Source organism: Mesorhizobium sp. M1322, from assembly GCF_040318085.1.
Lineage (GTDB): Bacteria > Pseudomonadota > Alphaproteobacteria > Rhizobiales > Rhizobiaceae > Mesorhizobium.
Genome location: NZ_JAMYLP010000037.1, coordinates 1 through 53,242, shown reverse-complemented (window position 1 = coordinate 53,242; position 53,242 = coordinate 1). Strand labels below are relative to the sequence as shown.

Annotated in this window: 43 protein-coding genes, 2 pseudogenes and 1 riboswitch; of the genes and pseudogenes, 31 read left to right on the top strand and 14 right to left on the bottom strand. The window is 62.8% G+C overall.

What is annotated here, in order from left to right:
- The 11 genes from NKH12_RS15910 to NKH12_RS15860 form a co-directional block, all read left to right on the top strand.
- A partial coding sequence (locus tag NKH12_RS15910) for a hypothetical protein (RefSeq protein ID WP_352954004.1) occupies positions 1 to 184 on the top strand: 184 nt, incomplete at its 5' end.
- Positions 185 to 226: 42 nt separating this feature from the next.
- A complete protein-coding gene (locus NKH12_RS15905; RefSeq protein WP_352954003.1) occupies positions 227 to 1,123 on the top strand; it encodes a class II glutamine amidotransferase in 897 nt (298 codons plus the stop codon).
- Positions 1,124 to 1,127: 4 nt separating this feature from the next.
- The gene (locus tag NKH12_RS15900) at positions 1,128 to 1,859 is read left to right on the top strand and encodes a GltB/FmdC/FwdC-like GXGXG domain-containing protein (protein WP_352954002.1); all 732 of its coding nucleotides are present in this window, start codon (positions 1,128 to 1,130) and stop codon (positions 1,857 to 1,859) included.
- Positions 1,860 to 1,865: 6 nt separating this feature from the next.
- Complete coding sequence (locus NKH12_RS15895) at positions 1,866 to 3,194, top strand: FMN-binding glutamate synthase family protein (RefSeq protein WP_352954001.1); 1,329 nt, start codon at positions 1,866 to 1,868, stop codon at positions 3,192 to 3,194.
- Positions 3,195 to 3,231: 37 nt separating this feature from the next.
- Positions 3,232 to 4,539: a type III glutamate--ammonia ligase gene (gene glnT, locus NKH12_RS15890; protein ID WP_352954000.1), complete on the top strand. Its 1,308-nt coding sequence runs from the start codon at positions 3,232 to 3,234 to the stop codon at positions 4,537 to 4,539.
- A gap of 36 nt (positions 4,540 to 4,575) precedes the next feature.
- The gene (locus NKH12_RS15885) at positions 4,576 to 5,829 is read left to right on the top strand and encodes a sarcosine oxidase subunit beta family protein (RefSeq protein ID WP_352953999.1); all 1,254 of its coding nucleotides are present in this window, start codon (positions 4,576 to 4,578) and stop codon (positions 5,827 to 5,829) included.
- A 16-nt stretch (positions 5,830 to 5,845) separates the two neighbouring features.
- On the top strand, positions 5,846 to 6,121 hold the full coding sequence (locus tag NKH12_RS15880; protein WP_352953998.1) for a sarcosine oxidase subunit delta: 276 nt from the start codon (positions 5,846 to 5,848) through the stop codon (positions 6,119 to 6,121).
- Between the two features lie 64 nt (positions 6,122 to 6,185).
- On the top strand, positions 6,186 to 9,164 hold the full coding sequence (locus NKH12_RS15875; RefSeq protein WP_352954006.1) for a sarcosine oxidase subunit alpha: 2,979 nt from the start codon (positions 6,186 to 6,188) through the stop codon (positions 9,162 to 9,164).
- A complete protein-coding gene (locus NKH12_RS15870; RefSeq protein ID WP_352953997.1) occupies positions 9,157 to 9,786 on the top strand; it encodes a sarcosine oxidase subunit gamma in 630 nt (209 codons plus the stop codon). Before NKH12_RS15875 ends, NKH12_RS15870 begins: the two co-directional genes overlap by 8 nt.
- 368 nt (positions 9,787 to 10,154) lie before the next feature.
- The gene (locus NKH12_RS15865) at positions 10,155 to 12,524 is read left to right on the top strand and encodes a trimethylamine N-oxide demethylase (RefSeq protein ID WP_352953996.1); all 2,370 of its coding nucleotides are present in this window, start codon (positions 10,155 to 10,157) and stop codon (positions 12,522 to 12,524) included.
- Between the two features lie 443 nt (positions 12,525 to 12,967).
- On the top strand, positions 12,968 to 14,677 hold the full coding sequence (locus tag NKH12_RS15860) for a trimethylamine N-oxide permease (protein WP_352953995.1): 1,710 nt from the start codon (positions 12,968 to 12,970) through the stop codon (positions 14,675 to 14,677).
- Between the two features lie 165 nt (positions 14,678 to 14,842).
- Here NKH12_RS15860 and NKH12_RS15855 read toward each other — a convergent pair whose 3' ends face one another.
- From NKH12_RS15855 to NKH12_RS15840, 4 genes are all read right to left on the bottom strand, one after another.
- Positions 14,843 to 16,336 (bottom strand): aldehyde dehydrogenase family protein, encoded by a 1,494-nt coding sequence (locus NKH12_RS15855; protein WP_352953994.1) that lies wholly within the window; start codon positions 16,334 to 16,336, stop codon positions 14,843 to 14,845.
- A gap of 68 nt (positions 16,337 to 16,404) precedes the next feature.
- Positions 16,405 to 19,560: an efflux RND transporter permease subunit gene (locus NKH12_RS15850; protein WP_352953993.1), complete on the bottom strand. Its 3,156-nt coding sequence runs from the start codon at positions 19,558 to 19,560 to the stop codon at positions 16,405 to 16,407.
- A 248-nt stretch (positions 19,561 to 19,808) separates the two neighbouring features.
- Positions 19,809 to 20,948, bottom strand: a complete 1,140-nt coding sequence (locus NKH12_RS15845; RefSeq protein ID WP_502910801.1) for an efflux RND transporter periplasmic adaptor subunit — start codon at positions 20,946 to 20,948, stop codon at positions 19,809 to 19,811.
- Between the two features lie 79 nt (positions 20,949 to 21,027).
- Positions 21,028 to 21,636 carry a TetR/AcrR family transcriptional regulator gene (locus NKH12_RS15840; protein ID WP_352954005.1) on the bottom strand — a complete coding sequence of 203 codons (609 nt, stop codon included), beginning with the start codon at positions 21,634 to 21,636 and terminating at the stop codon, positions 21,028 to 21,030.
- A gap of 319 nt (positions 21,637 to 21,955) precedes the next feature.
- On the opposite strand from NKH12_RS15840, the gene NKH12_RS15835 reads away from it, so the two are divergent.
- Both NKH12_RS15835 and NKH12_RS15830 read left to right on the top strand, forming a co-directional pair.
- A complete protein-coding gene (locus NKH12_RS15835; protein ID WP_352953991.1) occupies positions 21,956 to 22,309 on the top strand; it encodes a VOC family protein in 354 nt (117 codons plus the stop codon).
- A gap of 59 nt (positions 22,310 to 22,368) precedes the next feature.
- Positions 22,369 to 23,292 carry a PhzF family phenazine biosynthesis protein gene (locus NKH12_RS15830; RefSeq protein ID WP_352953990.1) on the top strand — a complete coding sequence of 308 codons (924 nt, stop codon included), beginning with the start codon at positions 22,369 to 22,371 and terminating at the stop codon, positions 23,290 to 23,292.
- 104 nt (positions 23,293 to 23,396) lie between these two features.
- Here NKH12_RS15830 and NKH12_RS15825 read toward each other — a convergent pair whose 3' ends face one another.
- From NKH12_RS15825 to NKH12_RS15810, 4 genes are all read right to left on the bottom strand, one after another.
- Positions 23,397 to 23,852 carry a YkgB family protein gene (locus NKH12_RS15825; protein ID WP_352953989.1) on the bottom strand — a complete coding sequence of 152 codons (456 nt, stop codon included), beginning with the start codon at positions 23,850 to 23,852 and terminating at the stop codon, positions 23,397 to 23,399.
- A gap of 132 nt (positions 23,853 to 23,984) precedes the next feature.
- On the bottom strand, positions 23,985 to 25,640 hold the full coding sequence (locus NKH12_RS15820; protein ID WP_352953988.1) for an acyl-CoA synthetase: 1,656 nt from the start codon (positions 25,638 to 25,640) through the stop codon (positions 23,985 to 23,987).
- A gap of 58 nt (positions 25,641 to 25,698) precedes the next feature.
- Positions 25,699 to 26,028: a type II toxin-antitoxin system RelE/ParE family toxin gene (locus NKH12_RS15815; protein WP_352953987.1), complete on the bottom strand. Its 330-nt coding sequence runs from the start codon at positions 26,026 to 26,028 to the stop codon at positions 25,699 to 25,701.
- Between the two features lie 2 nt (positions 26,029 to 26,030).
- Complete coding sequence (locus tag NKH12_RS15810; RefSeq protein ID WP_352953986.1) at positions 26,031 to 26,276, bottom strand: type II toxin-antitoxin system ParD family antitoxin; 246 nt, start codon at positions 26,274 to 26,276, stop codon at positions 26,031 to 26,033.
- 178 nt (positions 26,277 to 26,454) lie between these two features.
- Here NKH12_RS15810 and NKH12_RS15805 point away from each other — a divergent pair, with 178 nt between their 5' ends.
- Together NKH12_RS15805 and NKH12_RS15800 are read left to right on the top strand one after the other, a co-directional pair.
- A complete protein-coding gene (locus NKH12_RS15805; protein ID WP_352953985.1) occupies positions 26,455 to 27,420 on the top strand; it encodes a sugar-binding transcriptional regulator in 966 nt (321 codons plus the stop codon).
- A gap of 84 nt (positions 27,421 to 27,504) precedes the next feature.
- Positions 27,505 to 29,559: a bifunctional aldolase/short-chain dehydrogenase gene (locus NKH12_RS15800; RefSeq protein ID WP_352953984.1), complete on the top strand. Its 2,055-nt coding sequence runs from the start codon at positions 27,505 to 27,507 to the stop codon at positions 29,557 to 29,559.
- Between the two features lie 64 nt (positions 29,560 to 29,623).
- Here NKH12_RS15800 and NKH12_RS15795 read toward each other — a convergent pair whose 3' ends face one another.
- The 3 genes and pseudogenes from NKH12_RS15795 to NKH12_RS15785 all read right to left on the bottom strand — a co-directional run bounded on the left by NKH12_RS15795 (position 29,624) and on the right by NKH12_RS15785 (position 33,324).
- Positions 29,624 to 30,679, bottom strand: a complete 1,056-nt coding sequence (locus NKH12_RS15795; RefSeq protein WP_352953983.1) for a substrate-binding domain-containing protein — start codon at positions 30,677 to 30,679, stop codon at positions 29,624 to 29,626.
- A gap of 61 nt (positions 30,680 to 30,740) precedes the next feature.
- Positions 30,741 to 31,740: pseudogene (locus NKH12_RS15790) on the bottom strand (ABC transporter permease).
- A 57-nt stretch (positions 31,741 to 31,797) separates the two neighbouring features.
- A complete protein-coding gene (locus NKH12_RS15785) occupies positions 31,798 to 33,324 on the bottom strand; it encodes a sugar ABC transporter ATP-binding protein (RefSeq protein WP_352953982.1) in 1,527 nt (508 codons plus the stop codon).
- A 136-nt stretch (positions 33,325 to 33,460) separates the two neighbouring features.
- Here NKH12_RS15785 and mtnK point away from each other — a divergent pair, with 136 nt between their 5' ends.
- The 11 genes and pseudogenes from mtnK (at position 33,461) to apnL (ending at position 45,829) form a co-directional block, all read left to right on the top strand.
- A complete protein-coding gene (mtnK, locus tag NKH12_RS15780) occupies positions 33,461 to 34,732 on the top strand; it encodes an S-methyl-5-thioribose kinase (RefSeq protein WP_352953981.1) in 1,272 nt (423 codons plus the stop codon).
- Entirely contained in the window at positions 34,729 to 35,823 is a 1,095-nt protein-coding gene (mtnA, locus tag NKH12_RS15775) for an S-methyl-5-thioribose-1-phosphate isomerase (protein ID WP_352953980.1), read from the top strand. Before mtnK ends, mtnA begins: the two co-directional genes overlap by 4 nt.
- Before the next feature lie 502 nt (positions 35,824 to 36,325).
- A complete protein-coding gene (locus NKH12_RS15770; RefSeq protein WP_352953979.1) occupies positions 36,326 to 36,886 on the top strand; it encodes a hypothetical protein in 561 nt (186 codons plus the stop codon).
- A 165-nt stretch (positions 36,887 to 37,051) separates the two neighbouring features.
- Positions 37,052 to 37,309: pseudogene (locus tag NKH12_RS15765) on the top strand (ABC transporter permease); the annotation flags it as partial.
- Positions 37,310 to 37,419: 110 nt separating this feature from the next.
- On the top strand, positions 37,420 to 38,247 hold the full coding sequence (locus tag NKH12_RS15760; RefSeq protein ID WP_352953978.1) for a phosphogluconate dehydrogenase C-terminal domain-containing protein: 828 nt from the start codon (positions 37,420 to 37,422) through the stop codon (positions 38,245 to 38,247).
- Positions 38,248 to 38,672: 425 nt separating this feature from the next.
- A complete protein-coding gene (locus NKH12_RS15755) occupies positions 38,673 to 39,614 on the top strand; it encodes a D-ribose ABC transporter substrate-binding protein (protein WP_352953977.1) in 942 nt (313 codons plus the stop codon).
- A 76-nt stretch (positions 39,615 to 39,690) separates the two neighbouring features.
- Positions 39,691 to 40,350 (top strand): DUF2291 family protein, encoded by a 660-nt coding sequence (locus tag NKH12_RS15750; protein WP_352953976.1) that lies wholly within the window; start codon positions 39,691 to 39,693, stop codon positions 40,348 to 40,350.
- The gene (locus NKH12_RS15745; protein WP_352953975.1) at positions 40,347 to 41,903 is read left to right on the top strand and encodes a sugar ABC transporter ATP-binding protein; all 1,557 of its coding nucleotides are present in this window, start codon (positions 40,347 to 40,349) and stop codon (positions 41,901 to 41,903) included. The genes NKH12_RS15750 and NKH12_RS15745 overlap by 4 nt, the downstream gene beginning before the upstream one ends.
- Positions 41,896 to 42,960, top strand: a complete 1,065-nt coding sequence (locus NKH12_RS15740) for an ABC transporter permease (protein WP_352953974.1) — start codon at positions 41,896 to 41,898, stop codon at positions 42,958 to 42,960. The genes NKH12_RS15745 and NKH12_RS15740 overlap by 8 nt, the downstream gene beginning before the upstream one ends.
- 2 nt (positions 42,961 to 42,962) lie before the next feature.
- Positions 42,963 to 43,997: a Gfo/Idh/MocA family protein gene (locus NKH12_RS15735; protein ID WP_352953973.1), complete on the top strand. Its 1,035-nt coding sequence runs from the start codon at positions 42,963 to 42,965 to the stop codon at positions 43,995 to 43,997.
- Entirely contained in the window at positions 43,994 to 45,829 is a 1,836-nt protein-coding gene (apnL, locus tag NKH12_RS15730) for a D-apionate lactonase (protein WP_352953972.1), read from the top strand. The genes NKH12_RS15735 and apnL overlap by 4 nt, the downstream gene beginning before the upstream one ends.
- Before the next feature lie 2 nt (positions 45,830 to 45,831).
- On the opposite strand, the gene NKH12_RS15725 is transcribed toward apnL, so the two are convergent.
- Positions 45,832 to 46,545 carry a transcriptional regulator NanR gene (locus NKH12_RS15725; protein ID WP_352953971.1) on the bottom strand — a complete coding sequence of 238 codons (714 nt, stop codon included), beginning with the start codon at positions 46,543 to 46,545 and terminating at the stop codon, positions 45,832 to 45,834.
- Positions 46,546 to 46,686: 141 nt separating this feature from the next.
- Between NKH12_RS15725 and oiaX the strand changes: the two genes are divergently transcribed.
- The 5 genes from oiaX to dhaL all read left to right on the top strand — a co-directional run bounded on the left by oiaX (position 46,687) and on the right by dhaL (position 51,793).
- Positions 46,687 to 47,937 carry a 3-oxo-isoapionate-4-phosphate decarboxylase OiaX gene (gene oiaX, locus NKH12_RS15720; protein ID WP_352953970.1) on the top strand — a complete coding sequence of 417 codons (1,251 nt, stop codon included), beginning with the start codon at positions 46,687 to 46,689 and terminating at the stop codon, positions 47,935 to 47,937.
- Positions 47,938 to 47,941: 4 nt separating this feature from the next.
- Positions 47,942 to 49,276 (top strand): four-carbon acid sugar kinase family protein, encoded by a 1,335-nt coding sequence (locus tag NKH12_RS15715; RefSeq protein WP_352953969.1) that lies wholly within the window; start codon positions 47,942 to 47,944, stop codon positions 49,274 to 49,276.
- A gap of 33 nt (positions 49,277 to 49,309) precedes the next feature.
- Positions 49,310 to 49,513, top strand: a riboswitch (FMN riboswitch).
- A gap of 76 nt (positions 49,514 to 49,589) precedes the next feature.
- On the top strand, positions 49,590 to 50,081 hold the full coding sequence (locus NKH12_RS15710) for a 6,7-dimethyl-8-ribityllumazine synthase (protein WP_352953968.1): 492 nt from the start codon (positions 49,590 to 49,592) through the stop codon (positions 50,079 to 50,081).
- Positions 50,082 to 50,137: 56 nt separating this feature from the next.
- Entirely contained in the window at positions 50,138 to 51,145 is a 1,008-nt protein-coding gene (locus NKH12_RS15705; protein ID WP_352953967.1) for a dihydroxyacetone kinase subunit DhaK, read from the top strand.
- Between the two features lie 9 nt (positions 51,146 to 51,154).
- Positions 51,155 to 51,793 carry a dihydroxyacetone kinase subunit DhaL gene (dhaL, locus tag NKH12_RS15700; RefSeq protein ID WP_352953966.1) on the top strand — a complete coding sequence of 213 codons (639 nt, stop codon included), beginning with the start codon at positions 51,155 to 51,157 and terminating at the stop codon, positions 51,791 to 51,793.
- A gap of 87 nt (positions 51,794 to 51,880) precedes the next feature.
- On the opposite strand, the gene derI is transcribed toward dhaL, so the two are convergent.
- Together derI and NKH12_RS15690 are read right to left on the bottom strand one after the other, a co-directional pair.
- Complete coding sequence (derI, locus tag NKH12_RS15695) at positions 51,881 to 52,324, bottom strand: D-erythrulose-4-phosphate isomerase (RefSeq protein WP_095483850.1); 444 nt, start codon at positions 52,322 to 52,324, stop codon at positions 51,881 to 51,883.
- Between the two features lie 28 nt (positions 52,325 to 52,352).
- On the bottom strand, positions 52,353 to 53,111 hold the full coding sequence (locus NKH12_RS15690; RefSeq protein WP_352953965.1) for a triose-phosphate isomerase: 759 nt from the start codon (positions 53,109 to 53,111) through the stop codon (positions 52,353 to 52,355).
- Between the last annotated feature and the right edge of the window lie 131 nt (positions 53,112 to 53,242).

The following is a 53,242-nucleotide window of genomic DNA, read 5'->3' as shown; positions in this document are numbered from 1 at the left end:
CCCCCCCCCCCCCCCCCGCCCCGCCCCCCCCCCCCGCCCCCCGCCCCCCCCCCCCGCCGCCCCCCCCCCCCCCCCCGCCCCCCCCCCCCCCCCCCCCCCCCCGGCCGCCCGCGCCCCCCCCCCCCCCCCCCCCCACTTGTCCAAGATGAAAAAAACTTTCATACGAGTTGAATTCGACTCATGAAGCTGGTAGCACCTAAATCATACCTCGTCTCGGGAGCCTGACATGTGCGGAATCGTCGGACTGTTTTTGAAGGACAAGACGCTCGAGCCCCAACTTGGCTCAATGCTTTCGGAGATGCTGATCTCGCTCAGCGATCGCGGTCCCGACAGCGCCGGCATCGCCATCTATGGAGCGCCATCCGGCAATGAGGCCAAGATCACCATCCAGTCGGCAAAGCCGGAGCACGATTTCCGCAATCTTGACGCCGATCTCGCCAAAGCGATCGGAGCGCCGGTAAGCATCGCGGTGAAATCGACGCATGCTGTGGTCAGGACCGCGCCTGCCAAGATCGATGAAGCGCGCGAAACCATCCAGGCGCTGCGCCCAGACGTCCGCATCATGGGCGCTGGCGACGTCGTCGAGATCTACAAGGAAGTCGGATTGCCGGAAGCGGTCGTCGATCGCTTCAACGTGCGCAGCATGACCGGCACGCACGGCATCGGGCATACCCGCATGGCGACGGAATCGGCTGTCACAACGATGGGTGCGCATCCGTTCTCGACCGGCGCCGACCAGTGCCTGGTGCATAATGGTTCGCTGTCCAATCACAACAATGTTCGCCGCGAGCTGATCCGCGAAGGCATGAAATTCGAGACCGAGAACGACACGGAAGTCGCGGCCGCCTATCTCTCCTCGCAGATGGCGCATGGCAAGAATCTCGGCGAGGCGCTGGAAGGCACGCTGAGCGACCTCGATGGCTTCTTCACCTTTGTCGTCGGAACCAAGAACGGCTTCGGCGTGGTGCGCGATCCGATCGCCTGCAAGCCCGCCGTCATGGCCGAGACCGATCAGTATGTCGCCTTCGGCTCGGAATATCGCGCGCTCACCAAACTGCCCGGCATAGACAATGCGAGGGTCTGGGAACCCGAGCCCGCAACCGTCTATTTCTGGGAGCATTGAGTTCATGCCGGCAATCAACGTCTCCAAGGCACTCGACCAGAGCCATGCGTCACGGGTCTTCGACTTGGCCGAGATGCCGCTGCGCGAGCTCAACCAGGCGCTTCATAATTTGACCCCCGGTTCGAACGAGACCGCCTGGGAAGTGCTCAACCCGAAAGGCAGCCATTCCGTCGCCGTCGGCGTCGACCAGCCCGTCACGATCGATGTCCGCGGCAGCGTCGGCTATTATTGCGGCGGCATGAACGACGGCAGCACCATTACCGTGCATGGCTCGGCCGGACCCGGGGTTGGCGAAAACATGATGTCGGGCTCGATAACGGTCAAAGGCGATGCCAGCCAGTATGCCGGCGCCACCGGCAGGGGCGGGCTGCTGGTTATCGAGGGCAATGCGTCGTCGCGCTGCGGCATCTCGATGAAGGGCATCGACATCGTCGTCCATGGCAATATCGGCCACATGTCGGCGTTCATGGCGCAGTCCGGCAATCTGGTGGTGCTGGGCGATGCCGGCGACGCGCTCGGCGATTCCATCTATGAGGCGCGGCTGTTCGTGCGCGGCAAGGTCGGCAGCCTCGGCGCCGACTGCATCGCCAAGGAGATGCGGCCCGAGCATCTGGAATTGCTGCAAGGCCTGCTCGACCGCGCCGGGGTGACCGACGTCAAAGCGGGGGAATTCACGCGTTACGGTTCGGCGCGCACACTCTACAATTTCAACATCGACAACGCCGACGCGTATTGAGGCAGCATGACCTATCGCAACCCGCCGACGACGCCGCGCAAATCCGCGACCTTCGACGACTACACACTCTCCGAGATCCGCCGCGCCGCGACGACCGGCATCTATGATATTCGCGGCGCCGGCGCCAAGCGCAAGCTGCCGCATTTCGACGACCTGCTGGTGCTCGGCGCCTCGATCTCGCGCTATCCGCTGGAAGGCTATCGCGAGCGCTGCGACACCAGTGTCGTGCTGGGTTCGCGCTATGCAAAAAAGCCGATCGAACTGAAAATCCCGATCACCATCGCCGGCATGAGTTTCGGGTCGCTGTCCGGCCCGGCCAAGGAAGCGCTCGGCCGCGGCGCGACGCTGTCGGGCACCTCGACGACCACCGGCGACGGCGGCATGACCGAGGAAGAGCGCGGCCATTCCAAGACGCTCGTCTACCAGTATCTGCCATCGCGCTACGGCATGAACCCGCGCGACTTGCGCCGGGCGGATGCGATCGAGATCGTCGTCGGCCAGGGCGCCAAGCCCGGCGGCGGCGGCATGCTGCTTGGCCAGAAGATCTCCGACCGCGTCGCCGAAATGCGCACGCTGCCGAAGGGCATCGACCAGCGCTCGGCCTCGCGCCATCCCGACTGGACCGGGCCCGACGATCTGGAAATCAAGATCCTGGAGCTGCGCGAAATCACCGACTGGGAAAAGCCGATCTACGTCAAGGTCGGCGGCGCGCGGCCCTATTACGACACAGCGCTTGCGGTGAAGGCAGGCGCAGATGTCGTCGTGGTCGACGGCATGCAGGGCGGCACCGCCGCAACCCAGGAAGTGTTCATCGAGAATGTCGGCCAGCCGACGCTTGCCTGCATCAGGCCGGCGGTGCAGGCGCTGCAGGATCTCGGCATGCATCGCAAAGTGCAGCTGATCATCTCCGGCGGCATCCGCAACGGTGCCGATGTCGCCAAGGCGCTGGCGCTCGGCGTCGACGCGGTGTCGATCGGCACGGCCGCACTTGTCGCGCTCGGCGACAACGATCCGCGCTGGGAGGCGGAATACAACGAGCTCGGCACCACCGCCGGCGCCTATGACGACTGGCATGAGGGCCGCGACCCGGCCGGCATCACCACGCAGGATCCCGAACTGATGATGCGGCTCGACCCGATCGCCGCCGGGCGACGGCTGGCCAACTACCTGAAGGTGATGACGCTGGAGGCTCAGACGATCGCGCGCGCCTGCGGCAAGAACAGCCTGCACAATCTCGAGCCCGAAGATCTCGTCGCGCTGACGATCGAAGCCGCCGCCATGGCCGGCGTGCCGCTGGCCGGCACCAACTGGATTCCGGGGAAGAACGGCTTCTGATACCAAACTATCAAATACCAATAAGCGAGGAACTATAATGGGGAACGATCTCGCCGCCTTTGCCAAAGAGAACGGCGTCAAATATTTCATGATTTCCTACACCGACCTGTTCGGTGGGCAGCGCGCCAAGCTGGTGCCGGCGCAAGCCATCGCCGACATGCAGAAGGACGGTGCCGGCTTTGCCGGCTTTGCCACCTGGCTCGACCTGACGCCGGCGCATCCAGACATGCTGGCGGTGCCGGATCCTGGTTCGGTCATCCAGCTGCCGTGGAAACCGGAAGTCGCCTGGATTGCCGCCAATTGCATCATGGACGAGAAATCGGTCGAGCAAGCGCCGCGCAACACGCTGAGGCGGCTGATTGACGAGGCGGCGGGCGACGGTATGCATGTCAAAACCGGCGTCGAGGCCGAGTTCTTCCTGATCTCGCCGGACGGCAAGACGATTTCCGACGAATACGACACGGCCTCAAAGCCCTGCTACGACCAACAGGCGGTGATGCGCCGCTACGATGTCATCGCTGAAATCTGCGACCACATGCTGGCACTCGGCTGGGGGCCCTACCAGAACGATCATGAGGACGCCAACGGCCAGTTCGAGATGAACTGGGCCTTCGACGATGCGCTGGCGACCGCCGACAAGCATTCCTTCTTCAAGTTCATGGTCAAGTCCGTTGCCGAAAAGCACGGCCTGCGCGCCACCTTCATGCCAAAACCGTTCCCCGGCCTGACCGGCAATGGCTGCCATGCCCACATCTCGGTGTGGGACAAGGACGGCAAGACCAATGTCTTTGCAGACAACGCCATGGAGCTCGGCCTGTCGGCGAAGGGCAAGAATTTTCTCGGCGGCATCATGAAACATGCCTCCGCACTTGCCGCGATCACCAACCCGACGGTCAATTCCTACAAGCGCATCAATGCGCCGCGCACCATTTCGGGCGCTACCTGGGCGCCGAACTCGGTGACCTGGACCGGCAACAACCGCACCCACATGGTGCGCGTGCCCGGCCCCGGCCGTTTCGAGCTGCGCCTGCCCGACGGCGCGGCAAACCCTTATCTGCTGCAGGCCGTCATCATCGCCGCCGGCCTCGACGGCATCCGCTCAAAGGCCGATCCGGGCAAGCGCTACGACATCGACATGTACCAGTTCGGCCATACGGTGGAGGGTGCGCCGAAGCTGCCGCTCAACCTGCTCGATGCGCTGCGCGAGTTCGACAACGACAAATCGCTCAAGGCGGCGCTGGGTGAGGAATTCTCGTCGGCTTATCTAAAGCTCAAGCACCAGGAATGGAATTCCTATGCTTCCCACTTCACCCAGTGGGAGCGTGACCACACGCTCGACATCTGATCCGGAATTGTTGCACGCCCGGCGCGAAACAGGTTCATGAAATACTCGATCTTCTCCCTCGCCCGGGCGGCATTTTCCGGCCACAAAAACTGGCAGCGCACTTGGCGCGACGCCAGCCCGAAGGATCACTACGACGTGGTGATCATCGGCGGCGGCGGCCACGGCCTGGCGACGGCATGGTTCCTGGCCAGCGAATACGGCATCAGGAATGTCGCCGTGCTCGAAAAAGGCTGGATCGGCTCCGGCAATGCCGGCCGCAACACCACCATCATCCGCTCCAATTACGGGCTGCCCGGCAATACCGGCTTCTACGAGCTGTCGATGAAGCTGTGGGAGCGCATGGAGCAGGACCTCAACTACAACACGATGGTCAGCCAGCGCGGCGTCATCAACCTCTATCATTCCGACGCGCAGCGCGACGCCTATGCGCGGCGCGGCAACACGATGCGCATCAACGGCATCGATGCCGAATTGCTCGACCTGGCGGCGGTCAAGAAGATGATGCCGTTCCTGAACTTCGACAATGCACGCTTTCCCGTGCAAGGCGGCCTGCTGCAGCGGCGCGGCGGCACGGCGCGCCATGACGCGGTGGTCTGGGGCTACGCCCATGCGGCGAGCGCGCTCGGCGTCGACATCATCCAGAATTGCGAGGTGACAGGCTTCGTGCGCGATGCCAACGGCAAGGTGACCGGGGTCGAGACATCGCGTGGCAAGATCGGCGCTGGCAAGGTCGGCATGGCTGTCGCCGGCAGTTCGTCGCGGGTCGCGGCGATGGCGGGACTGCGCCTGCCGATCGAAAGCCATGTGCTACAGGCCTTCGTCTCCGAGGCGATCAAACCGCTGATCCCCAACGTCATGACCTTCGGCGCCGGCCATTTCTACGTCAGCCAGTCCGACAAGGGCGGGCTGGTCTTCGGCGGCGACATAGACGGCTACAATTCCTATGCCCAGCGCGGCAACATGCCGGTCATGGAAGACGTCTGCGAGGGCGGCATAGCGCTGATGCCGATGATCGGCCGCGTGCGCCTCTTGCGCCAGTGGGGCGGCATCATGGACATGTCGATGGACGGTTCACCGATCATCGACAAGACGCCGGTGGACGGGCTCTATCTCAATGCCGGCTGGTGCTATGGCGGCTTCAAGGCAACGCCCGGCTCCGGCCTTGTCTTTGCCCATCTTCTGGCCCGCGACGAGCCGCACCAAGAGGCTGCTAGGTTCCGCCTCGACCGATTCCGGCGCGGCGCGATGATCGATGAAAAGGGCGTCGGCGCCCAACCGAACCTGCACTGAGGACGGCCCAGAAAACATGCGTATTGCCTGTCCCTTCTGCGGCGAACGTGAACTCGGCGAGTTCACCTGTCTTGGCGACGCCAAGCCGGTGCGTCCGGCGGCTGGCGCCTCGGAAGACGAGGTGTTCGACTACGTCTATCTGCGCGACAACATTGCCGGCGAAATGAGCGAACATTGGTACCATGGTGGCGGCTGCCGGGCCTGGCTGAAGATCACCCGCAACACGCTGACACATGAGATTTCCTCGGTCGAGCCGGCGGCGGGTGTTGGTGCAAGGCAGGCCGCAAGATGAATTCTGTCCAGGGCAGCGCGGCGCTCGTGCATGAGGTTGAAGCGATGGAAGGCCGGCAGCCGTGATCTCCAGCCAGCCCCATCGTCTCGCATCGGGCGGTCTCATCGACCGCTCGGCGCCGCTGAACTTTCGCTTCGACGGCAAAACCTTTGCCGGCTTCCAGGGCGACACGCTTGCCTCGGCACTGATCGCCAATGGCGTCAAGCTGGTCGGCCGCTCGTTCAAATACCATCGGCCGCGTGGCATCCTGACATCAGGCTCGGAAGAACCCAACGCGCTGGTCGAGCTGCGCACGGGCGCGCGCCGCGAGCCCAACACCAAGGCGACCACGGCAGAACTTTATGACGGTCTGGAAGCGGCCAGCCAGAACCGCTGGCCGTCGCTGCGTCACGATCTGATGGCGGTTAACCAACTGTTCGCGCCGATCTTCGTCGCCGGCTTCTACTACAAGACCTTCATGTGGCCGGCAAAATTCTGGGAAGCGGTCTACGAGCCGGCGATCCGCCGCGCCGCCGGTCTCGGCCGCGCAGCTGGCGTTGCCGATCCCGACCGTTACGACAAGGCGTGGGCGTATTGCGACGTGCTGATCGCCGGTTCCGGCCCAGCCGGGCTGGCGGCAGCACTTGCCGCCGGTCGCAGCGGCGCCCGCGTCATCCTGTGCGAGGAAGATTTTGCGCTCGGCGGCCGCCTGCTTGCCGATGGCGGCACGATCGACGGCATGCCGGCGGCCGAATGGATTTCCCGCACCCTGGCCGAACTCGCTACCCTGCCCGATGTCCGCATCATGACCCGCACGACGCTGTTCGGCGTCTATGACGGCGGCACCTATGGCGGGATCGAGCGGGTCAACGACCACCTGCCCTCCCCGCCCGAGCATCAGGCGCGCCAGCGACTCTGGCGGATCGTGGCAAAGCGGTCGATTGTTGCCGCCGGCGCCATCGAACGGCCGATCGTCTTTGTTGGAAACGACACGCCCGGCGTGATGATGGCTTCGGCGATGCGGGCCTATGTCGCGCGCTATGCGGCAACCCCTGCAAAGAGGATCGCGCTGTTCACCAACAATGAGGATGGCTGGCGCACGGTCGAGACGGCGCTTGGCGCCGGATTGCAGATCGCCGCGATCGTCGATGCGCGTCCGGACGTGTCGGCTGCGCATCGCGCGCTTGCTGCCAAGGCCGAGTTTCCGGTGTTGAACGGTTCGGTCGCCGGGGTCGAAGGCGGCAAGGACGGCGTCCGGAAAATCTCGGTATCGCTCACCGGCGGTGCACGCGCCGAGGTCGAAGCCGACGGGCTTGCCGTTTCCGGCGGCTGGAACCCGGCGGTCGGGCTGACGTCCTATCATCGCGGCCGGCCGAAATGGCAGGGCGATATATCGGCCTTCGTGCCGGACGGCGCGCCTGCGGGCATGGAGGCCGCCGGTGCCGCCAACGGCGCTTTTGGGCTCGGCGCCTGCCTGCGCCAAGGATTTACTGCCGGTGCGGCGGCAGCGCAGAGTGCTGGGCGCGGTGGCAATCCCGGCACGCCGCCACTCGCCGACGATGAAGCTTTTTCGCTGACCCCGCTCTGGCATGTCGCCGGCAAAGGCAAAGCCTTTGTCGACTACCAGCATGACGTCACCGCGTCGGACATCGAACTGGCGCAGCGCGAAGGCTTTGAATCGGTCGAGCATCTGAAGCGCTATACGACGCTCGGCATGGCCACCGACCAGGGCAAGACCTCGAACGTCGCCGGCCTCGCCATCATGGCGGCGGTATCTGGCAAATCCATTCCCGAAACCGGCACGACGATCTACCGTCCGCCCTACGTGCCGGTCGCCATCGGCGCCTTCGCCGGCCATCATCGCGATGAGAACTTCCATGGGACAAGACTGACGCCGTCGCATCACTGGGCAGCCGAACAGGGCGCGGTGTTCGTCGACACCGGCCTGTGGAAGCGCGCGCAATGGTATCCGCGCGCCGGCGAGAAGGACTGGCTGGAATCGGTCACCCGCGAGGTCAAGGCGGTGCGCTCTGGCGTCGGCTTCTGCGATGTCTCGACGCTCGGCAAGATCGACGTGCACGGACCGGATGCCGGCGCCTTCCTCGACCGCGTCTACATCAACACCTTCTCCAGTCTTGCTGTGGGGAAAGCTCGCTATGGGCTGATGCTGCGCGAGGACGGCATGGTCTATGACGACGGGACCACGTCGCGGCTGGCCGAGGACCACTATTTCTTGACCACCACCACCGCCAAAGCCGGACCGGTGATGCAGCATCTTGAATTCTGCCGGCAGGTGCTGTTTCCTGAACTCGACGTGCAGCTGACCTCCGTCTCCGACCAGTGGGCGCAATTCTCGGTCGCCGGGCCGAAGACGCGGGAGTTGCTGAAACAGATAGTTGATGAATCCGAAGACCTATCGAACGAAGGTTTTCCGTTCATGGGCGCAAGCGAAGTCACGCTGCGCGGCGGCCTCAAGGCGAGATTGTTCCGCATTTCGTTCTCCGGCGAGATGGCGTTCGAGATTTCCGTTCCGGCCCGCTACGGCGACGCGCTGGTGCGCAATCTGATGCTGGCCGGCAAACAATTCGGCGTAACGCCCTACGGCACTGAGGCGCTCGGCGTCATGCGCATCGAAAAGGGCCATGTCGCCGGGCCGGAACTGAACGGCACGACGACAGCGGCCGATCTCGGCTTGGGCAAGATGATGTCGACCAAGAAGGATTTTGTTGGCCGCGTGATGGCCGGGCGCGAGGCGCTGGCGGCAGCGGATCGGCGGGTCGTGGTCGGCATCAAGCCGACGGACAGAGCGCGCCGCCTGCGCTCCGGCGCGCATGTCATTCCGAAGGGCGAGATACCGGGTTCCGCCAACGACCAGGGCTATGTCACCTCGGTCTGTTTCTCGCCGACGCTTGACCAGTGGATCGGGCTGGCGCTTGTCGAGCGCGGCCGCGAGCGGATCGGCGAGATCGTCCATGCGCATGACCCGCTGCGCGGCGAGGATTACGATGTCGAGCTGTGCAATCCCGTCTTCTACGATCCGGATGGAGGGCGCCAGCGTGGCTGATTTTTCGTGGCTTCCTCGCAGTCCGCTGGAGAACGCGCTTGTTGCAGGCGCCTATGGCGCTCGCGACGTCGCGCCGGGCATTTCGCTTACAGAAGTTCGCAATTTCGACCTGGTCCAGGTCATGGCGCGGCGCGCCAAAGGGGCGGAACTGGCAAACGCCGCCAAGGCCCGTTTCGGCATGGCGGCTCCGGAAGTGCCGAAGGCGGTCAGCGCTTCGGATGTGACCCTCATCTGGTCGGGACCGGATCAGTTCCTCGTCCTCTCGAAGGACGGCAAACACGCGATGGACAGGCTGAGTCAGGCGTTTTCGCAATCCGCCTCGCTGTCCGATCAGTCGCATGCGCGCGCCTGGATCAGCGTCTCGGGAGCCAAGGCGCGCACCATGCTGGCGAAATTGTCGTCGATCGACCTGCACCCGCCGGCATTTCCGATCGGCGCCGCTGCCGCGACATCGATCGACCATACCAGCGTCAATCTCTGGCGTGGCGATGACCGGCTGGATGGGCAGGCTGTGTTCAACCTTTTGGTGTTTGCAACCTTCGCCGAAACGCTGTGGCATACGATGCTCGACGCGGCCGCCGAATACGGCGTCGACATCGGGTTTTTGGAGGAATTGGGGTAGTCTCGATTTTTGCCGGAAGAGGGCCAATTTGATATCTCGGCGCTGCCCCTCATTGCCCTGCCGGGCATTTCTCCCCGTTAACGGGGAGAAAGAAGCTGGCCGCAACGCCGGCGCCTTATTGTGCAACGCTGGTGATTGGCGAAATCGTCGAGGAGAGCGCCCCTCGCCCCGTTTACGGGGAGAGGATGCTGGCAGGCAGGTGAGGGGCGGCGCCGACGGTTGGAAGATAAGCTCGATCGGCCAACTCAAACCCAAGCGATTGCGCCCAGCCCATCCCCTTTGCCTTGCCAAAACTGCAAGCACTGCTATTCTTGCCGCTAAAATAATTTCACGTACAGGCAAACTTGTTTCTCGAAACTGGGGTTGAGATGAGCCAGTCGCCCTACCCCGCCGTCGCCGCCGGACCGCCCCGGCCGAGCCTCATCTTGCGGCCCGGCCAGATCGCGCTGCCGGCTGGCATGGAGCGCTATTTCGTTCACGGCAATGGCGCAGTGCTCATCGACATCGAGGCCGGCGACACGATCAGCGTGCGCAATGTCGAAGGCGGGCAAGCCTGCGAGTTGCTGGCATGGGACAAGACCGGCGCGACCGATGCCGGCATTTTCGGCGAGAAATCGAACAGCAATGCCGCCGGCATCAAGGCGCTGCTGGCCGATGGCGACGACAACCTGGCCGCGCTGCGCCTAGGGCTGGAGCGCCGCCAAGTGCAGCTCGACCAGCCAGCGGCGGTTCGCGTTTTCGGCGGCGCCACCCCTGCCGGCACCGAACAGGGTTTTGCTGTCGCCCGTGACGGCTCGATGCTCATTGCCGCCCCGGGCGGGCCGATGCTGGTCGACGGCCACGACACGGCGACGCCGCTCAGCGTCATCGTCCGCCGCGCCACGATCCGTCCGGCGGCGAAGTCGCAATTGGGCGATCCGCTGGCCGATCCGGTGCTTGATCTGCGCGTCCATTCGGCGACGGCGGAAGCCTATCTCGTTAGGGCAGGCGACTATCTGCAGATCATCGATGTCGACGGGCGCCAATGCACCGACTTCCAGTGTTTTTCGGCACGCAAGCTCGACAAGGGGCGCGACCTTCCGCTCGACGTGACGACGACCCGCACGCTGATGGGCTCGAGCTATCCGATGCCAGGCCTGCACTCGAAATATTACGACCAGGACATGGACCCGCTGGTCGAGGTGGTGCAGGACACTTGCGGCCGGCACGATGCGTTCGCGCTCGCTTGCGCCGCCAAATATTACGACGACATTGGCTATCCCGGTCACCCCAATTGCTCGGAGAATTTCAACCGCGCGCTGTCGGACAAGGGAGTGAACCCCCGCGCCGGCTGGATGGCGATCAATTTCTTCTTCAACACGGCGATCGACGCGCATGGCGTCATGGTTTCCGACGAGCCATGGTCGCGGCCGGGCGACTATGTGCTGCTGCGCGCCTTGACCGACATCGTCTGCGTCTCGTCCGCCTGTCCCGACGATACGACGCCGGCCAATGGCTGGAACCTGACCGACATCCATGTGCGGACCTATTCCGGCCAGCACAAATTCTCGCGAGCGATCGCCAGACGCATGACGCCTGATTCGGAACCGAAAATGACCCGCGAGACCGCTTTTCATTCGAGCTTTGCCAAGCACACCCGCAACTTCGTCGAGTACAGGGGCTATTGGCTGGCCAATTCCTTCGCCAGGCAAGGCCCGATCGACGAGTACTGGGCCTGTCGGCAGGATGCCGTGATCATGGACCTGTCGCCGCTGCGCAAGTTCGAGGTCACCGGTCCGGATTCCGAAGCGCTCCTGCAATACACGCTGACCCGCGACGTCAAGAAGCTCGGCGTCGGCCAGGTCGTCTATTCCGCCATGTGCTACGAGCATGGCGGCATGATCGACGACGGCACGCTGCTCAGGCTCGGCAAGGACAATTTCCGCTGGGTCGGCGGCGACGATCTTTCCGGCGAATGGCTGCGCGAGACGGCAATGAGCCTCGGCCTCAACGTGCTGGTGCGCTCGTCGACCGACCAGATGCACAATGTCGCCGTGCAAGGACCGAAGAGCCGCGACATCCTGAAGGAGGTCATCTGGACCTCGCCGCTGCAGCCGTCGATCGAGGAACTCGAATGGTTCCGTTTCGCCGTCGCCCGCATCGGCGGCGGCAACGGCATTCCCGTCGTCGTTTCGCGCACCGGCTACACCGGCGAACTCGGCTATGAGATCTGGTGCCATCCGCGCGACGCCGAAAAGGTGTTCGACGCCATCTGGGAGGCCGGCCAGCCGCATGGCTTGAAGCCGATGGGACTGCAGGCGCTCGACATGGTTCGCGTCGAGGCCGGGCTGATCTTTGCCGGCTACGAGTTTTCCGACCAGACCGATCCGTTCGAGGCCGGCATCGGCTTCACCGTGCCGCTGAAGACCAAGACCGACGATTTCATCGGGCGCGAGGCGCTGATCCGACGCAAGGAAAACCCGCAGAAGAAACTGGTCGGCCTCGACATCGACGCCAATGTCGCCGTCGGCCACGGCGATTGCGTCCATGTCGGCCGCGCCCAGATCGGCGAAATCACTTCGAGCATGCGCTCGCCGGTGCTGAACAAGACCATCGCGCTGGCCAGGCTCGACGTCAGCCACGCCGCCATCGGCACCGAGGTCGAGATCGGCAAGCTCGACGGCCACAGCAAGCGGCTGCCGGCGCGGGTCGTGGCCTTTGCCCACTACGATCCGCAAAAGACCAAGCCGCGCTCCTGACGATCGTTTCAGGCCCGTCACCGTTCCCGCACGTTTGCGCCGCCCCTCATCTGCCTGCCGGCATCTTCTCCCCGTATAGTGACGGGGAGAAGGACGTTGCCATCGACAGTTTCGCCAATCTTGAGCGTTGCAGAAAAGCACCAAGGCTCTGGCCAGCCCCTTTCTCCCCGTTTACGGGGAGAAATGCCCGGCAGGGCAATGAGGGGCGGCGCGGGCTTTGACAATTGGCGATCCGCGTTACGAAGGCCGACGTGTTTCGCAAGCGTGATGTGCACAGCTTCACAAAACGCTTGACGTGAAAGCGTGACCGATCAATCTTCACTGCCAAGAAAAAAATACTACTGACCGGAAAATGCCTGAGGTCGTTCAACGCGTGCGTCGGTGACGCATCGCGAGGTGTCGGCGTCGCCGATGGGGAACATCAAAATGGGGAATCCACGCATATGACCACGATAGTCTCTGCCCTGGTGCCGCCTGCCGAAGGGCAGCTGCACCGCAATATCGATTGGCGCGGCGCCTTCTGGGTGGCAAGCGGCGTTCCAGCCCTTGTCCTGTTTTCGATCGGCGGCATTGCCGGCACGACCGGCAAGCTGGCTTTCCTGATCTGGACCGTGTCCATGATCATGGGCTTCCTGCAATCCTTCACCTATGCCGAGATAGCCGGTCTGTTTCCGAACAAGTCCGGCGGCGCCTCGATCTATGGCGCCACCGCCTGGCTGCGTTATTCCAAGTTCATTGCGCCGTTGTCGGTGTGGTGCAACTGGTTCGCCTGGTCGCCGGTGCTGTCGCTCGGCTGCTCCATCGCCGCCGCCTACATCCTCAACGCGCTGGCGCCTGTGCCGCTGTTTACCGACACCTCGCCGGAAGTCGTCGCCTATATCGCGGCTAATACTGGGGCGAGTGCCGCCGACGCCATCGCGGCGGTGAGCGCCGCCGCCACACCAGCGATCCGCAACTGGACGCTCTACGGTCACACGCTGGGCCCGGTCTCCTTCACCTTCAACGCCACCTTCTTCATCGGCGCAGTGCTGATGCTGATCATCTTCTCCATCCAGCATCGCGGCATCCTTGGCACCGCCAATGTGCAGAAATATATCGGCCTGTTCGTGATCATTCCGATGCTGATTGTCGGCGTCGTGCCGATCGTCACCGGCCAGATCGACTGGGCGAATTTTTCGCCGCTGGTGCCGCTGGCCGCCGCCTACGCGCCGGAGCCCGGGGCGTGGAACATCGCCGGCTGGACGCTCGTTCTCGGCGGCATGTTCATCGCCGCCTGGTCGACCTACGGTTTCGAGACCGCCGTCTGCTACACGTCGGAGTTCAAGAACCCCGGCACCGACACCTTCAAGGCGATCTTCTATTCCGGCCTGCTGTGCATGCTGCTGTTCATCCTGGTGCCGTTCACTTTCCAGGGCGTGCTCGGCTTGAACGGCATGCTGGCGACCCCGATCGTCGACGGCTCCGGCGTTGCCGATGCCCTGGCCGGCATGGTCGGCGGCGGCCAGCTGATCCATAGCCTGCTGGTGATGCTGATGATCCTGGCACTGGTGCTGTGCATCATGACGGCGATGGCGGGGTCCTCGCGCACGCTCTATCAGGGCTCCGTCGACGGCTGGCTGCCGCGCTATCTCAGCCACGTCAACGAGCATGGCGCCCCGACCCGCGCCATGTGGACCGACCTGATCTTCAATCTGGCCGTGCTGGCCATCGCTTCGGCCGACGCGACCAGCTTCTTCTTCATCCTCGCCGTGTCGAACTGCGGCTACATCATCTTCAACTTCCTCAACCTCAATGCCGGCTGGATCCATCGCATCGACAACGGCCATATCGCGCGGCCGTGGAAGGCACCGAGCTGGCTGCTCGGCCTCGGCGCCATCCTTGCCTATGTCAACATGATCTTCATGGGCGCCGGTGCAAAGGTCTGGAACCCGATGGCACTGTGGGCAGGGCTTATCACGGCTGCCCTCATCATCCCGGTGTTCTGCTTCCGGCATTACATCCAGGACAAGGGCAAATTCCCCGACCACATGCTGGCGGATCTCGGCATGACCTCATCCGATCTCGCCGTCAGAAAGGCGGGCATCCTGCCCTACCTGACGCTGATCGCCGGCGTCGTGGTGATGCTGCTCGCCAACTGGCTGTTCGTCATCTGACCTCCGCCTCAAAGATCGAGCGCGCGATGCGCGCTCGATCCCTTGCACGGTTGTTCTTGCTTTGTGCCGGCAGTTATGCTAGTGACTTAGCTGTAGTGCCGATTGGCACCGATGACCCGCCGCCGAGGCGGGTTTTTTCGTTTCATGCCATATCCCGCGTGAGACTCAGTCGATCTTGATGAACACGCCCTTGGTGTTGAGATACTCGTCGAGGTGCTCGGCGCCGCCCTCGCGGCCGTACCCGCTCATCTTGTAGCCGCCGAAAGGCATGGCCGGATCGATGGCGTGGTAGGTGTTCACCCAGACCGAGCCGGCGCGGATTTTCCTGGAAAGCTGGTGCGCGGTGGCGAGATTTTGGGTGAAGACCCCCGCGGCAAGACCGTAGGGCGTGTTGTTGGCTCGCTCGACCGCCTCGTCGAGCGTATCGAACGGCAATGCCGAGATGACTGGCCCGAAGATTTCCTCGCGCGCGATCCTCATGTCGTCCGAGACGCCGGCAAAAACCGTCGGCGCGACGAAATTGCCGGCGGCCAGCGCACCCCCCATAAGGCGTTCACCGCCAGTGACGAGGGTCGCGCCCTCCGCCATGCCAGCCTCGAGATACGAGGCGACCCGTTGCAGCTGCTTTTCGGAGACGAGCGGGCCGATTTCGGTGGCCGGGTCAATTCCGTCGCCGATCCTGAGACCCTCGGCATAGGCGGCCAGCCGCGCGACGAACTCATCATGGATGGAGCGTTCGACGAACAGGCGCGAGCCGGCGATGCAGATCTGGCCGGAATTGGCGAACACCGACATCGCCGCCACCGGCACCGCTCTGTCGAGATCGGCGTCGGCGCAGACGATGACCGGCGACTTGCCGCCGAGCTCCAGCGAGACGCGCTTGAGGTTGCCGGCCGACGCCCGGACGATCGACTGACCCGTTGCCGTCGAGCCGGTGAAGACGACCTTGTCGACGCCCATATGCTCGGCAAGTGCTGCGCCTGCCTCGGCACCGATGCCGGTCACGATGTTGACGACGCCTGGCGGAACGCCAGCCTCGTTCATGATGTCGGCGATCAGAAGCGGCGTCAGCGGCGCCTCTTCGGAAGGTTTCAGCACCACCGTGCAGCCGGTGGCAAGCGCCGGCCCGATCTTCCAGATCGAAGCGGCCGTCGGTGCGTTCCAGGGGATAATGGCGCCTACGACGCCGACCGGCTCCTTGCGCGTGAAGGAGACGATTTCGCCCGGCAGCGAGTTCTCGACCGTCTCGCCATGCAGGGACGTCGCCATACCGGCGTAATAGCGCAGCATACCGATGACGCGGTTGCGGTTGGCCAGGGTGCGCACGATCGGCATGCCCATGTCGGTCGTGTCCGAGCGACTGATCTCCTCCCAGTGTTTTTCGAAGAGGTCGGCGATCCTGAGGAGCAGCACCTGTCGCTCATAGGGCTTATATCGGCTCCACGGCCCGTCGAAGGTCCTGCGCGCCGCGGCCACCGCCAGCTCGATATCCTGGCGGTCGCCGCGCGGCACGGTGGCAATGACCGCGCCGGTGGCCGGATTGCGGGTCTCCATGGTGCGGCCCGAACGGGCGCCGACCCAGGCGCCATCGACGAACATCTGGCGGTGACGTCCGTCGATCGGCTGGCGCAGCGCCGCCGGTGTCTGAGCTATAGTCATGACGTCCTTCTCCAGCGCTCCTGCCGGTGGGCGGATTTAATCCCTGGACGTCACGTCTACCAACAGCTCTATTCGGCCGCCAGAGCCAGCCGCGGCCTGGCGTCGTTTTCTGCCAGCTCCGGCTCGGCCGCCTGCTCCGCATCCTCGGCCTTCTTGCGCTCCCTGCCGAAGAACAAGGCATAGCCTGCCGGAAGGACGAGGATGGTGAGCACGGTGGCGACGAGGATGCCGCCCATCATGGCATAGGCGAGCGGACCCCAGAAGACGCCGCGCGAAATCGGGATCAGCGCCAGGACCGCCGTCAGCGCCGTCAGCATGATTGGCCGGAACCGGCGGACCGCCGAGCCAATGATGGCCTCCGAGCGCTCCATACCGGCCGCTATATCCTGGTCGATTTGGTCAACTAGAATGATCGAGTTGCGCATGATGATGCCGAGCAGCGCGATCACGCCGAGGATGGCGACGAAGCCGAACGGCGCGCCACTGATCAAAAGCGCCGCAGCAGCGCCGATGATGCCGAGCGGACCGGTCGCCAGCACCAGCATCGCCTTGCCGAAATGCTGCAATTGGATCATCAGCAGCACGACGATGACGGCCAGCATGATTGGAGCTTTCGCAGCAATGGAGGCCTGACTTTCGGCCGAATCCTCGGCGCCGCCCTGGATCTCGATATTGTAGCCGGGCGCCAGACCGTCGCGCAGGCCTTGCATCTCGCTGTACATCTTCATGACGACATCGTTCGACTGCACGCCATCCGGCAGCGTGGCACGCACGCTGATGGTCGGCAGACGGTCGCGCCGCCATTCGACGCCTTGCTCCAGCACCGGAAGGACCTTGGCGACCTGCGACAGCGGCACGAAGCCACCGAAATCCGTCGGGACAGAGACGGAGTCGACCGCCGACAGCAGGTGTCGGCTTGCTTCCGGTTCGCGGGCGACGATCGAAACGGTTTCCTCGCCGTCGCGGAAATCATCGAGCGGCGCCCCCGACATGGTCGCCTGCAGCATCTGGCGGATGCGTTGCGAGGTGACGCCGAGCGCACGGGCGCGATCCTGGTCGATCACCAGCTTCATCTCCGGCACCGGCTCCAGCCAGTCGTCGTGAACGGCGCCGAGCAGCGGATTTTCCTGGAACTTCGCCTTCACCTCATCAGCGATGCGGCGCACCTCCTGGCGGTCCGGGCCCATGACGCGCATCTGCACCGGCCAACCCGTGGGCGGCCCGAGGAACAGGCGATCGACCTTGGCGCGGACCGACGGGAAATCCTCGGCCAAAATGGTGCGCAGCTTGACGATCAGCCGCTCGCGGGCCGGTTCGTCATTGGCCATCACCAGAAGCTGAGCGAAGTTCGGATTGCGAAGCTGCTGGTCGAGCGGCAGAAAGAAGCGCGGCGCGCCCTCGCCGATATAGGTGGCGATGAAGCGCTTGTCCTTGTCGTCCATCATCCTGGTTTCGAGCGCCTTGGCCTGCGTCTCGACTTCCTTGATGCTGGTGCCCTCCGGCAGCCAGAGGTCGACAAGGATTTCCGGACGCGACGACTGCGGGAAGAAGTTCTGCGGGATGAACTGGAACGCCCACAGGCTGGTGGCGAAGGTCACCAGCGTCATGACCAGCACGATGATGCGGTGACGCACGGACCAGCCGACGGTGGCGCGAAGCCGGCGGTAGAAGCGCGTGTCGAAGACATCGTGATGCTTGCCGGCGTGTTCCCGCTGCTTGAGGATCATGTGACCGAGCCACGGCGTGAAGTAGACCGCCACGAACCAGGACACGACCAGCGCGATGCCGACGACGTAGAACAGCGTGCGCACATATTCACCGGCCGTCGAAGCGGCGAAGCCGACCGGAATGAAGCCGGCGGTGGTGATCAGCGTGCCGGACAACATCGGGAAGGCCGTCGAGGTATAGGCGAAGCTCGCCGCCTCGATCTTGACCAGTCCTTCCTCGAGCTTGCGCTCCATCATTTCGACGACGATCATCGCGTCATCGACGAGCAGGCCGAGCGCGATGATCAGCGCGCCGAGCGAAATTCGCTGCAGATCGATGCCGATCTCGTACATGATGGCGAAGGTGGCGGCCAGAACGAGCGGAATGGTGATCGCGATCACCAGGCCCGAACGCCAGCCGATCGTCAGGAACGAGACGACAAGCACGATCAGCAGCGCCTCGCCAAGCGCCTTCATGAACTCGCTCACCGCTTCCCGCACGACTTCCGGCTGGTCGGCGATCTGATCGACCGAAACGCCGTAAGGCAAGGCCTCTTCGAAGCGGTGATAGGTCGCCTCGACCTCCTTGCCGACATCGGTGACGTTGAAGCCCTTGGCCATGACGACACCGACCTGGACACTGTCGTGGCCGTTGAAGCGGTATTTGCGCTGATAGGGATCCTCGAGGCCTGTGGTCACGGTGGCGATGTCACCGAGGCGCGTCACCTGATTGCCGGCGCGCAGGCGAAGTTCACGGATGTCGGCCGCCTCCGTCACGTTGCCTTCGACCGAGATGCGCACCGAACGCTGGCCGGTATCGACCGAGCCTGCCGGATCGACATTGTTCTGGCCCTTGATCGCGTTCTGCAGATCGGTGAGCGTCAGGCCGCGCTCGGCAAGCACCTTGGACGAAACGTCGATGTAGAGTTTTTCCGGCTGGTCGCCGATGATCACGGCCTTTTCGACGCCGGACGTCGTCAGCAGCATGTCACGCGCCTGGATGGCCAGTTTCTTCAGCTCGGGATAGCTGTAGCCGTCGCCGCTGATCGAATGCAGGGTGATGAAAGTGTCGCCGAACTCATCGTTGAAATAGGGCCCGAGCAGCCCCTGAGGCAGCTCGTTGGCGATATCACCGACCTTCTTGCGCACCTGATAGAAGGCGTCCGCGACCTGCTCGGGATTGGTGTCGCCTTCCACCTGCAAGGTGATGATGGCGCTGCCGGCGCGCGTGTAGGAACGGACGAAATCGAGATGCGGCGTTTCCTGCAGCTTGCGCTCGATCTTGTTGACGACCTGGTCCTCCATCTCCTGGATCGAGGCACCCGGCCACACCGCCTGGACGACCATGACGCGGAAGGTGAAATCCGGATCTTCCTTCTGGCCCATGCGCATCAGGCCGAGCGCCCCGGCAACGATGATCAGGCCGAACAGGAACCGCGCGATGCTCGGGTGCCCGATGGCCCAGCGCGAAAGATTGAAGGGCCGCTTTTCATTGGTGTCGGTGGTATCGGTGGTCATAGCGCCAGTCCATTTGTCTGATCGTCAGCGCACGCACATGGCATGCCACAGAACTTCTAATGCTGGCTTCCGGGCGGCGAGGCTTTCCGAGCGGAGAGACACTCATCGCTGTGGGGACGCGAGGATCGATGTGGGGGGTTACATCGACCTGAAGTCTCGACAATCGGGCACCTGCCGCCCGGAAACCGTGAACCGCTTGACCTCGCGGCTTGCGCCGCTGCGAGGAAAAGCCGTTTTATTCTTGGCCGTCAGCGCACGCGTTTGGCGGCGTCGCCATCGTTGTCCGCCGATGCGGACTGTTGCACCGCATCGCCGGTCAGCTTGACCTTCAGATTTTCGGTCATGAATTGCGTGCCCGCCGCAACGACGACGTCGCCGGGGTTCAATCCTTCGGCAACATGCACGCCGTCGGCGGTGAATTCGGCGACCTTGATCGGACGCGCATGGACGGTCTCGCCGTTGCGGTCCACGGTCCAGACGATCTGCTGGCCTTCCTTTTGCGCCAGCGCGCTCAACGGGATCGATACGCTCTGCGGGCTGTTGTTGGCCGCCGAAGCCTCGATGTTCGCGGTCATGCCGAGAAGCACGCGCGGATCGTTGGGCAGGCTGACGCGGACGGCAAAAGTACGCGACTGCTGATCGGCGCTGCCGGCGACTTCACGGACCTTGCCGTCGAGCGTCAGCGCATCGTCGGACCAGAAGCTTGCCTTGACGTTCTTGCCCGGCTTGAACTGGGCGATATCCATTTCCGGAATGGCGATCAACACTTCCTTTTCGCCATCGACGGCAACGGTCACAACCGGCGTGCCGGAGCCGACCACCTGACCGACATCGGCGGCGACTCCCGTGACGATGCCGTTCCTGTCCGCCTTGAGTTCGGTGTAGAGCACCTGGTTTTTCGCCTGGTCAAGCGATGAGCGGGCGGAATTTCGGGTGGCGACCGCCTGATCATAGCTGAGCGTCGCCTGTTCGAGCTGCGATTTCGATGCAAAGTTCTTGGCAAACAACTGTTCGGCACGACGGCGGGCAAGGCCTGTCGTCTCGACCTGCCGCTCGGCCGCCTCGAGGCTGGCCTCCGCGCTGTTGACCGAAAGGTCGTAGTCGGCGGGATCGACGCGGGCCAGAACGTCGCCCGGCTTCACGCGCTGGCCGATGTCGACCAAGCGCTCGGTGATCTTGCCGTTGATGCGGAAGCCAAGGTTCATCTCGGTGCGGGCGCGCACCGATCCGGAGTAGGAAAGCTCTCGAATATCGTCCGCCTTGGCGATCTCGACGACCTTGACCGGCCGGACGATGTCCTTGACTTCCACTTTTTCTTGCGAGCAGCCGGCGAGCCCAAGCGCCGCGACGACGACCAGAGCTGGACCAATGGCCGGCAGCCTGTTCATGATGGATTTGGACAAAGGCACTTGCGTACTCCCGAAATGGATATGGATTGCGACATCGCCGCCCGACAGGCGGAAACGGTCATTTCTTCAAAGCCCTGATGGCAAACTCGATAAGCTCGTCCGGCATCGCCCGGTTCTTCTTGGCAAGGCACTGGGCGACCATCTGCGGATGACAGAGGGTGATGATAGCGGCGCCGAAACATCGTGAAGCGACTTCCGGGTCCTGGTCGACAAACTCGCCTGCTGCGATTCCCTCGCGGATCACCTCCTCCACCAGGCCGCGGATCCTGTCGATATGCTTCTCGATGACATGCCAATCGCGTTCGATGGCAACGACGACCATTTCGTGCACCTTCTCCTGGTCGAGCATGGTGTCGCGGGTCCACTGATAATGCGTTTGCACATAGCGGCGAAGCCTTTCGCTGGCCGTTCCGGGGCTATGGCAGGCGTCGTAGGTCAGTTGATAGCAGGTAGCGAGCATACGGCCGCAAACGGCCTGGTGGATCTCAACCTTGGAGGCGAAGAAACGGTAGATGTTGGCCGTCGACATGCCGAGTTCACGCGCTATGTCGGCGACATTGGTTTTGCCGTAGCCGTAGTGGCGGAACAGTCGCTCTGCGCAATCGAGGATGCGCGCGACATTCTCCTGCCGGATCAGGTCAGCCGTCGTGTCGAGGGTCTCATGCATCATTTATCATTAGCTCATTACGAGTGACGAATTTTGAATTTCGTCACTCGTAATTCGAAATCACCTGCCTGTCAACATGTGATGTTACCTTTCTGGACGACAGGTGACATCTGTTGACACAACCTGGGCGTGAACAGCGTTAACGAAGCCTGCTGCGGGCCGTGCACAGGCACCCCCGCCGGTCCTTCAAGATCCATCTTCGGCACTCTGCGGCTCAGGTGATCGGCGTCTTATTTTGTTCGAGACGTGCTCCGCAGCGCGCAGCTATGCGCTACCATTCAAGCTGTGGAGATATGGCAAGCTGTGTAGGAGATACGGAATGACCGTACTGCGCATCGTCACGAATATCGCAACAGACAGCATTCCGGATGTTCGGAAGTTCTATACCGACCTGTTCGGGCTCGATGCCGTCATGGACCACGGGTGGCTCGTCACGCTGGCATCCAGGGAGACAACCATCCCGCAAATCAGCATCGCCAGCGAGGGCGGCTCAGGCACCCCCGTACCCGATCTGTCGATCGAGGTCGACAATGTCGACGAAGTGTATCTTCGCGCAAGCGAGATCGGTTGCAGAGTGGTCTATGATTTGACCGATGAACCGTGGGGTGTAAGACGTTTCTTCATTGCCGACCCGACCGGCAAACTGCTCAACGTGCTTTCGCATCTTCGCTAGAGATTGTTCTGCAATGCGCGACATTGGCGGCCTTCCAAACATTCAGCCGAACGACTGAAATGGGCCCGCGGCCAGCGGAGGAAAACATGAGCAGAACAATTCCATTTCATTTCGTCGATGTCTTCGCGGTAGAGCCGCTGACGGGCAATTCACTTGCGGTGGTCGACGGCGGTGGCGAGTTGGCGCTCGAGCTCATGCAAAACATTGCCCGTGAGTTCAATCAGTCCGAGACCACCTTTGTCCTGCCGGCGACCCGGGCGGACGCCGATTGGAGGTTGCGCTCTTTCACGCCGAAAGGCGTAGAGGTTTTCGGTGCAGGCGGCCACAATACGTTAGGGGCTTGGTGGTGGCTCGCTGCAGCGGGGCGGCTCGATCTGGGCGATGGCCCAACATGGTTTCACCAACAGATCGGCGACTTGGTATATCCATTGGCTATCTGGCAAAGCCAAGGGAAACTCGAAAAGATCATTATGCAGCAAGAAGCCCCGGTGGCCGGCCGGCAGCTCTCAAACCTTGGCGCTCTTGCCACGGCACTCGGCCTTAATACTGAAGAAATAGCCGCGGACGTCGTGCCTTGCCAGGTGGTCTCGACCGGTGCTGCCCATCTCCTGGTGCCGATCCGCGATCGCGAAGCCGTCGACCGGATTTCGCCGGATGCCAAACAGCTTTTCGACCTGCTCAACGAGGTCGGTGGGGAAGGCTGCTACGTCTTCTCACTCGACCCGCGACAGCCCGAAACCACGGCGTATGCACGCTTTTTCAACCCGACTGTCGGCATTTCCGAGGATCCGGCAACCGGTACGGCGGCTGGTCCGCTCGCCGCACATCTCGTTGCACACGGTCTTACGCAGCCCGGCGTAATCAAGATCGAGCAAGGCACGGCGCTCGGACGTACCAGCATCATCGAGGTAGATGTAGACGCCGGCTCAGTGAGCGTTTCTGGACGCGGCATCGTGGTGGCGAGCGGGGCTTTTTCGATCTAGTCTAGTCGAAGGTGTAGTCCGGTGGCCGCGGCGAACCTGTGCCCGTCCCATTTGGCGCGGCTATGCGGATGACGTGGTCGGCCACGCCTTCGACTTGGATCCGCTTAGGTAGCCGATCTGTTTAGTCTGTTCAGGCTTTCGCCCAGTATGACAAGCGCGATGCCGAGCAGCGCAATGTCCTTGATCAGGAACTGACCGGCAGGACCGAGCGCGGGAAAGCCGAGCGCAGGCTCCCAGATCGGCAGAGCAACCATGATGGAACAGGTGACCAGGAAAATCAGCGCGGCCAATGCCCCGCCGACCACACCGGCGCGCGTCGACCAGGGAGAGGCAATCAGCAGAAGAGCGGTCGCGATCTCGACGACGCCAAGCACATAAGAGGCACCAGCTTCACCGAATACCGGATACATCCAGGCGAGCCAAGGCGTGCCGCCGATCAGCGGCCTCAACGCCTCGATCTCAACAGCCGTGAACTTCATCCCGCCGATCATGAGAAGCGGCAGTATGACCCCGATCAGGGCGAGGATCCGCCCGGCTTTGCTGACCGCGGTGTTCTCCATCGGAATGCTCCTCCTGCTAGATCTTCTTCCGTCAGCTTGGTTCTGTATCGAGGACGATCGGGAGGCACTCGATCCGACACTGAGGGATCTTTTTTGCTCCATTCATGTTGGGCTTAGCTGGGCTGACACGGATTATGGGTCCTGACCTGCCTGCCCATTCGCCATCTCCCTCAGCCTGAACTTCTGGATCTTGCCGGTCGAGGTCTTCGGGATTTCGGCGAAGATCACCGCTTTCGGCACCTTGAATCGGGCGAGCAGCGCGCGGCAGTGATCGATGATCTCGGCTTCGGTCGCCGTCCTGCCCGGCTTCAGCTCGACATAGGCGACCGGCACCTCGCCCCATTTGTCGTCGGGCCTAGCGACGACGCCGCAGGAGGCGACGGCAGGATGCTTGTGGAGCGCCTCCTCGACCTCGATCGATGAGATGTTCTCGCCACCGGAAATGATGATGTCCTTGGAGCGGTCCTTGAGCTGGATGTAGCCGTCGGGATGCATGACACCGAGGTCGCCCGAATGGAACCAGCCGCCGGCAAAGGCCTCGTCGCTCGCCTTGCGGTTCTTTAGATAGCCCTTCATGACGATGTTGCCGCGGAACATGACCTCGCCGATCGTCTCGCCGTCAGCCGGCGTCTCCGCCATCGTCTCGGGGTCCATCACCGTCAAATCCTCGAGCGCGGCATAGCGCACGCCTTGCCTGGCCTTCCTCGCCGCCCTGAGACCCTTGTCGAGCCCGTCCCATTCGCCATGCCATTCGTTGACGACGGCCGGGCCATAGGTCTCGGTCAGGCCATAGAGGTGGATGACCGCAAAGCCCGCATCGGCCATGCCCGACAGCACCGCTTCCGGCGGCGGTGCTGCGGCCGTGCTGAAGGTGACCGTCTGCGGAAATTGCCGCTTGTCCTCGTCCCTGGCATTGATCAGCACCGACATGACGACCGGCGCGCCGCACAGATGAGTGACGCCGTGATCGGCGATGGCGTCATAGATCGGCTTCGGCCGCACCCAGCGCAGGCAGACATGGGTGCCGGCCTGCACGGCCAGCGTCCACGGAAAGCACCAGCCATTGCAGTGGAACATCGGCAGCGTCCACAGATACACCGCATGCTTGCCCATGCCGGCATGGATGGTGTTGGCGTAGGCCATCAGTGCCGCACCGCGATGGTGATAGACGACGCCCTTCGGATTGCCTGTGGTGCCGGACGTGTAGTTGAGCGAGATCGCGTCCCATTCGTCGTCGGGCATCGACCAGGCGAAATCCTCGTCGCCGCCTGCGACGAAGTTCTCGTAGTCGAGCGTGCCGATCCGCTGGCCCTTGTGATATGGGGCGTCGGCAGCGTATTCGGGATCGTCGTAGTCGATGACCAGCGGTTTTACCTTAGCCAGCGCCAGCGCCTCGCTGACGACATTTGCGAATTCGCGATCGACGACAAGCACCTTGGTTTCGGCATGGTCGAGTTGGAAGGCGATGACCGCGGCATCGAGGCGGGTGTTGAGCGAATGCAGCACCGCCTTGGTCATCGGCACGCCGAAATGCGCTTCCAGCATCGGCGGCGTGTTGGACAGCATGACGGTGACGGTGTCACCCTTGCCGATGCCGCGCCTGTGCAGCGCCATGGCAAGCTTCAGCGACCGCCGCCAGAAATCACGATAGGTCGTGCGCTGGCGACCATGGATGATGGCGACATGGTCGGGAAAGGTCTTTGCCGCCCGCTCCAGATAGCTGAGCGGCGTCAGCGGCTGGTAATTGGCTGGATTCCTGCCGAGATCCTGTTCGTAGGGATTGCCCATCCCGTCCTCCCCATGTTTATCGAACGCTTCGGGACGCTGGCGAGCGAGGCCGCCTCAGCTACTCCTGGCGCCCCTGCCCGCCTTCGCCTTCTGACCATAAAGCATTGATGTCGCGATGCCCTTCGATGATGTTCGCCACCTCGAAGCAATCTCCATTATAGCGGAAGAAAATGACGTATCCCCGGAAAGCGAAACTCCGGATGTCCGGCCGGAGATCAGGGCGAGCACGACCGATCGTCGCCTGCAGGCTCGCCAGATCACGGCATTTCTGGCGCAGAGCATCCACAAAACGCCGGCCAAGCACCAGGCTGCCGCTTTCGCGAGTGACGTATTCAAAGATATTGACCAAATCTGTCTGTACCGACGGCAACATACGCAGCCGTGGCACTCCTAGAAGCCTTCCTTTGCGAGTTGCTCAGCCTTGGCTTCCACAGCCGCGTCGATATCCTGCTCGGTCGCTTCGCCGTCGTCAGCAAACGACTTGTCCAGCATGGCGCGCAACGCCTTCAGCTTTTCCTCGCGTTCTTCGACCAGGCGCAGGCCCTCGCGCACGACTTCGCTGGCAGAGCCGTAGCGGCCACGCTTCACAATGTTGGATACAAAGGTCTCCCAGCGGTCTCCCAATGATACGTTCATTCTCGAACCTCCTGTTTGGTAAAAATGGTACTGTAATAACAATGAATGCGCAATTACTGACATCGCTACATGAACGGAATTCCCGAACCTGCTTCGTCAACACGTGAAAAAGCGATCAACGTCCTTACTCAATTTGACTTTTGTCGAGAGCCATGAATAATGTCAGCAAGGAGATGGCATGGCGATCCGACCGGCAGAACAGCTTATTCACAAGGCCGCCTGGCTCTACTATGCCCACGGCCTGCGCCAGGACCAGGTGGCCAGCCAGCTCAAGATTTCCCGAGCCTCGGTCGCCATGTATCTGCGCAAGGCGCGCGAGACCGGCATCGTCAACATCTCGACCTCGACCCAGCTTTTCACCGACGATGTCATGGCGCGCAAGCTCGAAGACGCGTTGAAGCTCGACGGGGTCTGGATCGCGCCGGAAAACGGCCATGTCGCCGATCCGGCAACCGACATCGCGGTGCTGGCGGCCAGCGTCTTTCTCGAGCTGATCAAGAAGGGCGATCGCATCGGCGTCGCCTGGGGACGGACCATCTATACGATCGCCGACATCATGTCCTATGCCGATCTGCAGGATGTCACGGTGGTGCAGCTCTGCGGCAATCTGGGAGCCCCCTATTCGTACCGGCCCGACCAATGCACCATGGAAATCGCGCGCCGGCTCAACGCCAAGGGGCTCAACTTCTATGCGCCGCTGGTGCTGACGACGGAAGAACTGGCGCGCGGCCTGCGCGCCGAGCCGGTGATCCGTGAGCAGTTGTCGGGCATCAGTGCGTGCAATCTGGCGCTTTACTCGGTCGGCACCGTCGACGCCGACAGCCATGTCGTCAAATGCGGCGCGCTGACTGCGAGCGAAATGGATGTGCTGCGCCGCGCCGGCGCTGCCGGCGTCATCGCCGGGCAGATCATCGACGCGCAAGGCAAGGCGCTCGACTGCAGCTACAACCGGCGGATCATTTCGGCGGAGCTGTCATCGCTGCGCAAGATTGAAAAGCGCCTGGTGGTGGTGCAGGAGGACAGCAAGTTTGGACCGCTGGTGGCGGCGATCGCGGGTGGGCTGTGCACGCATCTGGTGGTTGGCGCTCGGATGGCGCGACGGCTGCTCGATCATGCCGGACCGGCAGCGGAAAAGGTCGCCTAGAGAACACAAGCCGCCGCGGGCGCATTGTCATCAAGGCGTCGCGGCATTCCTGTTCACAAACAAGAGAAACCGGACGAAGCGAACATGAAGAACCTGTGGAACGATGGCGACGCGGAGAAAATCGTTGCCGACTATGCAAACAAGGGTGTTGCCCGCGACCTGGCGCTGCGCGTCTATACGACCAGGCTTCTGGGCGGCGAACCGCGGCTTGTCCTGCATGGCGGCGGCAACACATCGTGCAAGACGAAGGCCACCGATCTTGTCGGCGACGAATGGGACGTGCTCTGCGTCAAGGGCAGCGGCTGGGACATGGGCGTCATCGAGCCGCAGGGCCTGCCGGCGGTCAAGCTCGGCGCGCTGCTGAAGGCGCGATCGCTCAAAAAACTCTCCGACGAGGATATGGTCGCCCTGCAACGGGTGAACCTCATCGATCCGTCTTCGCCGAACCCTTCGGTCGAGACGCTGCTGCACGCTTTCCTGCCGCATAAATTCGTCGACCATACGCACTCGACCGCCGTCCTGGCCATTGTCGACCAGGACGACAGCGAGGCGCTGAGCAAGAAGGTCTTCGGCAATAAGATGGGGTTCGTGCCTTATATCATGCCGGGCTTTGACCTGGCGAAGGCGGCGGCCGATGTCTTCGATGCCGACCCGACGGTCGAAGGCCTGATCCTCGACAAGCATGGCATTTTCACTTTCGGGGACGATGCCAAGCAGGCCTACGACCGAATGATCCATTATGTGAACGTCGCCGAGGATTTCATCGCCAGCCACGGCAAGCCGCGCGCCGAAAAAGCGGCCTTGCCGGCCAGGCTGGCGAAGCCTGCGGATATCGCGCCGATGCTGCGCGGCGCCGTGGCGGTGGCGCGCGGCGAAGGCCGCTTCGATCGCATGATCAGCGATTTCCGCACGTCAGAGGCGATCGTCGATTTCATCAATTCGGCCAGGATTGCCGACTATGCCGGGCGCGGCGTGTCGACGCCCGACCTGTCGATCCGCATCAAGACCGGACCGATGGCGCTGCCGGCGCCCGACGCAGACAAGATCGGCGACTACAAATCCGTCATCCGCCAACATGTCGAGAAATTCGCGAGGGACTATCGCGCCTACTTCGAAACCAATGACGCGCTCGACGATGTGAAGCGCACGATGCTCGACCAGATGCCGCGCCTGACGCTAGTGCCGGGCCTCGGCATGTTCGGCCATGGCCGCACGCTCAAGGATGCGAAGATCGCCTCCGACGTCGGTGAAATGTGGATCGAGGCGGTGCGCGGAGCCGAGGCGGTCGGCGATTTCCGTCCGCTGTCCAAAGCCGATCTGTTTCCGCTCGAATACTGGTCGCTGGAACAGGCCAAGCTCGCCTCGAATAAGCCGAAGCCACTGACCGGCCAGATTGTGCTGGTCACCGGCGGCGCCGGCGCAATCGGTGCCGCCACGGCCAAGCTGTTCGCAGACAACGGCGCTCATGCCGTCGTCGTCGATCTCGACGCGGCAAGGGCCGCCGAGGCAGCAAAAAAGGCCGGCAACAGTTCGATCGGCATCGGCGCCGACATCACTGATCTGGCGCAGATGCGCGCGGCATTCGACAAGGCGGTCACGGTCTACGGCGGCCTCGACATCCTCGTCTCGAATGCCGGAGCGGCCTGGGAAGGCAGGATCGGTGAGCTCGACGACGCCACTTTGCGCAAGAGCTTCGAGCTCAATTTCTTCGCCCACCAGTCGGCGGCGCAGAACGCGGTGCGGATCATGCTCGAACAGGGCACCGGCGGCGTCCTCCTGTTCAACACCTCCAAGCAGGCGATCAATCCGGGTCCGAAGTTCGGCGCCTATGGCATCCCGAAGGCGGCGACGCTGTTCCTGTCCAGGCAGTATGCCCTCGACTACGGCGCCCATGGCATACGCTCGAATGCCGTCAACGCCGACCGCATCCGTTCGGGGTTGTTGACCGACGCCATGATCGCCAGCCGCTCGGGCGCGCGCGGCGCGTCGGAAAAGGAATACATGGCGGGCAATCTGCTCGGCCAGGAGGTGACGGCCGAAGACGTGGCCCAGGCCTTCCTGCATCAGGCGTTGGCCGAGCGGACCACCGCCGATGTGACGACGGTGGATGGCGGCAACATCGCCGCGGCGCTGAGGTAAAAACAGCCCAGACGCGAAAAGAGCGGCCCGAAAGCCGCGCTTTTCTTTTGCCAGCGGTAAAAAGCTATTTGGCGTTCGGGTTCGGCATCCAGGCCGGCATCGCGACATCGGCATGGGCGAACTGCGGCAGCTTGGCCGAGAGGTCTTCCATGTTCTTGATGTCCTTGTCGAGGAGGTCCTTCTGGGTGATCAGCGTCGGCGGCACGATGACATTGTGGCCGGGATCTTCGCCGGCCAAAAGCTGCGCCAGCGCGCGCACCGAAACCTGACCGACGACGGCCGGATTGGTGGCGGCGGTTGCCGCCCAAGCGCTGTCGGGCTCGCGCATTGCAGCGATGTCGGAGGTCGAGATGTCGGCCGAATAGATCTTGATGTCCTGAGACAGACCGGCCTCGTCGACGGCGATCTTCACACCCTTGGCGAATTCATCATAGGGCGCGAACATCACCTTGATGTCGGGGTTGGCCGACAGCACCGAACGGGCTTGGTTGGCGACGGAATTGGCGATCGGATTGTCGAGCGTGCCGAACATCGCAGCCTCGTTGATGCCCGCATATTTCTTCTTGAACTCGACCCAGGTCTCGTTGCGGCGGTCGAGCGGCGCGATGCCGGCTACGTAGACATAGCCGGCCTTCCAGCTCTCGCCATTGTCCTTGATCGCCTGTTCGAGCGCGAGGCGTGCAAGGTCGCGGTCGGACTGTTCGATCTGCGGGATTTTGGGGTTTTCGACATTGACGTCGAAGGCTACGACCTTGATGCCGGCGTCGACCGCGCGCTGGGCGGCTTCCTTCATCGATTCCGTCAAGCCGTGCTGGATGATGATGCCCTGGACGCCGAGCGCAATGGCCTGGTCGACCATATCCGCCTGAAGGGCGGCATCCTGACGGCTGTCGAGGACGCGCAGATCGACGCCAAGCGCCTTGGCCTGCGCTTCGACACCGGACAGATAGGCCTGGAAGAAGTCACCGGTCGAGAGATAGCGGACCAGCGCGATCTTGACGGCACCGGGTTTGTCGAACGGCGCCGGCTTGTCCTGCGCCATCGCCGGGACCTGCATCAGCAGGGTGGCGCCGGCAAGCCCGAGTGCTGCCTTCCCCAAAAGTCTTCTCGTGATCTTCATGTTGTCTCCTCCACTTGTTGAACTCAAATTTCAGCCGGTCGAAATCCTATCTGTCGAAACCCTACCTCTTGCCCCTGCCGGAAAGGGCGAAGGTGAAGACAAGGGCAACTACAAGAACCACGCCCTTGATGAAATCCTGGGTGTAGTAGGGCGCGTTCATCATCGTCAGGCCCTGCAGCAGCACGCCGACAAACACCGCACCGACGGCCGTGCCGAAGGCGTTCGGCTTGGCGGCGCCGAGGACCGCGTAGCCGATGAGCGCCGCGGCGACAGCGTCGAGCAGGAGATTATTGCCCGAGGCGATGTCGCCGCGTCCAAGCCGGGCAGCGAGCAAAATGCCGCCGATCGAGGCAAAAACTCCTGATATAACGTAGGCCCAGATTTTGTATGCCTTGACAGGCGCGCCGGCGAGTTCGGCAGCCCGTTCGTTGCTGCCGACCGCATACATCATGCGGCCAAAACGGGTGTATTCGAGAAAAAACCAGATCAGCACCGCAAGCACGAGCAGGACGACTACCGAAACCGGGATGAGGTTGGGGATGAAGAAATCGAAGCGGTGGCGGCCAAGCGCCAGGAAGCCAGCGCCGAACGTGCCGTTGGCGACTGAGCCGTCGGGCATCGTCATACCGGTGGCGATCGAGCGGCCCTCGGTCGGAATGCGCTGCAAGCCGACGAGCAGGAACATCATGCCGAGCGTCGCCAGGAGATCCGGGACGCGCATATAGACGATCAGCCAGCCATTGATGAGGCCGACAATGGCGCCGATCAAGAGGCAGGCGACAACCGCGACGACAGCGTTCTGCTCCAGCACCACCATGACATAGGCGGCTGCCATCATGGCACTGGTGGCGACCGAGCCGATCGACAGGTCGAAGCCGCCGACGACCAGGGTCGCAGTGACGCCAAGCGCCAGCACGCCGGTGATTGCGACCGACTGAAAGATGAAGACGGCGCTTTTGCGGCGAGACGAAGCCATCGGCGGCGATGGCGAAATAGGCGATCAACCCGAACAGCAGAACGATGAAGCCATAGCGGATGGCATGGTCGCGCGCGGCTGCCATCCTTACCCAACCCGAACTCATGCCCTCTCCATCCCACGTCCCATTATCTGCCCGCCCTCACGCTGCGCTGTGCAACGGCCCGCCCGCCACTTCGGCCAGCAGCCGCTCGAGGTCGATGTCGGCGTTGCGATGTTCGCCGACGATCGTCTGCTCCGACATCACCAGGATGCGATCGGCGGTCTCCAGCGCCTCGTCGAGTTCGGTGACGAACAGCAGCGTCGCACGGCCGTTCGCGCTCGCCCGCAGCTTGGCCGCGATATCGCGCCTGGCCGAAATGTCGACGCCCTGAAAAGGCTCGTCCAGGACGAACAGTTTTGCGGCCTGCGACATCCAGCGGGCGACCATCACCTTCTGCTGATTGCCGCCGGAAAGCGCGGACATTTCGTCCTTCTCCGAGCGGCAGACGATGCCCAGTTCCCGAATCTGCTGGCGGGCGGTGGTGCGCTCGATGCCGCGCTTGAGGACGCCGAGACGCGACATCCGCCTGTAGAACGGCAGGCTGATATTTTCCTGAATGTTGAAGTCGCCGACGATCCCGTTTTCGCTCCGATCCTTGGCGACGAGAAACACGCCGGCGGCGATCGCCTCGCCCGTCGATCCCGGTGCATAGGGTTTCCCGTTCAGCACCATGGTGCCGGAGAGCGGCTTGCGTACGCCAAACAGCGTCTCGGCGAGCGCGGTCTTGCCGACGCCGACGAGGCCGGTGATGGCGACGACCTCGCCGTCGCCGAGCGTCAGCGAGATCGGCCTGGAACCTTCTGCAATCCGTAACCCGTCGATTATCAGGACAGGCTTGGCCGAATTCCTGGCGACGATCCGGTCGAGGTGGATCTTGCGGCCGAGCATGGCGTTGACCGCACCTTCATAATCGAGTGGCTTACGGTCGAAGACACCTGAGATGACCCCATCGCGCATCGAGACGATACGGTCGGCAAGCCGCCTGATGTCGGACATGCGGTGCGAGATGTAGAGGATTGCGACGCCGTGCTCGCGAAGCCTGTCGAGCAGTGCGAACAGCCGGTCGGCCTCGGCGCTCGACAGAGAGGAGGTCGGCTCATCGAGAATCAGCACTTTCGGCTGGTGCGCCATGGCGCGGGCAATCGCCACCATCTGGCGGTCGGCCAGCGACAGATCGCTGATCCGGGCCTTCAGGTCGATGGCCAGCCCCATGCGGTCGGCGACGGCCTTTGCCTCACGACGCACCCGGCCTGGATTGAACAGGGTCGGTGCGCCGCTGCCGCTCAGCCTGTCGAGCGTCAAATTGGTGGCGACGTCGAGATCGGCGACGACACCGTCATTGATGTTCTGGTGAACGGTGACGACGCCGGCGCGGATCGCTTCCGCCGGCGTGTTTGGCGCGAAGTCTTTGTGCGCAAAATCTGGGCCGGCGAGGCTCATCGTGCCGCCGCCACGCTCGTAGACGCCGCTGATGATCTTGACCAGGGTGGATTTGCCAGCGCCGTTGGCGCCCATCAGCACGGTTACTTCGCCGGCATGCAAATCGAGCGAGACGCCGCCAAGCACCTCGATATGGCCGAAGGACTTCCTCAGCCCGTCCACGCGGAACACGGCATCATTGCCCATTCGTTCCTCCCTAACTATGACGCTAGGGGCTGTTCCGGCAATTGTCAACACGATTGACAATTGCCAGAGAGCTTCCTAGCTTGGCCCGACCGCCATGGCTCCATTATGATGGGAGCACATCAGCGGGAGGGTGAGGATGACTGGGAAATTGCCGTTCGAAGCACTGTCGGTCGAAACATTGGCGGCACGCCTCGGCGCCAACGAGGCCCTGTGTTCGCATATCGGCAAGGATACAAGCCGCTGGAAGGTCCGCGAGGTCGGCGACGGCAATCTGAACCTGGTGTTCATCGTCGAGGGAGCCACGGGTGCTGCCGTCGTCAAGCAGGCCCTGCCCTATGTCCGCTTGGTCGGTGACAGCTGGCCGCTGCCGTTGAAGCGCTCCTTCTTCGAATATCACGCGCTGACGCGGCAAGAGGCGAGAGCGCCCGGCTCGGTGCCGGCGATCCATCACTTTGACGAAGGCCAGGCGCTGATCATCATGGAATATCTGTCACCCCACATCATCCTGCGGCGCGCGCTGATCGAGGGTCGGCAACTGCCGAACATCGCGAGGGACATCGGCCTGTTCATGGCCCGCACACTGTTTCGCGGCTCCGATCTCAGCATGGCGACCAAAGATCGCAAGGCGGATCTGGCGCTGTTCGCCGACAATGTCGAGCTTTGCGACATCACCGAGAACCTGGTTTTCTCAGACCCCTATTTTGACGCCAAGATGAACCGGCATACGAGCCCACAACTCGACCGCATCGTCGCCGAGTTGCGCGCCGACCGCGATCTCAAGGTCGAGGCGCAGCGGCTGAAACATATCTTCGCGGCCAATGCGGAGACACTGCTGCACGGCGACCTGCATTCCGGCTCGATCATGGTCACCGACACCGAAACGCGAATGATCGATCCCGAATTCGCCTTCTATGGGCCGATCGCTTTCGACGTCGGCATGCTGCTTGCCAATTTCTGGATGGCGTTCTTCTCGCAGCGCGGCCATGAGCAGAGCGGAATGCGCGACGCCATGCGCGCCTATCTGCTCGACGTCACGGTCGAGGCATGGTCGGTGTTCCGCACCGAGTTCTCGCATCTGTGGCGAACCGAGCGCACCGGCATGCTCTACCAGAAGAGCCTGTTCGAGGATCAGGGCGACAGGCTCGGCGCCGAACAGGCGCTCGATCACATGCTGCATCAGGTCTGGACCGACATGCTGGGCTTTGCCGGCGTCGAGGTGCACCGGCGCATCCTGGGCCTCGCGCACAACGCCGATTTCGAGACCATTGCCGACGAGGATCTGCGCGCCACATGTGAGGCGAAGGCGCTGAAGTTCGGCCGTCACATCGCCGTCAACCGGCGCCAGATTCACAGCATCGACGAGGTCAACAAATTGGCCGCGCTGATCGAACAGGAGAACGGAATTTGAACGTCGGCGACCGCCACTACCGGACCATCTGGCTGAGCGACGACGGGCGTTCGGTGGAGATCATCGACCAGCGCTGGCTGCCGCATGATTTCCGCGTGGAGAAAGTCAGCACTGTCGCCGGCATCGCCACTGCGATCCGCGACATGTGGGTGCGCGGCGCACCGCTGATCGGCGTCACCGCTGCCTATGGCGTTGCCATTCAGATGGCCGACGACCCTTCCGATGCAGCACTCGACGGCGTCTGGGAGGTCTTGCACGAAACACGCCCAACCGCGATCAATCTGCGCTGGGCGCTCGACGAGATGCGTAATTTCCTGCGGCCGCTTCCATCTGGACAACGCGCCGAGGCTGCTTACCGGCGCGCCGGCGAAATCGCCGACGAGGATGTCGGCCTCAACCGCGCCATCGGCGTCAATGGGCTTGAAATCATCAAAGAAATAGCGGCGCGCAAGCAGCCTGGCGAGCCGGTCAACATCCTGACCCATTGCAATGCCGGCTGGCTGGCCACCGTCGACTACGGCACCGCCACGGCGCCGATCTATTTGGCAACGGAAGCGGGCATTCCCGTTCACGTCTATGTCGACGAAACGCGCCCGCGCAACCAGGGCGCCCAGCTGACCGCATGGGAGATGGCTGGCCACGGCGTGCCGCATACGCTGATCGTCGACAATGCCGGCGGCCATCTGATGCAGCGCGGCCAGATCGACATGGTCATCGTCGGCACCGACCGCACCACCGCCGACGGCGATGTCTGCAACAAGATCGGCACCTATCTGAAGGCGCTGGCCGCCGCCGACAATGACGTGCCGTTCTATGTTGCGCTCCCCTCGCCGACGATCGACTGGACGGTGCATGACGGGCTTGCAGAAATTCCGATCGAACAGCGCTCGGCCGACGAGGTTTCGCTGGTCTGGGGCAAGACCGCGAGTGGCGAGATTGCGCAGGTCCGCATCTCGCCGGAGACGACGCCCGCGGCAAACCCGGCCTTCGACGTGACGCCGGCGCGACTGGTCACCGGATTGATCACGGAACGCGGTATCGCCAAGGCCTCGCGCCAAGGCTTGAAGGCAATGTTTCCCAGACGGGGATAGGCCGTTTTCCCACGAAGTATTCCTGAGGGGATTTCGTTGCGGTGACTCATGCTGCACCAGCGGCGTTGAAAAAAGTTTTCCCGTTGATGATCAGGGAGCAGACTCATGATAGTGATTGCATTCGCTCGCGCGCCCCATTTGCGAACGGGCACTTACAATTTCAACACGCAGCGGAGGGTTTATTTTTTATGAGCAAGAATACCGAGATCAGAACTTCGGGACCACGACAACCTTCGAGTGGCGTAAATACTTCAGTCGGGCCGAGACAGCCGACCCCGCCGCCGCCCCCACCGCCGACCAAGAAATAGGATACGGCTTTGGCAAAGAAGGCGGGTAGCGGACAAGGCAAGAACGCCAAGCGGGAGAGCCGTTCTGGCCAGTTCGTTCCGAAGAAAGCGGCTTCGAACACTGGCCAGCGCCTGCATGCTGGCCCGCGACAGCCGAAGCCCGAACGAGTCGACAAACCCGAACGGGACGAAAAGCCGGGAAAGAGGGAAAGGTAGTGGCTAGCAACGTAGAAAGTCTGCGTTTTAACGCCCTTCGAAACGCCCTCTACCACACAGGGCGCCGACGGGCGTTTGAACGCTGGAACCGCTTCTTCAACTTCCTTGTGATCTTGCTGGGTGCCGCTGCCATGAGTGATGTCATGCACCGGTTTGGCATTGATCAGCTGTGGGTTGGCGCTGCCATTTCTGTGGTGGCGGCAGCGCAGCTGGCCTTTGATTTCGGTCGTTCTGCGCGCGACCATCAAGCACTTCAGCGGGACTACTATTATTTGCTGGCTGAGATCGATGACTGCATTGATTGCGATGAGGCGAAATGCGCAGCGTGGGCGGGTAAAATGACACGGATCGCCGGGGATGAACCACCGGTTCTCCGAGCGATAGACGCCAAGGCCTACAACGATGCTCTTGATGCAATCGACAGCTATGGTGCCGGAGAACACCTCTACATACCTTTTTACCAAAAAATCTTCGGAAGCGTATTTGCCTTCGATGGATATAACTATCGAAAGCTCTCGGAGCGCCCTAATTGCAGGCCTGCCCAAATCGCTGCGAAATAAGCACTGATACCCATCAGTATCGCTCCCACTCGACACGCAATCGCGGTGGATGTCAGCGCCGGCTGACGCACCGCCCCATTCGTGGATCGAGGCAGACGGTGCTTGCCGCGCTGATAGCCTTCAGCATCTGGGCGCAGCGGAACCGCTGGGTCTGGTCGGCGATCGGTGCTGGGCGGAACGCTCATCTTCGGCGGTTCGGCGACGGCGGTCGGCACCTTGTTTGCCAGCATTCTTCTCGTCCTGATCGTCACGACCATGCAGATCATCGGCCTGCCTCCCGGCGCCCAGGACATCGTCCAGGGCATCGTCGTCATCTTCGTGCTCGCCCTTGCCGGCAGACAAGCGATGGCGAGGCAAACGTCTGTCGACCCAGCGAGCGATGACGACGGCCCCGCGGCGCTGGCGAAGGGTGGGCCGCCGTAAATAGCCGGCGTCCATCCCTATTCGGATTGCAAAGCTATGGTCGTGTGATTATACCAGTTAACAAGATGACGATAGGCAGGGCCATCGTTGGAGATCAGGAGTATGGCAAGATGACAACGATAGCGCTGTTTGGTGCCGGCGGCAAAATGGGTTACCGCCTGTCGACTAATTTTCGCGGCTCTCCCTACACGATACGTCATGTCGAGGTCAGCGATGCCGGCTGCGAGCGGCTGAAGACGGGGTTGGGTATCGACGCGGTCAGCGCCGACGAGGCCCTGAATGGCGCCGAAGTGGTGATCCTGGCGGTTCCCGACACCCATATCGGCAAGGTTGCGGCCAGCATCGAGGGAAAGCTTGCTGCCGGCACCATGGTCGTCGTGCTGGACGCCGCAGCACCTTTCGCCGGCCATTTGCCGAAGCGGCCGGACCTGACCTATTTCGTCACCCATCCCTGCCATCCGCCGATCTTCAACGACGAGACCGACATGGCGGCCAAGAAGGACTATTTCGGCGGCGTCAAAGCCAAGCAGCATATGGTCAGCGCGCTGATGCAGGGGCCTGAGGAAGACTTCGCCAAGGGCGAAGCGATCGCCAAGATCATCTGGGCTCCGGTCATGCGGTCGCATCGCGTCACGGTCGACCAGATGGCGCTGCTCGAACCGGGCCTTTCGGAAACCGTCTGCGCCTCGCTGCTCGTCGTCATGAAGGAAGCGGTCGACGAAGTCGTCGCGCGCGGCGTCGACCAGCAGGCCGCGCTCGACTTCCTGCTTGGCCACATGAACGTGCTCGGCGCCGTCATCTTTGGCGAGACCAAGGGTGTGTTCTCCGACGCCTGCAACAAGGCCATCGAGTTCGGCAAGCCGGTCTTGATGCGCGACGACTGGAAGCGGGTGTTCGAGCCGGAAGAGATTGCAGCGAGCATTCAGCGCATCACCTGAGATGACCTTTTCCTTCTCCCCCTGTGGGAGAAGGTGGATTGGCGCGCAGCGCCAAGACGGTTGAGGGGTGTTGGACGGATCGCCGTCATTGCCAAGCTGGAACACCCCTCATCCGGCCGAGCTTCGCTCGGCCACCTTCTCCCACAGGGGGAGAAGGAAAGTCGCGGGCGTGCCGATACATGTCATCTGAATTAGTGATTGACTCATTATACCAGTTGGCTTAGCTGTATGGTGGCTCGGACCATCAGGCTTCGAAGCAAATTCGGGCCTCGGGTGGAGGATGGCTGGGGAGCGACGTTCCGTTGAGATGAACCGGCAAACGGCTTTGAACCCAGTCTATCCGCGCCCGCGCCATCTAAATGAATTGCATGCAGACAGCAGCCTTGGGTTGGTCAAGGCATAGTTTTTCAAAACGGGAGGAAATCATGAAACTCACTCGCAGAATGACGCTTGCGGCTTTTGCCGGCATGCTGGCGCTTGGTACCGCCGCACCCGCCTATGCGGCGGATCTCATTGCCATCATCACGCCCTCGCACGACAATCCGTTCTTCAAGGCTGAAGCCGTCGGCGCGGAAGCCAAGGCCAAGGAACTCGGCTATGAAGCGCTGGTGCTCGTCCATGACGACGACGCCAACAAGCAGTCCGAGCTGATCGACACGGCGATCGGCCGCGGCGCCAAAGCGATCATCCTCGACAATGCCGGCGCCGACGCCACCGTCGCCGCCGTGCAGAAGGCCAAGGACGCGGGCGTTCCATCCTTCCTGATCGATCGCGAGATCAACGCCACCGGCGTCGCCGTCGCGCAGATCGTCTCCAACAACTACCAGGGCGCCCAGCTTGGCGCGCAGGAGTTCGTCAAGCTGATGGGCGAGAAGGGCAATTTCGTCGAGCTGGTCGGCAAGGAATCCGACACCAATGCCGGCATCCGTTCCGAGGGTTACCACGATGTCATCGACGACTATCCAGATCTGAAGATGGTGGCGCAGCAGTCGGCCAACTGGAGCCAGACCGAGGCCTATTCCAAGATGGAATCGATCCTTCAGGCCAATCCCGACATCAAGGGCGTGATCTCCGGCAACGACACGATGGCGATGGGCGCCTATGCCGCCCTTGCTGCCGCCGGACGCAAGGACGTCATCGTCGTCGGCTTCGACGGGTCGAACGACGTGCGCGACTCGATCGCCGCAGGCGGCATCAAGGCCACAGTCCTGCAGCCGGCCTATGCGCAGGCGCAGATGGCAGTCGAGCAGGCCAACGACTTCATCAAGAACAAGAAGTCTCCGGCCGAGGAAAAGCAGCTGATGGACTGCGTCCTGATCAATGGCGACAATGCCGCCAAGCTGGAAACCTTCGCGCTGACCAACTGAGCCGGCGTAACATCAATCGCAAGGGACGAGCTTCCGGCTCGTCCCTTGCTTCCATTTCCTGGGTGCCCTGAACGCCATGCCGAACAAGCCGACATGTTCGATCCTCGCCGCGCCGATCATTGCCGCGACACTCGGCATCAGCCTGACCGCCTGCAAGATCCTGCCGACACCGTCCGGGGAAAACGGCGGCAATGCCCCGGCCTTCAATGCGGACAAAATGGTCGGGGATATCTGGGCTGCCAAGGTGGTACCCTATCTCCAGCAGAAAGCCGGACCATTTCCCGAGGTTCACGCCCTGGCGAAAACCGATCCAGCGGCTGCCGGTGCCAAGTACGGCAATCCGAAGAAGCAGGCGAATTCGCCATGGACCTTCGCGGTTCGCCTCGAAGGTAAGGTGGTCACGGCGAATACGCAGTCTCGCGCGGCGACGATGGATGTCGATGCCGACGGTGACGGCAAGGCGGATGCGCGGGTGCAGATCGGACCCGCGGTGCGTGGCACCGCGCTGCGCGACAGCCTCGACTTCATCCAGTTCAACGACTTCACCAACCAGATCGACTTCGCCCAGTTCGGCAAGGCGTTCAACATCTATGCCGACAGGACAGTGCTTTCCAAGCTGCCGCGCGAAGCGCTGGAGGGCCGGAGCGTTAGGATTGTCGGCGCCTATGTCATGGGCAGCGGCCAGGACCTGCCGCTGGTGACGCCGGCGGAGGCAGAGATCGGGCCAAAGCCATGACTGCCGCCATCGATCATGATGTCATCCTGAAGCTGGAAGACGTCTCGAAGGTCTATTCGGGCACCGTCGCGGTCAAGCGCGCAAATTTCGAGGTGCGCAAGGGCGCGGTCAACGTGCTGGTCGGCGAAAACGGCGCCGGCAAATCGACGCTGATGAAGATCATCGCCGGCGTCGAACAGCCGACGCTCGGCCGCATTCTCCTGGAGGGCGAAGAGGTTTCCTTCTCGTCATCCGGCGACGCAGTGAACCGCGGCATCGGCATGGTGTTTCAGGAGCTGAACCTGTTCGGCAACCTGACGGTCGCCGAAAACATTTTCGCCACCCGCGAGATCACCAACCGGTTCCGCAAGATCGACAGCCGAGAACAGGAGCGCCGTGCGGCGGAATTCCTCGAGCGCCTGGAAGCCGGCATCCGGCCCGACATGCTGGTCGAGGACCTGCGCATCGGCCAGCAGCAGCTGGTCGAGATCGCCAAGGCGGTTTCGCTCGATGCGCGCATCCTGATCATGGACGAACCGACCTCGGCGCTGAGTGCAGCGGAAGTCGAGATCCTGTTCAAGGTCATCGCCGACCTCAAGGCGCGCGGCGTTGCAATCGTCTACATCTCGCATCGGCTCGAGGAACTGATCCGCATCGGCGACTACATCACCGTGCTGCGTGACGGGCGCATCACCGGCCAAGAGAAGATGAAAAACGTCGACACGCAATGGATCGTGCGACAGATGATCGGCTCGGACGCCAAGGACTTCGCCAAGGCCGATGGCCATGTTCCAGGCGAAGAGATCTTCCGCGCCGAGGACATATGCCTGCCGCGCGTGACCGGCGGGCTTGCCGTCGATCACGTCTCGCTGTCGCTGCGTGCCGGCGAGATCCTCGGCATCTATGGGCTGATGGGTGCCGGACGCAGCGAGCTGTTCGACTGCATCATGGGACGCCACGGCCATGCTACTGGAGCGATCTTCATCGCCGGCAAAAAAGTGAAAGAACGAGATACGACGCGGCGCATCCGGCGCGGACTGGCGCTGATCCCCGAGGACCGCCAGCGCGAAGGGCTGGTGTCGATCCTCTCCGTCGCCAGCAATCTGACGCTGGCCAGCCTGTCGCGGTTTGTGCGCCTGTTCCATATCAGCGGCGCCAAGGAAAACCAGGCGGTGACGCAGATGGTGCGGGAACTGGCGATCAAAGTCGCCAATCCGGCACAGGAAGTCTCGTCGCTGTCGGGCGGCAACCAGCAGAAGGTGGTGATCGGCAAGGCGCTGCTCACCGGGCCCAAGGTACTGCTAATGGACGAACCGAGCCGCGGCATCGACGTCGGCGCCAAGGCCGACGTCTTCCGCACCATGCGCAAACTGTCCCGCGACGGACTGGGCATACTGTTCGCCACCTCCGATCTCGACGAGGTGATGGCGCTATCCGACCGGATCGCGGTGATGAGCAATGGAAAACTGACCGGCATGTTCGATCGCGCCGAGGCGACGGAGGCGGCACTCGTCGCCGCATCGGCGCTTGGCCACGGACCGGTCCCGCACACGGAGAACACCGCCCATGACTGACATCCCGGCCAAGGCTTCTGTTGCCTCCGCCTCGAACGGCTCCGTCCTGCTGACGCTGATGAAGGCGAGGACGTTCATCGCGCTGATCGCCGTCCTGATCTTCTTCTCGATCGCGGCACCCAATTTCCTGTCGGCGGCCAATCTGATCCTGATGTCGAAGCACGTGGCGCTGAATGCGTTCCTGGCCATGGGCATGACCTTCGTCATCATCACCGGAGGCATCGACCTGTCTGTCGGCTCGATCGTCGGCCTGTGCGGCATGGTCGCCGGCTATCTCGTGCTCAACGGCATCGACCTGCAGGTCGGCTACACGATCTATTTCAACGTCTTCGAGATCGCCCTGATCACGCTGGCGGTCGGCATATTGATCGGCGCCGTCAACGGATTGCTGATCACCAGGCTGAATGTCGCGCCCTTCATCGCCACGCTCGGCGTGCTCTATGTCGCGCGCGGCCTGGCGCTGCTGTCGTCCGATGGCCGCACTTTCCCGAACCTCGTCGGCAAACCCGATCTGGGCACCACCGGATTCGGCTTCCTCGGCGCCGGCCGGCTGCTCGGCCTGCCGGTCTCGATATGGATCTTGGTCGTCGTTGCACTGGGAGCGGCCTATCTCGCCAAATACACCCCGCTCGGCCGTCACATCTTCGCCGTCGGCGGCAACGAGCGGGCGGCGCGGATTTCGGGCGTCCGGGTCAACATGGTGAAGATGTTCGTCTACATGTTCTCCGGCCTCTGCGCGGCGATCGTCGGCCTGATCATCTCGTCCGAACTGATGGCCTCGCATCCGGCGACCGGCGAAAGCTTCGAGCTCAACGCCATCGCCGCGGCGGTGCTCGGCGGCACCTCGATGTCGGGTGGCCGCGGCACGATCGGCGGCACCATTGTCGGTGCCTTCGTCATCGGCATTCTCTCCGATGGGCTGGTCATGATGGGCGTAAGTTCGTTCTGGCAGATGGTGATCAAGGGCCTCGTCATCATCGTCGCCGTCGTCGTCGACCAAGCGCAGCGCCGGCTACAGAGCCGCGTGACGCTGATGCAGATGGCAAAGGCGGGCTGAGCGTGGCGGAACTGCGTGGAGCGCTGATCGGCTGCGGCTTCTTTGCCGTCAACCAGATGCACGCCTGGCGCGACATCGCCGATGTCTCGATCGTCGCCATCTGCGACCGCGATCCGGAACGGCTCAAAGTGGTCGGCGACCAGTTTGGCATTGCGCGGCGCTATACCGACGCGGCAGCACTTTTTGCTGGCGAAAGCCTGGATTTCGTCGATATCGCCACCACGGCGCCGAGCCACTGTCCGCTGGTCGAGATGGCAGCACAAAATCGCGTTCCGGCAATCTGCCAGAAGCCGTTCGCGCCGTCGCTTGCCGACGCCAAGGCCATGGTTAAGGCATGCACCGACGCCGGCGTGCCGCTGATGGTGCATGAGAATTTTCGCTGGCAGTCGCCAATCCAGGCGGTGCGCGCCGTGCTCGACAGCGGTGACATCGGCACCCCGTTCTTCGGGCGGATCTCGTTCCGCTCGGCCTATGACGTGTTTTCCGGCCAGCCCTATCTGGCGACGGGAAAGCGCTTCATCATCGAGGACCTCGGCATCCATAGTCTCGACATTGCCCGCTTTCTGCTGGGCGACGTTTCGACGATCACGACACGAACCGCTCGCATTAATCCTGAGATTGCCGGCGAGGACGTCGCAACCATGCTGATGGACCACAAGAGCGGCGCAACGTCTGTGGTCGATTGCAGCTATGCGACGAAGCTCGCGACTGAGCCGTTTCCGCAGACGCTGGTCGAGATCGACGGCAGCGACGGCACGATCCGGCTCGAGCAGGATTACCGCCTCACCGTCACCGGCAGGAACGGAACGGTGGTTAGCGACGTCTCGCCGCCGCTGCTGCCCTGGGCATCGCGGCCGTGGCACAACATCCAGGAAAGCGTCGTCGCCATCCAAAAGCACTGGGTCGGCTGCCTGGCGAGCAAAACCGAGCCGGCAACCTCGGGCGCCGACAATCTCAAGACTTTGGCGCTGGTCGAGGCCGCCTATGCGGGGGCTGCGAGCCGTGAGCCGGTGCAGCTCGACGCTTTGCTGAGATGACCGCCGACGCCTTCCTCCTCTATGGCACGCGAGCGGTCGAGGCCGAGCCGGTCAGGCTGCGCGCCGGCGCGCTCACCGCCAACTTCGTCAACGGCAATCTGCGCACCATCCGCCATGGCGGCATCGAAGTGCTGCGCGCCATCGCCTATATCGTCAGGGATCGCGACTGGGGCACCTACGAGCCGGCTCTCACGAATTTGACTATCGGCCAGGGCGCCGACACTTTCTCGGTCAGCTATTCGGCAAGTTGTGTCGGACCGCGGGGAAGCCGACTCGACTTTCGCGCGACGATCGAGGCTTCCGCCGACGGCCAGCTGGTTTTCGACGTGAGCACGCGTCCCGAAGACGATTTCGAGACCAATCGCTGCGGTTTCTGCATCCTGCATCCGATCGCCGGCCTGGCCGGCAGCCCGGTCACGGTCGAGCACACCGACGGCAGCGTGGTGGAAACAAAGCTTCCCGACCTGATCGACCCGTGGCAGCCTTTCAAGGACCTGCGGGCGATCACCCATGGGGTTCGGCCCGGCGTCGCCGCCGAATGCCGGATGGAAGGCGACGTGTTCGAGATGGAGGACCAGCGCAACTGGTCGGACGCGTCCTACAAGACCTATGTCCGGCCGCTCGCGCTGCCATGGCCCTATGTGCTGCCTGCCGGCGAGACGCTGCGCCAGACGATCAGTCTGCGTGTGACCGGCGCCGGAAAGGCGCCGGCTGCCGCAACCGCCGAACCAATCCGCGTCGAGCTCGGCGAAGTCGGACCGCTGCTGCCGGATATCGGCGTCATCATCTACCCGGATGAGGTCGGGACGGCGCTTGCGAACCTGCCAGCACTGTCCGCGCTTGGCCCGCAACAGCTGATGTTCCACTACGATCCGACGCGCGGCCACAGCCTCGACGCCTTGCAGTCCTACGCCAGGCTCGCCGCAGCCTGCCCGGCCAAGACGACGCTTGAATGCGTCGTTTCCTGCGTTGGCGATCTCGACGCGGAGCTTTCAGGCGTCGCCGATATGGTGCGACAGGCCGGGCTGAAACTCTCGGCCATCGCCGTTTCGCCTTCGGTCGACCGGCAATCGACGCCGCCGGGCAGCGCATGGCCTGAATGTCCGCCGCTCGAAGACGTCTATTCTGCCGCTCGCCGCGCCTTTCCCGACATCCGCCTCGGCGGCGGCATGTTCAGCTATTTCACCGAACTCAACCGCAAGCGCGTTCCCGCCGACCTGCTCGATTTCGTCACCCACTGTACGTGTCCGATCGTGCACGCCGCCGACGATCTCAGCGTCATGCAATCGTTGGAGGCGTTGCCTTTCATCACCCAATCGGTACGGGCGATCTTCGGGCCAAAGCCCTACCGGATCGGCCCGTCGACCATCGCCATGCGGCAGAACCCCTATGGCGGTACGACCAAGGCCAATCCGCACGGTCAGCGCATCGCCATGGCCGACCGGGATCCTCGCCATGCCGGCATGTTCGCGGCAGCATGGACGATCGGCTATGCCGCGCGCGTCGCGCCGGCCGGGCTGGAGATGCTCACGCTGTCCAGCTTCACCGGACCGTTCGGCGTGCTGGCGGCATGCGGGGAACCCGTCGGCGAAGGTGAACCCCGGCCGATTTTCGAGGCTATCAAGGGGCTTTGCGAACTGGCCGGCTTCAGGCACATAGCGGCGAGGACTAGCGATGAGACGCGGGTGCTCACGCTGGCCGGCCGTTCTCCCGCGGGCCAGACCGTCATGTGGCTGGCGAATCTGACGGCGAGCGAAGTGACGGTTGATGTTTCCGGGTTCGACCGACGCCACCTTGTGATGCCGCCCTACGCGATCACCCGGATCGGGTGAAATCAGTTGCCGGAATTCATCACGTAGAGCGCGCGCGAGCGCTCGAGGTGCTTGATCATCGCCTTCTCAGCGCCGTCCGCATCCTTCTGCTCGATGCGCCCGATGATCTCTTCGTGCTCGGTCAGCGTGAAGTTTTCCTTGCCTGTCCAGATCAGCATCTCGGTGTGATATTCCTTCAGCCAGCCAAGCATCGCTTCGCTGACCGCGACATAGATCGGGTTGCCGGATATTGCCGCGATCTGGGTATGAAACTTCATGTCCGCGGATATGAAGGCTTCGGAATCGCCGCGAAAGCTCCGCTGTTCGGCAACGGTTGCCCGCAGCCGCTGCACGTCCTCGGCGGTGGCTTTTTCTGCGGCTTCCCTGACCATGCCGCGCTCGAAGAAGATGCGCGCGTTCTTGAGGTGCTCCAGCGTGTCCTTCGACAACGACAGGATGATCTTGGCCGCGCCGTCGACCTGCTTGATGATCGACTTGGCGGTCAGCTGCAGCACTTTCGCCCGCTCGCCATGCGAGATGGCGACGAGGCCCATATTGCTCAGCGCCTGCATCGCCTCGCGGATCGCCGGCCTGCCGACCTCGAAGCGCTCCATCAGCTCACGTTCCGACGGCATGTCGTCGCCCGGCTGCAATTCGCCGCTGGTGATCAGGCGCTTCAGTCTCAAAAATACTTCGTCGGAAAGTTTGCGCCGGACGATCGGCTCCGAACGGTTCATCGTCGCGAATCACTCCTTTGATCGCTGTCTATTTAGCATTGTCGCCACGATTCCCAGAATGCCTGCGCGAGCAGGATATCGCTTGCAATACTCATGTACTCATTATACCAGATTTCAAAGATCGGGAACTTTTTTCGCGCTATGATTACCGTCACCTATCGCATCGAGACCTCGGCGAGCATCGAGGCGCTGGCGACCAAGATCGCCAGCGACCAGTCGACAGGAACCTTCGTCGCGCTGGCCGGCGAGACCGAAGAGCTCAAGGCCCGGGTCGCTGCACGCGTCCTGGCGATACGGCATCTGCCGGACGCCGATCGCCCGTCCCTTCCCGAAGCCGGTGACGGGCCCTTCAAGCGCGCGGATGTCGACATCGCGTTTCCGCTCGATGCCGTTGGCACCGACCTTTCGGCGTTGATGACCATCGCCGTCGGCGGCGCCTATTCGATCAAGGGCCTGTCCGGCATTCGCGTCGTCGACATGAAGCTGCCGGACGAATACCGAGGCGCGCACCCTGGCCCGCAATTCGGCGTTGCCGGCAGTCGCCGGCTGACCGGCGTGGAGGACCGCCCGATCATCGGGACGATCGTCAAGCCGGCGCTTGGATTGCGCCCGCACGAGACCGCCGCAATGGTGGGTGAGCTGATCGCCGCCGGCGTCGATTTCATCAAGGACGACGAGAAGCTGATGAGCCCGGCCTATTCGCCGCTGTCGGAACGGGTGAAGGCAATCATGCCGCTGGTCCTCGACCATGAGCAGAAGACCGGCAAGAAGGTGATGTATGCCTTTGGCATCTCGCATGCCGATCCTGACGAGATGATGCGCAACCACGATCTGGTGGCGAAGGCCGGCGGCAATTGCGCGGTGGTCAACATCAACTCCGTCGGCTTCGGCGGCATGGCTTACCTGAGAAAGCGCTCCAGTCTGGTGCTGCACGCCCACCGCAACGGCTGGGACATTCTCACCCGCCATCCCGGCCTCGGCATGGATTTCAAGGTCTGGCAGCAGTTCTGGCGGCTGCTCGGCGTCGATCAATTCCAGATCAACGGCATCGCCTCGAAATACTGGGAGCCGGACTGGTCCTTCATCGAGTCCTTCAAGGCGGTGACCACGCCGATCTTCTCGCCGGATGATTGCGCGCTGCCGGTCGCCGGCTCCGGCCAATGGGGCGGACAGGCCCCCGAAACCTTTGAGCGAACCGGCCGGACGGTCGATCTTCTCTATCTCTGCGGCGGCGGCATCGTCAGCCATCCGGACGGGCCGGGTGCCGGCGTGCGCGCCGTGCAGCAAGCCTGGCAGGCGGCGGTCGATGGCATCCCGCTGGCGAAGTTTGCCCTGACCCATGCCGAATTGGCGCGGTCGATCGAGAAATTCGGCGACGGCAAAGCGGCCTGACGCCATGCAAAACCTGCTTCTCAGCTACTATGGCGACGACCTCACCGGCTCGACCGACGTCATGGAGGCGCTCGAGCTCGGCGGTGTGGCGACCGTGCTGTTCATACGCCAGCCGGACGAGGCCCTGCTTTCGCAGTTCAGGCATTGCCGTGCCATCGGCCTGGCCGGCACCAGCCGCAGCGAGACGCCGCAGTGGATGGACACGCATCTGCGCAACGCCTTCGCCTGGCTGAAGACTTTGAATGCCGAGATCTGCCACTACAAGGTCTGCTCGACCTTCGATTCCAGTCCAATGATCGGCAGCATCGGCCGGGCAATCGAGATCGGCCGCTCGGTTTTCAGCCAAGACAGCGTGCCGCTGGTGGTCGGCGCGCCGCAGCTCAAGCGCTACACCGCCTTCGGCCATCTGTTTGCGGCCTACCGCGAAAAATTTTTCCGTATCGATCGCCATCCCGTGATGAGCCGCCACCCGATCACACCGATGGATGAATCCGATTTGCTGATCCATCTGTCGCGGCAGACAGACCTCACCTCAGGGCTGGTCGATCTCGCGACGCTGCAGTCGGCGTTCCACTCGGAAGCGTTCGATCGCTTGCTCGCCGACGGCATCAACATCGTGCTTTTGGATGTCGACAGCCTGGAAACTCAGGCGCTTGCCGGCAAGGAGATATGGCGCGTTCGCACGCCGGGCGGCATTTTCGTCGTCGGCTCTTCGGGTATCGAATATGCGCTGCTGGCCGAATGGACGTCCAACGGGACTGTCCGTGCCGAGCCCAGTTTTTTGCCACCGGGTGCGGCCGACCGGATCGCGGTGGTTTCGGGCAGTTGCTCGCCGACCACCGAGCGGCAGATCCGGCATGCTTTGACGGACGGGTTCGACGGGATCGAGGTGGATCCTGTCGAACTGGTCTCGGAGGCCTCTGGTGAAGCGATTGCGCGAGCGATTGCGGCCGGCTGCGCCAGTCTTGAAGCCGGTCGCAGTGTCGTCCTCTACACCGCCCTTGGTCCCGCAGCCGACCGCGGCGCCGAAATCGACCGGCAGGAAGGCGCCCGCCACAAGCTTGGCCGCGGCCTCGGCGAACTTCTTCGCGAACTGACGATCGAGCAGAAATTACAGCGCGTGATCATCGCCGGCGGCGATACGTCGAGCCACGCACTCGGCCAGATGGGGGTCGATGCGCTGACGGTGCGGATGCCGCTGCCCGCCTCGCCAGGCTCGCCGCTTTGCGTCGCCCACTCGCGCGTCAAGGCAATCGATGGACTGGAGGTTGCGCTCAAGGGCGGGCAGGTCGGAACCGATCGCTATTTCTGCGCCATCCGCGATGGGCTCGGCGGTTGACAGGATCGCGCTGCCCTTCCATACAAACGCCGTCAATGTTCTCAGGGCGGGGTGAAAGTCCCCACCGGCGGTAAGGGCACTTTAAGTTGCGCATGATCCTTTCCGAAAACCGATTCCGGTTTTCGGGGTCATGCGCTAGGCCCAAGCCCGCGAGCGCTTTCCGGTTGGCCGGAAGGGTCAGCAGATCCGGTGTGATTCCGGAGCCGACGGTCACAGTCCGGATGAAAGAGAACGAACGGAAGACGGTCCGCTTTCGTGGTTCGGACTCCGTATCGTGCGTCCTGATTCTGGATCGAAACGGAAGGATGGACCCATGAATCAGCATTCCCAGAAAGACTATGAAACGATCCGCGTTGCCGTCATTCGCGCGCGCTGGCACGCCGATATCGTCGACCAGTGCGTTGAAGCGTTCGGGGCGGAACTGGCGGCTCTCGGAGAGAAACGCTTTGCCGTCGATGTCTTCGATGTGCCGGGCGCCTATGAGATTCCCCTGCATGCAAAGACGATTGCCGAGACCGGTCGCTATGCAGCAATCCTCGGCGCGGCGTTTGTCGTCAATGGCGGCATCTATCGGCATGAATTCGTGGCGGGCGCTGTCATCGACGGCATGATGAACGTGCAACTGTCCACCGGCGTGCCGGTGCTTTCGGCGGTGCTCACCCCGCACAACTACCATGACGGCGCGGACCACCACCGCTTCTTCTTCGAACACTTCCAGGTCAAGGGCAAAGAGGCAGCCAATGCCTGCGTGCAGATCCTGGCCGCGCGGGAACGTATCGCCGCTGAAATGTCCGTCCCCGGGTAGAAATCCCGGTAACACGCTGTACTATCTGCGAAAATACGGAACTCGGGAGGACGCAGGTGCAGACCAAGAAGATCATCAATGACGGCAACCGCACTGTCGACGAAATGCTGGAAGGCATTCTTGCCGCGCACCCCCGCCATCTCCAAAGCGCGGCGGGCAGCCCACACTCGATTATCGCCCGCGATGGACCTCGCCAGGGTAAGGTCGGCCTCGTCATCGGCGGTGGCTCCGGCCACGAGCCGACATTCCTCGGCTTCGTCGGCAAGGGGCTGGCCGACGCGGCCGCGATCGGCAATGTCTTCGCCTCGCCGCCGCCGGACCCGATCCTCGAATGCGCCAAGGCGGCCAGCGGCGGCGCCGGCGTGCTGTTCATGTATGGCAACTATGCCGGCGACGTGATGAATTTCGACATGGCCGCCGAGATGGCGGCGATGGATGACATCGAGGTGCGCACCGTGCTGACCACCGACGACGTGGCATCAGCGCCGCGTGACCAACGGCAAAGGCGGCGCGGTGTTGCCGGCAATTTCTTCATCTTCAAGGCCGCCGGTGCCGCCTGCGACCGGATGCTGTCATTCGATGAATGCGAGCGCATCGCCCGGAAGGCCAACGATCACACCTTCACCATGGGGGTGGCGCTGTCGCCCTGTTCGCTGCCGCAGACCCGCCGGCCGAATTTCGAGATCGGACCGGACGAGATGGAGATCGGCATGGGCATTCATGGCGAGCCGGGCATCGCGCGCGGAAAACTGAAAACAGCCGACGAGATCACCGACGAGATGCTGGACAAGATCTTCGACGAGATGGCGCCGGCACGCGGCGACAAGGTCGCCGTGCTCGTCAATTCGCTCGGCTCGACGCCGCTGATGGAACTCTACATCATGAACCGGCGCGTCAAGCAGAGGCTCAACGATATCAGCGTTTCCATCCATGCGACCTGGGTCGGCAATTACTGCACTTCGCTGGAGATGGCTGGCGCCTCGGTGACGCTGATGCATCTCGACGGCGAATTGCAGACGATGCTCGACCATCCTTGCGATTGCGCCATGTTCCGCGCCGGCTGAGAGCAGACCATGACAGCGATAGACACGGCTCGCCTGAAGACGATGTTCGATGAAATCGCGGTGGCGATCGAGGCCGACAAGGACCGGCTATGCCAGCTCGACGGCGTCATCGGCGACGCCGATCATGGCATCGCCATGGGGCTCGGCTTTGGCGCGGTGCGCGATGCACTCGCTTCGCTGGACCTCGCGGCGACCGAGCCGACAGCTCTCCTCAACACCGCAGCCAAATCGTTCCTCAACGCTGTCGGCGCCTCGTCGGGCCCGCTCTATGCGACGGCCTTCATGCGTGGTGCGGCTGCCGTCAAGGGCAAGGCGACTTTGGCGGGTGCCGACTTCATCGCCCTGTTCCAGGCGATGGCGCGAGGCATCCAGGATCGCGGCAAGGCCGAGATCGGTGAAAAGACGATGGTCGACGCCTGGCTGCCTGCGGCGCAAGCCGCCGCCGCTGCGCATGCTTCCGGCAAGACCTTATCCGAAAGCCTCGCGGCCGCCCTTGAAGCAGCCGAACAGGGCGCCGAGGCGACCAAGAACATGATCGCCGCGAAGGGCCGCTCATCGCGGCTCGGCGAACGATCGCTCGGGCACATGGACCCCGGCTCCGCGTCGGCGGTTACCATCATCGGCGCGATGCGAAAAAGCTTGGCTTAAGCGCATGGCATCAATGCGACGCGCTTAAGCCCCTGTTTTATACATGTCGTTATCCCAAAACCGCTGCGCACTTTTGGGCGACATGCATTAGCCCAGCTTCGCCGCATCGAGCCTGTCGATCGCCTGGACATTGCCGGCCGACGGTCCCTTTTCGTCGAACTCCGATGCGAGCCAGGCGTCGACGATCGACTTGGCCAGTTCCGGGCCGATGACGCGGGCGCCCATGGTGATGATCTGGGCGTTGTTGGATTTCGCCGCGCGCTCCGCCGAATAGGTGTCATGGGTGAGTGCCGCTCGAATGCCGGGCACCTTGTTGGCCGAGATGGAAACGCCGATGCCGGTGCCGCAAAACAGGATGCCGCGATCGTTCTCGCCGTCGAGGATGGTCTGGGCGAGCTTCTGCGACAGGTCGGCATAGTAGCCCGCCTGGCTGAGGTCGCTGACGGCAAGGCCGGGCTTGGTGGCGAGATGCGCGGCAATAACGTCGAGCAACGGCTTGCCGGCACTGTCGGCTCCAATGGCAATTTTCATTTTTTCTGTCCTTTCCTGTTCGATTGATTCAGATCGCCGCCGAGGCGCGTTGAAGGATGTCGATGTAACCATCCGCCTGCCAGGCGGAGCGGCCGATGAACAGCCCATCGATATTCGGCTGGCCGATCAGTTCGGCGGCATTTTGCGGATTGACGCTGCCGCCATAAAGCACCGGTGGTGTGGACGGCAGAAGATCGCCGGCGATCTTCTTGATCAGCGCCTGCTGCCTGTCGGCATAGTCGGCACTTGCCGGAATGCCCTTGTCGCCGATCGCCCAGACCGGCTCGTAAGCAAACAGGATTGTCGCCGCCTTTGCCTCGCCTTCGAGGAATTGCAACGCGCCTTGCACCTGCAAGGCCAGCACCGCATCGGCCTGGCCGCTGTTGCGTTGCGCCAATGTCTCGCCGACGCAGATGAGCGGCACCAACCCGTGCTTCACCGCCGCTGCGGTCTTGAGGCCGACCGTATTGTCGGTCTCGCCGAAATGCTCGCGCCGTTCGCTATGACCGAGCTCGACGAGGTCGAGCCCACAATCCGTCAGCATCATCGGCGAGATCTCGCCGGTCCAGGCGCCGGCGTCGGCCCAATGCATGTTCTGGGCACCGACCTTGACCCGCGTCGTCGCCAACGCCTTCTTGACCTCGCGGACCGCCGTAAAGGGTGGGATGACGAAGGGCCGGATGCGGTCGTCGAAACCGGGAACGAATCCCGCCAGCGCCTTGGCGAAATCAGTGGCCTCTGCAAGCGTCTTGTTCATTTTCCAGCTTGTGCCGACCCAGTAAACCATGCGTCCTCCTCCTAGAGCCTGTTCCATCCCGCGTAGCGCAGGGCTGTCCGGGGAAAGTTATTCATATATGAAGGCCATCTGATTGGGAGAGGCTCGGTCTTTTGGTCGGCTTGGATTGACCGGTGGCGGCT

What these genes read in the sequence shown, in the direction of transcription:
- NKH12_RS15905 (WP_352954003.1), top strand. Translation starts at nt 227, where the DNA reads ATGTGCGGAATCGTCGGACTGTTTTTGAAGGACAAGACGCTCGAGCCC.
- NKH12_RS15900 (WP_352954002.1), top strand. Translation starts at nt 1,128, where the DNA reads ATGCCGGCAATCAACGTCTCCAAGGCACTCGACCAGAGCCATGCGTCA.
- NKH12_RS15895 (WP_352954001.1), top strand. Translation starts at nt 1,866, where the DNA reads ATGACCTATCGCAACCCGCCGACGACGCCGCGCAAATCCGCGACCTTC.
- glnT (WP_352954000.1), top strand. Translation starts at nt 3,232, where the DNA reads ATGGGGAACGATCTCGCCGCCTTTGCCAAAGAGAACGGCGTCAAATAT.
- NKH12_RS15885 (WP_352953999.1), top strand. Translation starts at nt 4,576, where the DNA reads ATGAAATACTCGATCTTCTCCCTCGCCCGGGCGGCATTTTCCGGCCAC.
- NKH12_RS15880 (WP_352953998.1), top strand. Translation starts at nt 5,846, where the DNA reads ATGCGTATTGCCTGTCCCTTCTGCGGCGAACGTGAACTCGGCGAGTTC.
- NKH12_RS15865 (WP_352953996.1), top strand. Translation starts at nt 10,155, where the DNA reads ATGAGCCAGTCGCCCTACCCCGCCGTCGCCGCCGGACCGCCCCGGCCG.
- NKH12_RS15860 (WP_352953995.1), top strand. Translation starts at nt 12,968, where the DNA reads ATGACCACGATAGTCTCTGCCCTGGTGCCGCCTGCCGAAGGGCAGCTG.
- NKH12_RS15855 (WP_352953994.1), bottom strand. Translation starts at nt 16,336, where the DNA reads ATGACTATAGCTCAGACACCGGCGGCGCTGCGCCAGCCGATCGACGGA.
- NKH12_RS15850 (WP_352953993.1), bottom strand. Translation starts at nt 19,560, where the DNA reads ATGACCACCGATACCACCGACACCAATGAAAAGCGGCCCTTCAATCTT.
- NKH12_RS15845 (WP_502910801.1), bottom strand. Translation starts at nt 20,948, where the DNA reads ATGAACAGGCTGCCGGCCATTGGTCCAGCTCTGGTCGTCGTCGCGGCG.
- NKH12_RS15840 (WP_352954005.1), bottom strand. Translation starts at nt 21,636, where the DNA reads ATGCATGAGACCCTCGACACGACGGCTGACCTGATCCGGCAGGAGAAT.
- NKH12_RS15835 (WP_352953991.1), top strand. Translation starts at nt 21,956, where the DNA reads ATGACCGTACTGCGCATCGTCACGAATATCGCAACAGACAGCATTCCG.
- NKH12_RS15830 (WP_352953990.1), top strand. Translation starts at nt 22,369, where the DNA reads ATGGGCCCGCGGCCAGCGGAGGAAAACATGAGCAGAACAATTCCATTT.
- NKH12_RS15825 (WP_352953989.1), bottom strand. Translation starts at nt 23,852, where the DNA reads ATGGAGAACACCGCGGTCAGCAAAGCCGGGCGGATCCTCGCCCTGATC.
- NKH12_RS15820 (WP_352953988.1), bottom strand. Translation starts at nt 25,640, where the DNA reads ATGGGCAATCCCTACGAACAGGATCTCGGCAGGAATCCAGCCAATTAC.
- NKH12_RS15810 (WP_352953986.1), bottom strand. Translation starts at nt 26,276, where the DNA reads ATGAACGTATCATTGGGAGACCGCTGGGAGACCTTTGTATCCAACATT.
- NKH12_RS15805 (WP_352953985.1), top strand. Translation starts at nt 26,455, where the DNA reads ATGGCGATCCGACCGGCAGAACAGCTTATTCACAAGGCCGCCTGGCTC.
- NKH12_RS15800 (WP_352953984.1), top strand. Translation starts at nt 27,505, where the DNA reads ATGAAGAACCTGTGGAACGATGGCGACGCGGAGAAAATCGTTGCCGAC.
- NKH12_RS15795 (WP_352953983.1), bottom strand. Translation starts at nt 30,679, where the DNA reads ATGAAGATCACGAGAAGACTTTTGGGGAAGGCAGCACTCGGGCTTGCC.
- NKH12_RS15785 (WP_352953982.1), bottom strand. Translation starts at nt 33,324, where the DNA reads ATGGGCAATGATGCCGTGTTCCGCGTGGACGGGCTGAGGAAGTCCTTC.
- mtnK (WP_352953981.1), top strand. Translation starts at nt 33,461, where the DNA reads ATGACTGGGAAATTGCCGTTCGAAGCACTGTCGGTCGAAACATTGGCG.
- NKH12_RS15760 (WP_352953978.1), top strand. Translation starts at nt 37,420, where the DNA reads ATGACAACGATAGCGCTGTTTGGTGCCGGCGGCAAAATGGGTTACCGC.
- NKH12_RS15755 (WP_352953977.1), top strand. Translation starts at nt 38,673, where the DNA reads ATGAAACTCACTCGCAGAATGACGCTTGCGGCTTTTGCCGGCATGCTG.
- NKH12_RS15750 (WP_352953976.1), top strand. Translation starts at nt 39,691, where the DNA reads ATGCCGAACAAGCCGACATGTTCGATCCTCGCCGCGCCGATCATTGCC.
- NKH12_RS15745 (WP_352953975.1), top strand. Translation starts at nt 40,347, where the DNA reads ATGACTGCCGCCATCGATCATGATGTCATCCTGAAGCTGGAAGACGTC.
- NKH12_RS15740 (WP_352953974.1), top strand. Translation starts at nt 41,896, where the DNA reads ATGACTGACATCCCGGCCAAGGCTTCTGTTGCCTCCGCCTCGAACGGC.
- apnL (WP_352953972.1), top strand. Translation starts at nt 43,994, where the DNA reads ATGACCGCCGACGCCTTCCTCCTCTATGGCACGCGAGCGGTCGAGGCC.
- NKH12_RS15725 (WP_352953971.1), bottom strand. Translation starts at nt 46,545, where the DNA reads ATGAACCGTTCGGAGCCGATCGTCCGGCGCAAACTTTCCGACGAAGTA.
- oiaX (WP_352953970.1), top strand. Translation starts at nt 46,687, where the DNA reads ATGATTACCGTCACCTATCGCATCGAGACCTCGGCGAGCATCGAGGCG.
- NKH12_RS15715 (WP_352953969.1), top strand. Translation starts at nt 47,942, where the DNA reads ATGCAAAACCTGCTTCTCAGCTACTATGGCGACGACCTCACCGGCTCG.
- NKH12_RS15710 (WP_352953968.1), top strand. Translation starts at nt 49,590, where the DNA reads ATGAATCAGCATTCCCAGAAAGACTATGAAACGATCCGCGTTGCCGTC.
- dhaL (WP_352953966.1), top strand. Translation starts at nt 51,155, where the DNA reads ATGACAGCGATAGACACGGCTCGCCTGAAGACGATGTTCGATGAAATC.
- derI (WP_095483850.1), bottom strand. Translation starts at nt 52,324, where the DNA reads ATGAAAATTGCCATTGGAGCCGACAGTGCCGGCAAGCCGTTGCTCGAC.
- NKH12_RS15690 (WP_352953965.1), bottom strand. Translation starts at nt 53,111, where the DNA reads ATGGTTTACTGGGTCGGCACAAGCTGGAAAATGAACAAGACGCTTGCA.